The following is a 57,671-nucleotide window of genomic DNA, read 5'->3' on the forward strand; positions in this document are numbered from 1 at the left end:
TGCCGTATCTCCGGAACAGATCGTCGCGGTTCCGCTAACACTGGCAGTCGGCAATGGGTTAACGGTTACCGTGGCACTGCCCGTTACAGCCTGGCTACAGCTCGTGGTCGTGTTCTCCACGCTCACAAGGTTAACCGTACTGCTGGCGGTATTGGAGGCGCTCAAGGTCGCGCTGCCTGCTCCGCTTAATGTGATCGTCGTATTGGACCCCCCGTCTATGTTATAGGTGATCTCTGCGTTCGGGGTACCTGTAAAGCTGAAGTCTACTGCGGTATCGCCCGAACAGATCGTCGCGGTTCCGCTAACACTGGCCGTTGGTAATGGGTTAACGGTTAGTGAAATTTCATCAGAAGTTACATTCTTACAAACATTTGTAGTACTAGTAACAATAACTCGATATTCCCTTCCTGAATGACCAATTGGTGGAGCTGTCAACGTTAAAGTTGCTGCATCTGTTCCACCATAAATCCCAGCATTCGATAAGTTTGTCCATGCTCCTGCTCCAATTCTTTCCTGCCATTGATATACTAAATCATCACCTGTATCAACAACTGTAAATGAAGCATTACTTCCAGAACATATTACACTTGCTGTTGGTTGTGTTGTAATCCCTCCTAATGCTGATGCAGTAATTACAAACGAATTTGTTCCTTGAGGGCTTCCTGTATTTGTAGGTACTCCACTACCATCAACACTTCCTTCATCATCATCTGCTAAATTATTACTACTTGTTAAATCTCCGGAAACAAAACTTCCTGATCCTTCAATAGCATCAGGACAACCATCTCCATCACTATCTACATCTAAAAAATCCGGAGATCCATCTCCATCTGATTGTGTTAGAGGTAATGGTGTACCTCCATTATCTGGATCAGCAATATTTGACCATCCATCACCATCCGTATCAACCAATACTCCGGTTCCAATAAGTCCATCATTATCACCATCAACACCACCAGCTTCAATAACATCATATATGCCATCGTTATCACTATCTAAGTCCAGGAAATCGGGAATTCCGTCTCCGTCATTGTCATATAAATCATTTACTCCGTCTCCATTAGTATCTGTAAATACTGGAAAACCTGGTGTAGAATCACTGCTGTCTAAATAATTTTCTAAACCATCTCCATCTGCATCACCACTTGGGTCAAACGTTGAGCCTCCGGCTTCGTTCGTATCTCGAATACCATCACCATCACTATCCAAATCACAAAAATCCTCAACACCATCACCATCTCTGTCTTGAACTTCTACAATAGTGTAATAAGATATAATACCTCCCTCAGTACCATCCTGAGCGCCATTTGTATTTGTATCTTGTGGTGCCTGATGTACACCAGCTATACCTCCTTGTCGATCAATAATAATATTCGCTGGTGGTGTTTGCAAATTATGAAGAAATACACCGCCGCCGCCGCCGCCGCCAGGACCATGTAATACATCTGTACCTAAATCTTGACCATCCCCTCCAGAAATATCTACATTTACAGTACCAGAATACGACTCTATATCAAAAGCAACGGAACCTCCGGCACCACCACCACCACCTCCATCGATACCTGTGCCTGGTGCTGTAGAATCTGCTCCTTGTGCAAAAATAGTTCTATTATTACCTACTATATGTCTGGCTCGTATTACAACTATACCTCCTCCATTGGTAGCTATTGCCGGATTTAGGTTAGTAATATATCCTGCACCTCCGGCACCTCCTAAGAACACTCTTCTTTGTCTCAAATAAAACTCTAAAGTCTCACCTCCTAATCCTCCTGCATCTAGTCCTCCTGGATGAGTATTACACCATCGTTTACCTCCAATACCTCCTTCACCATAGTTAGAACCACCGCCGCCACCTGAATCTCCAGCCATTCCGCCGCCGCCGCCGTTAGCTCTATGACCTCTACCTCTATTGAAGTTTGGATCATCTACAGCAATCCCTTGACCTTTAGGAGAAGATTCTGTATCCGTAGAAGGAAGAACCATATATATATCGGGATCAACCCCAGTACAACTATCTAAAGTACCATTAGCACTTACCGTTACTCCATTATATCCTATTTCTCCGGCATCAATATCTGCATTAAGTGTTAATGTGTCTTCTACAAAAATAGCCACAACACCTCCGGTTCCTGAAACCGGATCCCATGGAACACCTGAAACAGTACCAGTTACATTAACATTGTTACTAAAATTCGGCACTCTTACTAATTGAACAAGCCCCGGTATATCGTAAGTTCTCGTTAACGGGCCATTGGGATAAACCGTATTGCCAATAATATTGGTAATCGTAAAAAATTCATAATTACCAGCATTACCGATGTTTGTAATATCACCCGCTGATGCTGTATTTGTATTATCTATAGTAGCACCTTTCATTTGAATGATTAAAGCCTTATCTCCAATTGAAAATGCAGAAGCATTTGCCACGTTAATAGCATTTAAACATGCAGGAGAGGTGTCACATGGACCACAGCCCGGAAAAGTAATTCCGGTAACTGCTTGATAATCATTTACTACACCACTAATATTAGTTTGAGATATTGCAGAAAATGAAAATAATAAACTTGTAAATACCAACAAGCATGTATATTTAAATTGTTCTTTTTTTAATTCTAAAGTTTTAAAAAACAAAACATGTTTATTTTTAAATAAAAAATGGCCAAGGGTTTTCATCTTTGAGAGTTATAATTAGTATAATGTTGGTTGTAGTAATTGATGCTATTTTATCAATAATTGGTTGAGAATGAGAAAGCAAAAATTGATTTATAAAAAATCTGAAAGTCTAAAAAATCAGCTTTCATTTTATCAGAAGGTTTAATAGAAAAATTCATAGTGTTGAGAGTTGGTTAATAGATATTCTTATAATAGCAGTTGTTCTTATTTATTAAGTTTTATTTAAAAATCGATGAAATACGTTTTTAATCGATAAAGTGCAAATTATGTGTTTTTTGTTCACTTATGCAAACAAAACCTTTTTTTTTTTTAACATTTGTTAATTATGTAATATAAAGCCTTCAAAAATAAGTTGTTAAAACTCTCAAAAACCTTATAATTACTACAAAAAAGCATAAATTACTTACAAAAAACAAAATAGATTAATCTTCTATTTCTAAACAAAAAAGGGCACAAACTAACTCATAAATAGATACTTAATAAAAAATCACATATATTTTCCATATTAATTGAATAACACTATTTTATTGGTTCGTTTCACTTTAAAAAAACTAAAACAAATCTTAAAAAAACGCATCAATATAGCTTCATCGACAAAGTGCAATTAAATATATAGTAGAATTAAAACCTTATAGCCTAAATCTAAAATATGAGTAAAGTTTCCATGTTATTAATAGTATTAATAACATGTATTATCATGATAATTGTTTTTTATTAAAAAACACCTTAATTATTTAAACATTATATACCTAACATCAACACAACTTTGATCTAAAAAGTTATCATAATAATATAAAACAGGTAATTAGTTTATAAAACCTCAATACAGAGATCTTTTCTACAATTGATTTCTACAGAAAACAATTATATAAATATTATATTTGCAACCCATTTGTATAAACATTTTATGAGCTTTTTAGAGGAAATACAACGCAGACGAACCTTTGGTATTATTTCGCATCCCGATGCGGGTAAAACTACTTTAACTGAGAAATTATTACTTTTTGGTGGTGCCATTCAAGAAGCCGGAGCTGTAAAAAGTAACAAAATAAAAAAGGGGGCAACCAGTGATTTTATGGAAATTGAACGCCAGCGTGGTATTTCAGTTGCTACTTCTGTTTTAGCTTTTGAATATGATGGTATAAAAATCAATATACTTGATACGCCTGGACATAAAGATTTTGCTGAAGATACTTTTAGAACGCTTACCGCAGTTGATAGTGTTATAGTAGTAATAGATGTTGCTAAGGGTGTCGAGGAACAAACTGAAAAACTAGTAGAAGTCTGCCGAATGCGTAACATTCCAATGATCGTTTTTATTAATAAGATGGATCGAGAAGGGAAAGATGCTTTTGATCTTCTAGATGAAATTGAACAAAAATTAGGATTAAGAGTCGTCCCTTTAAGCTTTCCTATTGGAATGGGATATGATTTTAAAGGAATTTATAACATTTGGGAAAAGAATATTAATTTATTTAGTGGAGATAGTAGAAAAGACATCGAAGAAACCATCGAAATAAAGGATTTAACATCTTCGGAATTAGATTCACTTATAGGAAACAAGGCTGCCCAAACGTTAAGAGATGAAATTGAACTTGTTGAAGGTATCTATCCTGAATTTAAAAAAGAGGATTACCTTAATGGTGATTTACAACCTGTATTCTTTGGTTCTGCTTTAAATAATTTTGGAGTTAGAGAGTTATTGGATTGCTTTGTTGAAATTGCTCCTAAACCAAGACCTAAGCAAAGCGAAGAACGTTTAATAGAACCTGATGAAGATAAATTCTCTGGATTTGTTTTTAAGATTCATGCTAATATGGATCCTAATCATAGAGATCGTTTAGCCTTCATTAAAATTGTATCTGGTACGTTTAAAAGAAATACACCATATTTACATGTAAGAAATAAGAAAAAGCTAAAGTTTTCTAGTCCAAATGCCTTTTTCGCTGAGAAGAAAGAAATTGTAGACGTCTCTTATCCAGGAGATATTGTGGGGTTACATGATACTGGTAACTTTAAAATTGGTGACACACTTACTGAAGGTGAAACTATCAATTATAAAGGAGTTCCTAGTTTCTCTCCCGAACATTTTAGATATATTAATAATGCTGATCCATTAAAATCTAAACAATTATATAAAGGTATAGATCAATTAATGGACGAAGGTGTTGCCCAGCTATTTACACTAGAACTTAACGGGAGAAAAGTAATTGGAACCGTTGGTGCATTACAATATGAAGTTATTCAATACAGGTTAGAGCATGAATATGGGGCAAAATGCTCTTATGAAAATTTAAACGTTCATAAAGCATGTTGGGTAGATCCTAAAGATTCAAAAAGTGATGAGTATAAAGAATTCGTTAGAGTAAAACAACGCTTTCTGGCTAAAGACAAACAAAATCAGTTGGTATTTTTGGCTGATTCTTCTTTTTCATTGCAAATGACACAGCAAAAATATCCTAATATAACCTTTCATTTTACTTCAGAATTTGACTAATTGCAATACGTATTTAATCGATATTTTGGTTTTTAAACGATATTTTCATACATTTAATCGATTATTTTAATATTTTTATTAATCACTATAATAGATTTAAAGATAGAATTATAGCCTTAAAATAACCTACTTATGAAAACTAAAGATAATGTTTTCAGTAATTCAGATATTACTGTAACTTTTGATCCCTGTGCTTGCATACATTCTGACCATTGTGCAAAAGAACTTTCGAGTGTATTTCAGGATTCTGTTATTCCCTGGATTGATCTTGAAGGAGCTCCTATTAAAAAAATAATAGAGCAAGTCAAAAAATGTCCTTCCGGAGCTTTACAATTTCATTATAACAAAGAAGATAAAAAGGTGGCATAAAAACCTAAACCTTTTCAGTTGTTATTATTAAAAAACTTAGCAAAAATATCAATAAACTAAAATAAGCTCATTTAAGCTATTTTATAGTCATGCAATATTATACAGATGTAAAGTTTAAAAAAAGTGCTAAAACTAGTTTAGTTAGCTCGGAATTTTAAGAAGTATAATTAAAATTAATGATATGTTTTTTTATCATAGTTAATTATTATAAAAATAAAAGCTCTTGAAATTTTCAAGAGCTTTTATTTTTATGTTTGAACCGTCGGTCCAAAATTCAAGGGTATAGGTGGTTGCTCAAGAAAGTATTTCGAGCAACCTTATTAAGCCTGGTAAATTATAAGTTCTACTTTAAAAATGTTATGCTTGACCCGTCGGTCCAAAATTCAAGGGTATAGGTGGTTGCTCGTAATCCTTTATTTCACCATGAGCATTTTCAAACCTTGACACATTTTCTCCTAAAGCTTTTAATAAACGTTTAGCGTGTTGAGGCGTTAATATGATTCTAGATTTCACTTTACTCTTAGGAATTCCAGGCATAATATTAACAAAATCTACAACAAATTCTGAAACAGAATGATTAATAATAGCTAAGTTAGAATAGGTTCCTTCAGCTACTTTTTCATCTAGTTCAATATTAATTTGACCTTGTTTTTGATTATCTTTTTCGTTTGCCATAACAAATAGGTTTTTATTAATAAAAAAATCCTGCTAGTATTGGGCAGGATTTTTCTCTTTATGAGATTCCCACCTACGTGGGAATAATTCGATTATCCAACTCTTCCTTTAAAGGAAGAGTTGGATCTCATTAATTATAATTTAATTCTTGCTTTACTTGCATCATTTCATCAAACTCTTCTTTAGAGCCTACAATGATATCTGTATAATTTCTCATACCTGTACCTGCTGGAATTCTATGTCCAACAATTACATTTTCTTTCAATCCTTCTAAACTGTCTACTTTACCAGCTACAGCTGCTTCGTTAAGGACTTTAGTTGTTTCCTGGAACGATGCTGCAGAAATAAATGATTTAGTCTGAAGCGATGCTCTAGTAATACCTTGTAGTATTGGAGTTGCAGTTGCTGGTTTAGCGTCTCTAGCTTCAACAATTTGCTTATCTTCTCTACGTAGAATTGAATTTTCATCTCTTAGTTCGCGAGGCGAAATAATTTGACCTGCTTTAAGATTTGTGGAATCTCCAGCATCTTCGATCACTTTCATTCCGAAAATATCATCATTTTCTTTAATGAAATCAGCTTTATGAGCTAATTGATCTTCTAAGAAAATAGTATCACCAGAATCTATAATACGAACTTTACGCATCATCTGTCTTACAACAACTTCGAAGTGCTTATCATTAATCTTCACACCTTGTAAACGATATACTTCTTGTACTTCGTTCACTAAATATTGCTGAACTGCAGATGGGCCTTTAATATTTAAGATATCGTTTGGAGTAATAGAACCATCGGAAAGTGGCATCCCTGCTTTTACATAATCATTTTCTTGAACAAGAATTTGATTCGATAATTTTACAAGATACTTCTTGATCTCTCCTAATTTAGATTCTACTATAATCTCACGGTTACCTCTCTTTATTTTACCAAAAGAAACAACACCATCAATTTCACTTACTACAGCTGGGTTAGAAGGATTACGTGCTTCGAATAACTCCGTTACACGAGGTAGACCCCCAGTAATATCGCCCGCCTTAGCAGATTTACGTGGTATTTTAACTAAAATTTTTCCAACTTTAATTTTATCTCCATCATCAATCATTAAGTGAGCTCCTACTGGTAGGTTATACGAACGTATCGTTTCACCTTTAGCATCTTCAATATGAAGTGTTGGGATAAGCTTCTTGTTTCTAGATTCAGAAATTACTTTTTCTTGGAACCCTGTTTGTTCATCAATTTCAACTTGATAGGTAACACCTTGTTCTATATTTTCATACTTTACTTTACCAGCAAATTCTGAAATAATAACACCATTATATGGATCCCATGAGCAAACTACATCACCTTTAGTTAAGCTTTGACCATTTTTAACAAATATGTTAGATCCGTAAGGAATATTATTTGTACTTAAAACAATTCCCGTTTGCTTATCTGTAAGTTTTAATTCAGAAGTTCTAGAAATAACAATATCTACAACATTTCCTTCTCCATCTTCACCTTTAACTGTTTTTAAATCTTCAATCTCAGCAAGACCATCAAATTTAACAGCTAATTTATTATCTTCAGAAATGTTACCTGCAATACCTCCTACGTGGAATGTACGAAGTGTTAACTGAGTTCCTGGTTCTCCAATAGATTGTGCTGCAACAACTCCAACAGCTTCACCTCTTTGTACCATTTTGCCTGTCGCTAAATTACGACCATAACATTTAGCACAAATTCCTTGTAAAGCCTCACATGTTAAAGCTGAACGTACTTCCATACTCTCAATAGGAGACGCTTCTATAGATTTAGCTATATCGTCTTCTATTAATTGACCAGATGCTACTAACAACTCTTCAGTTAAAGGATTATAAACATCATTTAGAGATACACGTCCAACGATTCTCTCCTCAAGTGTTTCAACAACTTCATCGTTTTTCTTTAATGGCTCAACTTCTACACCTCTTAATGTACCACAATCTTCTGTATTGATAATAACATCTTGAGATACATCAACTAAACGGCGTGTTAAATAACCTGCATCTGCTGTTTTAAGAGCCGTATCTGCAAGACCTTTACGTGCACCGTGTGTAGAAATAAAGTATTCTAAAATTGAAAGTCCTTCTTTAAAGTTAGAAAGAATTGGATTCTCAATAATCTCTCCACCACCAGCATTGGATTTTTTAGGTTTCGCCATTAATCCACGCATACCTGTAAGCTGACGAATCTGTTCTTTAGATCCACGAGCTCCAGAATCAAGCATCATAAACACCGAGTTAAACCCTTGTTGGTCTTCACGAATACGCTTCATTGACAACTCTGTCAATTCTGCATTTGTAGAGGTCCAAATATCAATAACCTGGTTATAACGTTCGTTGTTTGTTATAAGTCCCATGTTATAGTTACCCATAATACCATCAACTAAACCATTCGCTTTATCAATCATTCCTTGTTTTTCTGGTGGAATGATAATATCACCTAAACTAAATGATAATCCACCTTGGAATGCAAATTTGAATCCTAATGTTCTAATAGCATCTAAGAAATCTGCAGTTTCTGGAACTGAAGTAAACTTCAAAATGCTACCAATAATATCTCTTAATGATTTCTTGGTAAGTACTTCATTAATATACCCTGCTGCTTGTGGTACATGTTGATTAAATAACACACGACCAACAGTAGTTTCTACAATTGCAGGAGCAAGCTTACCGTCTTCATTAATGTCAATAGTTCTTACTTTAATACCAGCATTTAAATCTACTTGCTTCTCATTAAAAGCAATAACAACTTCTTCCGAAGAATAGAATGTTAAGCCTTCTCCTTTTACTTTTAATTCTGGAGTAGACTTACGTAACTTGGTCATATAATATAAACCAAGTACCATATCTTGCGAAGGTACTGTTACTGGAGATCCATTAGCTGGATTTAAAATATTATGAGATGCCAACATTAATAATTGACATTCTAAAATAGCTTCTGGTCCCAACGGTAAGTGTACTGCCATTTGATCACCATCAAAATCCGCATTAAATGCCGTACATACTAACGGGTGTAACTGGATTGCTTTCCCTTCAATTAATTTTGGTTGAAAAGCTTGTATCCCCAATCTGTGCAAAGTAGGCGCACGGTTTAGTAATACTGGATGTCCTTTAAGAACATTTTCCAAAATATCCCAAACCACTGGCTCTCTTTTATCTATAATTTTCTTAGCTGATTTTACAGTCTTAACAATACCTCTTTCAATTAATTTTCTAATTACGAAAGGTTTGTAAAGCTCTGCAGCCATATTCTTTGGTAAACCACATTCAAATAATTTCAATTCTGGTCCAACAACAATAACAGAACGTGCAGAATAATCAACACGTTTACCAAGTAAGTTTTGACGGAAACGTCCTTGCTTACCTTTTAATGAATCTGATAATGATTTTAACGGTCTGTTAGAATCTGTTTTTACAGCTGATGATTTACGTGTGTTATCAAATAATGAATCTACAGACTCCTGAAGCATACGCTTTTCATTACGCAAAATTACTTCTGGTGCTTTAATCTCAACTAATCTTTTAAGACGGTTATTACGGATAATAACACGACGGTATAAATCATTTAAATCAGACGTTGCAAAACGACCTCCATCTAGTGGTACTAGTGGTCGTAATTCTGGTGGAATGATTGGAATAACCTTCATAATCATCCATTCTGGACGATTCTCTCTATTAAGATTAGATTCACGTAAAGACTCTACTACTTGTAAACGTTTTAAAGCCTCTGTTTTACGTTGTTTAGACGTTTCAGTGTTTGCTTTATGACGTAACTCGTATGATAATGTTTCTAAATCAATTCTAGCTAATAATTCAATAAGACATTCAGCGCCCATTTTAGCTAAGAACTTGTTAGGGTCTGTATCGTCTAAATATTGATTATCTTGAGGAAGCTCTTCAAGAATATTTAAATATTCTTCTTCTGTTAAGAAGTCCATTTTTTGTAATGGCTCACCTTCTTCATTTTTAGCATTACCAGGTTGAATTACTACATAACGTTCGTAGTAAATAATCATATCTAATTTCTTAGATGGTAAGCCTAATAAATAACCTATTTTATTTGGTAACGAACGGAAATACCAGATATGAGCTACAGGAACTACTAGATTAATATGTCCTACTCTATCTCTACGTACTTTCTTTTCCGTTACTTCTACACCACAACGATCACAAACGATTCCTTTGTAGCGAATTCTTTTATATTTACCACAAGCACATTCATAATCCTTTACAGGACCAAAAATACGCTCACAGAACAAACCATCACGTTCTGGTTTGTGTGTTCGATAATTGATAGTTTCTGGTTTTAAAACTTCACCTCTAGACTCTGCTAAAATAGACTCTGGTGATGCTAAACCAATTGAGATTTTATTAAATCTCTTTACTGTATTCTTATCTTGTTTTCTTGCCATAATTTCTTATAGTATTCAGTGTTCAGTGTTCAGTGCGCAGTGCCTACTGCTGACTGATAACTGCAAACTATTTTATTATTCTTCTAATCTGATATCTAAACCTAAACCTTTCAATTCGTGCATTAACACGTTGAATGATTCTGGTAATCCTGGATCTGGCATTGGTTCACCTTTAACAATACTCTCGTAAGTTTTAGCTCTACCAATAACATCATCAGATTTTACAGTTAAGATTTCTCGTAAGGTACTTGATGCTCCATAAGCCTCTAGTGCCCAAACTTCCATCTCACCAAAACGCTGACCACCAAACTGTGCTTTACCACCTAATGGCTGTTGCGTAATTAATGAGTAAGGTCCAATAGAACGTGCGTGCATTTTATCATCAACCATGTGTCCTAGTTTCAGCATGTAAATCACACCAACTGTTGCTGGCTGATCAAAACGTTGACCAGTTCCTCCATCGTAAAGATACGTATGTCCGTATCTTGGGATTCCAGCTTCATCTGTAAATCCGTTAATTTGATCGATTGTAGCTCCATCAAAAATAGGTGTTGCATATGTGCGGCCCAAATTTTGTCCAGCCCAACCTAATACAGTTTCATATATCTGACCAATGTTCATACGAGAAGGTACACCTAGTGGATTTAATACAATATCAACTGGCGTTCCATCTTCTAAGAAAGGCATATCTTCTTGACGAACGATTCTTGCAACAATACCTTTGTTACCGTGACGTCCTGCCATTTTATCACCTACTTTAAGTTTACGTTTTTTAGCAATATAAACTTTAGCAAGTTTGATAATACCTGCTGGTAATTCATCACCTACGGAAATGGTAAACTTCTCACGTCTTAAAGATCCTTGTAAATCGTTTTCTTTAATTTTATAGTTGTGAATTAAATCAGCAACCAGTTTGTTTGTATGATCATCTGTTGTCCATTTTCCAGACACTAAATGCGCATAATCATCAACAGCATTTAACATTTTAAGTGTGAATTTCTTTCCTTTTGGAAGTACTTCTTCACCTAAATCATTAAAGATACCTTGAGCCGTTTTACCATTTACAATAGTAAATAACTTTTCAATTAAAGTGTCTTTTAATGCGTCAAATTTTGAATCGTAAATACCTTCTAATTGTAAGATATCATCTTTATCTTGAGCTCTCTTACGCTTATCTTTAACGGCACGTGCAAATAATTTTTTCTCAATTACAACACCATTTAAAGACGGTGAAGCTTTTAAAGAAGCATCTTTTACATCACCTGCTTTATCACCGAAGATAGCACGTAATAATTTTTCTTCTGGAGTTGGGTCTGATTCACCTTTAGGTGTAATTTTACCGATAAGAATATCACCTGGCTTCACTTCTGCTCCTACGCGAATCATTCCGTTTTCATCTAAATCTTTAGTAGCTTCTTCTGAAACGTTAGGGATATCATTAGTTAACTCTTCGTTACCTAATTTTGTATCTCTAACTTCTAAAGAATACTCATCAATATGAATAGATGTAAAGATATCTTCACGAACTACTTTTTCAGAAATTACGATAGCATCCTCAAAGTTATACCCTTTCCAAGGCATAAAGGCTACTTTCATATTTCTACCTAAAGCTAACTCTCCTTTTTGAGTGGCATAACCTTCACATAAAACCTGACCTTTTGATACTATATCTCCTTTAACCACAATTGGTTTTAAGTTGATAGAGGTTCCTTGGTTGGTTTTTCTGAATTTTACTAATTGGTATGTTTTAATATCACTATCAAAACTAACTGCAGCTTCATCTTCTGTACGATCGTATTTAATTTTGATCTCTTTCGCATCAACATAAAGCACTTCTCCTTTTCCTTCTGCATTAATTAATACACGAGAATCTGAAGCAACTTGACGTTCTAATCCAGTTCCAACAATTGGTGCTTGCGGTAATAATAATGGTACTGCTTGACGCATCATGTTAGATCCCATCAAGGCTCTATTCGCATCATCATGCTCCAAGAAAGGAATTAAAGATGACGAAATTGATGATATTTGGTTTGGCGCTACATCTGTATAATGTAAATCTGATGGGTCAATTACTGGGAAATCCCCCTCCATACGAGCAATGACCTTATCATGTAATATTTTACCATCATCATCAACTTCAACTGTTGCTTGTGCAATTAATTTTTCTTCTTCTTCCTCTGCACTTAAATATGTTGGTTCATTTTGAATGTCTACAACACCTTCGGTTACTTTTCTGTAAGGCGTTTCAATGAATCCCATAGAGTTCACTTTAGCAAATACTGAAAGTGAAGAAATTAAACCAATGTTTGGCCCCTCTGGTGTTTCAATAGGACATAAACGTCCGTAGTGCGTATAGTGTACATCACGAACCTCGAAACCTGCTCTTTCACGAGATAAACCTCCTGGTCCTAATGCAGATAAACGACGTTTGTGTGTGATTTCAGCTAATGGATTTGTTTGATCCATAAACTGAGATAATTGGTTTGTCCCAAAGAATGAATTAATTACAGACGATAATGTCTTTGCGTTAATTAAATCTATTGGTGTAAAAACCTCATTATCACGAACATTCATACGCTCACGAATTGTACGTGCCATACGTGCTAAACCAACACCAAATTGTTGAGATAATTGCTCACCAACTGTACGTACACGACGGTTAGATAAGTGATCAATATCATCAATCTCTGCTTTAGAGTTGATAAGTTCGATTAAATATTTTATAATAGTAATGATATCTTCTTTGGTAAGCACTTGCTTATCCATTCCGATATCTAACTGTAATTTCTTGTTCATTCTGTAACGTCCAACTTCTCCTAAAGAGTAACGTTGGTCACTAAAGAATAATTTATCAATAATACCACGCGCTGTTTCCTCATCTGGCGGCTCTGCATTACGTAATTGTCTATAGATATGCTCAACAGCCTCTTTTTCTGAGTTTGTTGGATCTTTTTGAAGCGTGTTGTGAATAATGGCGTAATCACCTTGTTCAGCACTTTCTTTATGTAAAAGAATTGTTTTTACATCTGCTTCAATAATTTCTTCTACATTTTCTTTATCTAAAATAGTATCACGATCAAGCACAATTTCGTTACGCTCAATAGATACTACTTCTCCCGTATCTTCATCAACAAAATCCTCATGCCATGTGTTTAATACACGTGCTGCTAATTTTCTTCCTAAATACTTCTTTAATCCAGATTTAGATACTTTAACTTCTTCTGCAAGATCAAAAATCTCTAAGATATCTTTATCACGTTCAAAACCAATAGCTCTAAACAATGTTGTAACAGGCAATTTTTTCTTTCTGTCAATGTAAGCATACATTACCTGATTAATATCTGTAGCAAATTCAATCCAAGACCCTTTGAAAGGAATAACCCTAGCTGAATATAATTTTGTTCCATTTGCATGGAAAGACTGACCAAAGAATACTCCTGGTGAACGGTGTAATTGAGACACTACTACACGCTCTGCTCCATTGATACAAAATGTACCACTTGGTGTCATGTAAGGTATAGTTCCTAAGTACACATCTTGGACAATGGTCTCGAAATCCTCATGTTCAGGATCTGTACAATATAACTTTAACCTTGCTTTTAGCGGAACGCTGTAAGTAAGTCCTCTTTCAATACACTCGTCAATAGCATATCTTGGTGGATCTACGAAGTAATCTAAAAATTCTAAAACAAATTGATTACGAGAATCTGTAATAGGGAAATTTTCCATAAAGGTGTTATAAAGACCTTCATCTCCTCTTTCTTCGGATTTTGTTTCTAATTGGAAAAAATCCTGGAAGGATTTAATCTGAATATCCAAGAAATCTGGATATTCTGTTCTATTTACAATAGACGAGAAATTTAATCTTTCAGCTTGTGTTGACAACATCAATGGACGGAATTATGATTAAAAAATAATAGTGATAATGTACGTAATAATTATATACGCAAAATGGTTTAGGCCTTGAAGATTACTCTTCAGACCTAAACCTTTATGTGTTTGAGTTGTTAAGCTTACTTAAGCTCAACCTCAGCTCCAGCTTCTTCTAAAGACGCTTTTAAACCTTCAGCTTCATCTTTAGAAACACCTTCTTTAATAGCGCTTGGTGCATCGTCAACTAAACCTTTAGCTTCTTTTAATCCTAAACCAGTTAATTCTTTAACTAATTTAACAACTGCTAATTTAGAACCACCTGCAGCTTTTAGTATAACATCAAATTCAGTTTGCTCTTCTGCAGCGTCTCCACCAGCAGCAGCTCCACCAGCAGCAACAGCAACAGCTGCAGCAGCAGGCTCGATACCATACTCATCTTTTAATATAGTAGCTAACTCATTTACTTCTTTTACTGTTAAGTTAACTAATTGTTCTGCGAAATCTTTTAAATCTGCCATTTTTCTATCGTTTTAATAATTCTTTAATAATAATATAATTGTAATAAGTGCGTACTGTTTAATACTATCCTTCTTTTTCAGATAGTGTTTTAATAATTCCAGCAATAGTTCCTCCACCTGATTTAAGTGCAGAAATAACATTTTTAGCTGGAGATTGTAATAATGTAACTATTTCTCCAATCAATTCTTCTTTAGACTTGATATCTACTAACATGTCTAATTGATCGTCGCCAATGTAAATAGCCTCTTCAATAAAAGCTCCTTTTAATAAAGGTCTTTCTGATTTTTTTCTAAAGGCTTTAATTACTTTAGCTGGAGCATTTCCAGTTTCAGAATACATTACTGAAGTATTACCTTTTAAAACTGTAGGAAGCTCTCCAAATTCTCTATCTGAAGCTTCCATTGCTTTTTCAAGTAATGTATTTTTAACTACTGCTAACTGAACGCCTGCTTTAAAACAAGCTCGGCGCAAATCTGAAGTATTACCTGCATTTAATCCTGAAATATCTGCTAAATAAATGTTAGCATTATCGGCTAATTGTACAGTTAATTCTTCGATTACTTGTGATTTTTCTTGTCTTGTCATAATAAAAGTTTTTAACTAATTAACCAATCTTAGTATCAACAGCAACACTAGGACTCATTGTAGAAGACATAAAAATGCTTTTTACATAAACTCCTTTTGCCGTAGTTGGCTTAAGTTTCATTAATGTTTGTAATAATTCATTTGCATTACCTGCAATTTTATCAGCACTAAACGATGCTTTACCTATCGCAGCGTGTACAATACCCGTTTTATCAACTTTAAAATCGATTTTACCAGCTTTTACTTCTGTTACTGCTTTAGCAACATCCATAGTTACTGTACCTGTTTTTGGGTTAGGCATTAAACCTCTCGGTCCTAATACACGTCCTAATGGGCCTAATTTCCCCATAACACTTGGCATTGTAATAATTACGTCTACATCTGTCCAACCACTCTTGATTTTATCAAGGTATTCATCTAAACCAACGTAATCTGCACCAGCTTCTTTAGCTTCTGCTTCCTTATCTGGTGTTACTAATGCTAATACTTTCATATCTTTACCAGTACCATGTGGAAGCGATACAACACCTCTCACCATTTGATTTGCTTTTCTAGGATCTACTCCTAAACGCACCGCCAAATCTATTGACGCATCAAACTTTGTATTGGTAATTTCCTTTATTAATGCTGACGCTTCTTCAACAGAATAAATTCTTCCTTTTTCTATTTTAGCTGCAGCTTCTTTTTGCTTTTTTGTTAATCTTGCCATTTTTTAATGTCTTTTAAAGATTAATTAGGAAATTTTCCTGTAACGGTTATTCCCATAGATCTTGCTGTACCAGCAACCATTTTCATAGCAGACTCTGTAGTAAATGCATTTAAATCTACCATTTTGTCTTCTGCAATAGTTTTAATCTGATCCCAAGAAACTTTAGCTACTTTTTTTCGGTTTGGCTCTCCAGATCCCTTTTTCACCTTAGCTGCTTCTAATAATTGAACTGCTGCCGGTGGTGTTTTTATTACAAAGTCAAATGATTTGTCTTTGTAAACAGATATAACTACTGGTAATACTTTACCAGGTTTATCTTGGGTTCTAGCATTGAATTGCTTACAGAACTCCATGATGTTAACACCTGCAGCTCCTAAAGCGGGTCCAACCGGTGGCGACGGATTCGCAGCACCTCCCCGAACTTGTAACTTAACTACTTTACCTAATTCTTTTGCCATTTTTAATAATTTAGTTTGATGCTATCTTCCTATTGGAAGCGAAAGAGAACAACGTATCTTTATGTAACAATTATTATACTTTTTCTACTTGCATATAACTTAATTCTAATGGTGTTTTTCTTCCAAAAATCTTAACCATTACTTCAAGTTTACGCTTTTCTTCATTTATCTTTTCTATAGTTCCGTCAAATCCATTAAATGGACCATCAATAACTTTTACTGTTTCTCCTTTTGTGAAAGGAATAGCAACGTTAACAGTTTCTTCAACAGACAACTCATCAACTTTACCTAACATTCTGTTTACTTCAGATTGTCTAAGTGGAACAGGATCACCTCCTTTTGTTTCACCTAAAAAACCAATTACATTAGTAACCGAACGTATAATATGAGGTACTTCTCCTGTTAAATTAGCTTGAACCATTATATATCCTGGAAAAAACACTTTCTCCTTATGGATTTTTTTTCCATTTCTAATTTGGATTACTCGCTCTGTAGGGACTAATACTTGATCAACATAATCTTGAAGACCTAATCGAGCTATTTCATTCTCAATATAAGTTTTAATCTTATTTTCTTGACCACTTACTGCTCTAACAACGTACCATTTTTTTTCGCTTACTTCTGACATAAAATCAACATTAATCATTAATTAATTAACTCAAAGTAATAACTCACAACTTTACTGAATACTGTATCTACCCCCCAAATTGCTAAGGAAAATATAATTGAAAATACAGCAACTAAAACCGTTAGACTTTGTGCTTCAGCCCATGATGGCCAACTCACATTGTTTTTAAGTTCTTCAAATGATTCTTTTACGTAATTTACAATTCCGGCCATTTATTATTTTTTTGAACATTTTACTTCGATTACTCTTAGTTACAGACTACACTCGATGTAAACTTATTTAGAAACCTCTCTGTCTCTTATTGTTGCACGGGTTGAGAGACTTACTTCGACTACGCTCAGCATAAACTTCTCACTCACAATCCTTTGCTTCGCACGGGTTGAGAGACTCGAACTCCCGACACCTGGTTTTGGAGACCAGTGCTCTACCAACTGAGCTAAACCCGTAAATATAAGTCAAGGTATTCCGAAAAAACGGAATACCTTAACTATACTATTTATTTTAAAACTTTATTAGTCTAAAATCTCAGTTACCTGACCTGCACCAACAGTTCTACCACCTTCACGGATAGCGAAACGTAAACCTACGTTCATTGCAATTGGTTGAATCAACTCAACATGAATTGTTAAGTTATCACCAGGCATAACCATTTCAACTCCATCAGGAAGCGCAATGTTTCCAGTTACGTCAGTTGTACGAACGTAGAACTGTGGACGGTAGTTATTATGGAATGGTGTGTGACGACCACCTTCTTCTTTTTTAAGGATATAAACCTCAGCTTTAAATTTAGCATGTGGTGTTACAGAACCTGGCTTACAGATTACCATACCTCTAGAGATTTGAGTTTTCTCTATACCTCTTAATAAGATACCAGCATTATCACCAGCTTCACCTCTATCTAATATTTGACGGAACATTTCGATACCTGTAATAGTAGATGTTAATTTCTCAGCACCCATACCAATAATTTCTACAGGATCTCCAGTGTTAGCGATACCAGTTTCGATACGACCTGTTGCAACAGTTCCACGACCAGTAATTGAGAATACATCTTCAATTGGCATTAAGAAATCTTTATCAACTTCTCTTAATGGCTCTTCAATCCATGAATCACAAGCTTCCATTAATTCCATTACGGTATCAACCCACTTTTGCTCACCGTTAAGCGCACCTAAAGCAGAACCAGCAATTACAGGTCCATTATCTCCATCATACTCATAGAAAGATAATAAATCTCTAATTTCCATATCTACTAACTCAAGTAATTCTTCATCATCAACCATATCCACTTTATTCATGAATACAACGATACGAGGAATACCTACTTGACGTCCTAATAAGATATGCTCACGAGTTTGTGGCATTGGACCATCTGTAGCAGCAACTACTAAAATAGCACCATCCATTTGAGCAGCACCAGTAACCATGTTCTTTACGTAATCGGCGTGACCTGGACAGTCAACGTGAGCGTAATGACGATTAGCTGTTGCATATTCTACGTGAGATGTATTAATTGTTATACCTCTTTCTTTTTCTTCTGGAGCGTTATCGATTTGATCGAAATCTTTTGCTTCTGATAAACCTGCATCAGCTAATACTTTAGTAATAGCAGCAGTTAAAGTTGTTTTACCGTGATCTACGTGTCCAATAGTACCAATATTTAAGTGCGGTTTTGAACGATCGAAAGTTGCCTTTGCCATGTTTTTTAAATAATTTAATCTTAGTTATATAATAATACTTAATGTATTCTAATTTTTTCAGTCTTTAAAATAGAGCCAATGACGGGAATTGAACCCGTGACCTCTTCCTTACCAAGGAAACGCTCTACCCCTGAGCTACACCGGCTTAAAATATAGAGCGAGAGACCGGGTTCGAACCGGCGACATTCAGCTTGGAAGGCTGACGCTCTACCAACTGAGCTACTCTCGCAATTATTTACAATTCTAAGTTTAAAATATACTTTCTTAAATCACCTTAATTTCTATTGGTTATTCAAAAAAGTGGGGAGAGCAGGATTCGAACCTGCGAAGACGTAGTCAGCAGATTTACAGTCTGCCCTCGTTGGCCGCTTGAGTATCTCCCCAATTAAACTTATTTCACTTTTTTAAAGAACTTAAGTCGAAGAAGAACTTATCCTCAACTACGTTTAGGATAAAACTTCTTGTTCTAAATCAAAAACAGCCACAAAACCACTTTTAATCTCCTTTACGTTATTCACTTTTTAGAGCCGATGAAGGGACTCCCTTCGACTACGCTCAGGATAAACTTCTCGTCCCAACTAACCTTTGTTTTCAAAATAAAACTTAGGATAATTACCTGATACGCTTTTCAAAATTTCAAGAGCCGATGGAGGGACTCCCTTCGACTACGCTCAGGATAAACTTCTCGTCCCAACTAACCTTTGTTTTCAAAATAAAACTTAGGGTAATTGCCTGATACGCTTTTCAAAATTTCAAGAGCCGATGGAGGGACTCGAACCCACGACCTGCTGATTACAAATCAGCTGCTCTAGCCAGCTGAGCTACATCGGCATTTTTTATACTTTTTACGCATAAAAAAAGCCCGCTATTTCTAACGGACTGCAAATGTATAGATTTATTTTTTTAATCAAAACATTTTTTAAGAATTTTTACTATAAATGTGATCTTAATTTCTCTTTTCTCTTTTTTAGTTGTCTTTCTAATGATGATACAGCAACATCTGCTCCTTCTTCAAAACTTTTACATTGTTTCTTAACTACAAAACTATCTCCGGGAACACTTACCCTTGCTTCAAAAATTTTATTTTCTTTTTCACTTGTATTTTCTACTTTTAAATAAACATCTGATTTAATAACTTTATCATAAAACATATCTAATTTATCCATGCGCTTTTGAATAAAATCAATTAACTTTTGGTCAGCATTAAAATTGACTGATTGCGTGTTTACTTTCATCCTTCTGTTTTTTGGTTAATAATCTTTTACTATACTATTTTTTACTTCTAGGGTGTGCTTGTATGTGCACTTTTTTTAATTCAGCTATACTATTATGTGTATAAACTTGAGTTGCAGCTAAACTTGAGTGTCCTAAAAGTTCTTTAACAGCATTTAAATCAGCACCTTGATTTAACAAATGTGTTGCGAAAGAATGACGCAAAATATGCGGACTCTTTTTAACCTTTGTTGATGCTTCACTAAAATACTCATTTATTATTCTGTAAACAAGTGTTTCATAAATTTTAAATCCCTTTTTCGTTAAAAACAGACTATTAGCATCCGTAATACTCTGTAATTCAATTCTTGAAATCAAATATTTACTCAAAGTGTTGACTACTGAATCTAATAACGGAACGATACGCTCTTTATTTCTCTTACCTAACACCTTTAACGTTTTATTATGAAGATCTATACTTGCAAGACTCAGTTCAACTAATTCTATTCTTCTAATTCCTGTTGAATAGAAAAGCTCTATAATTAGTTTATTACGAATACTTTCGAAATCGTCATCAAAATTTAAGTCGTCTAAAACAGTCATTATTTCTAGTTCTGAAAACGGGACTTGGATTTTTTTGCTTGTTTTTAATGCCTTATGTTTTGATAACGGATTCAAGTTTATATCCTCAGTTCTTAAAAGAAACTTATAATAGGTATTTAATGCTGATACTTTTCTATTAATACTTCTATTTGACAAGCCTGTTTCTACCATATTAACTATCCAACTCCTTATCTGTGAATAATTCACATTCTTTATTATATCTGAGTCATATTCTTCTTTTATAAATTCTGAAAATGTTTCTAAGTCTTTTTGATATGCATTGACTGTTAATACAGAATATTTTTTCTCTAGTAATAAATAGTCAATAAACGGTTTTAACTGCATCTTTAAGATTCCTTATATCTAGATAAAAGTACGAAGTTTTAATTGTTATTTAAGTTGAGAACAAAAAAAATCCCGCTTTGAGCGGGATTCTAATATTGTATGTGAAGATTATTTCCTAATATGTGGAAATTACGTCTAAAAACAAATTCGATTACATCGAAAACTTCTTTTTAAACTTCTTCTGCATCTCTTAATCCTTGTACGTACTGAGCTTTTTGAATCTGTGCTCTACGTACCACAGAAGGCTTGTTAAACTGCTTACGTGTTTGTAATTGACGCTTAGCTCCAGTTTTATCAAACTTTCTTTTAAAACGCTTTAGCGCTCTATCTATATTTTCTCCTTCTTTAATAGGTATTATTAACATAGTGCCTTAACCTCCTCTCTTTTAGATTTTCAGGCTGCAAATATATATACTATTTTGGAATTACAAATTATGATTTTACGATTTTTTTAATACATGATTAAACACACCTAATTCATCTTAAATATAAAATGAGTTCAATGATATAATCGTAATTTACGTTGCTGGCTTGTATTCTTTTTTATCAATAATTATTTTAGCAATAATCTCTCGTAGTATCTCTGATGTCCCCCCTCCAATTGGGCCTAATCTACTATCTCTTAAAAGTCGTGCCATTGGATATTCTTCCATATATCCATACCCCCCTAAAAATTGAAGGCATTGATAAATAACATCGTCTGCCATTTTTGTTGACTTCAATTTAGACATGGATGCTTCTTTAACAACATACTCACCTTTGTTTAATCTGTAGGCAACCGAATAATTAAATTCTTTACAAATTTCCATTTCGGTATATAGGTCTGAAATATTATGTCTTAGTGCTTGGAATTCATCGATTGATTTACCAAAAGCTTGACGTTCTGACATATATTGTAATGCATACTCCAATGCGTACTCAGCTCGTGCGTGTGCATTAACTCCCATAACTAAACGTTCTAAAGAAAAATGTTGCAATATATAGGCAAAGCCTTTATTTTCTTCTCCCATTAAGTTGGCGGCTGGTATTTTAACATTATCAAAAGCGATTTCTCCTGTATCTGATGCTCTCCAACCTAACTTATCTAATTTAGTTGCTGAAACCCCTTCTGAGTCTCTATCTATTACAAATATACTAACACCTTTATTACCTAGTTCTGGTCTTGTTTTTGCTGCGACTATTAAATAATCACTATATACTCCATTTGTAATAAATGTTTTAGAACCATTAATAACATAGTGGTCACCTTCTTTTACGGCAGTTGTTCGCATACCAGCTACATCACTACCTCCAAAAGGTTCTGTAATGCATAGACAGCCTATTTTATCCCCAGTTATACTTGGTGCTAAATACTTTTGTTTTATATCTTCATCACCTTCAGCATTTAAATGCGTCATGGCTAAATAAACATGTGCCCAAATTGCAGCTGCAAAACCACCTGAATTTATTTTTTGTAGTTCTTCAAGAAGTATCACCGTATAGAACAAATCTAGATTCATTCCTCCATAAGCTTCTGGGTAGTTTATACCAAAAAAGCCCATGTCTCCAAATTTTTTCCAAATAAACCTATCTATGGTTCCAGTTTTTTCCCATTTTTCAATATTAGGAACCACTTCTTTATTTAAAAAGTCTTGAAGGCTTTTTCTAAAAAGATTATGCTCTTCTGTGAAGTACATACTATTCATTTATTAAAATTTATTATTCTTTATCGGTTAGATACTATTTAGTAATTAACTTTTCTGTATTATGGTTCATTTCAAGTTAATACCAAATTATATAAACGCTGCTATTTTTTTAATCGAGGGACAAATATAATTTAATTATATCGATTTTATTTACTGGAAAGTCTTTTACTTTTTTTAATTCTTCTAGAGACTTATATCCCTCTCTTAATTGACGTTGCTCAATTATATTATGTGCCAAATCATAGTCTATATGCTGAACAGTTACCAAGCTTTCTAGAGTTGCCATATTTATATTTATTTTTTTTATTTGTCTTGGCGTTTTTACTGTAAAATGGTTAGTTATCCTTTCTATAATCTCTGGAGTCAATCCATATACATCCTGAAGCTGTATATCATCAATAAAACCTCCAACAAATTTATTTCTAAACTTTATAATACGTTCTGAAAAAGCAACTCCAATACCATGTATCTTTTGCAATTGTTGTGCCGTAGCATTGTTTAAGTCGTGTTTTTGGGCAAAAGACTTTGATGTGTTACTATAACTATTAATAGGTTTTTGTTTTCTTTTTGAGTTGGATACCCATTCTGGAAATTTAAAATATGGTGCTATTTGATTTAAAAGCGAGTCGGATATTTTTGTGACTTCTTGAAATTGCTTTGTTGAATTAATCCAATTATTCTGCTCTCTATAAATTAATAATCTATCAATTTCTTTATTAGACATTCCTAGCGATGCTCCTTTAAAATCTGTTATGTAATTTGGATTGAAAGGGTAAATTCTAGGTTTACTCTTTTCTAATTTTATTAATCTAAGTGAATCAATTTCTTCATTGAATTGAGCAAGGGTTTCTTTATCAACCGAAATATCTTCGGATTGAAAGTCTACAAAAAAATAAATACATTGTAACCCAATTATGAGTATTATTAATAAAAAAATCCCATTTCGTTGTTCTTTAGAAAACATAAAATGGGATTTCATAATTTATCTTTTTTATTATCTAGTTAAAGGTTAAAACCCTGCAATTTCATTCCAGTTACTTTAGTTTCTATAAACTTTTTTGCGTGCCGATTGTCATTTCGAACACAGAGAGAAATCTCATCACAAATTCCAAAATAATGAGATTCCTCTTCGTTCCTCATTCGGAATGACAAACCAACTCTAAACAAAGAATGGAATTCTTTGTTTAAAACTATGGATTTTCAATCCTTAGTAGTTTATTTAATTACGACCAGGTTTAATCGCTTTTAAATATTTTGAAAGCTCTTCTCTTACTTTAGGAAATAAAATAAAGCACCCTATTATATTCGGCACGGCCATTGCAAAAATCATGGCATCAGAAAAATCTGTTACGGCTCCAAGACTCACCGCTGAACCTATTACTATAAATAAACAAAATAAGATTTTATATGAATAATCTGCAGCTTTAGATCTTCCAAATAAGAACATCCAAGATTGTAAACCATAATAAGACCATGACAGCATGGTTGACAATGCAAACAATACGACTGCTAAAGTTAAAACATATGGAAACCAAGGAATAACAGACTCAAAAGCTTTTGATGTTGCCAATACACCATCTGGAGCTTTTACTCCATATTCCATAATACTTCCATCTCCATTTGTTATAATAATTACCAAAGCTGTCATTGTACAAACCACAACTGTATCTATAAAGGGTTCTAATAAAGCAACTAACCCTTCGGATGCAGGATATTTAGTTTTCACTGCAGAGTGCGCTATTGCTGCTGATCCTACACCTGCTTCATTAGAAAAAGCAGCTCTCTGGAAACCTATAATTAAGACACCTAAAACGCCTCCTGTAATTCCTTTTGCATTAAAAGCACCATCAAATATTTGCCCGAAAGCAGAACCTATTAAATTAAAATTAGCTACCAAAATAACTATGGCAGCAATAAAATAAATTCCAACCATAAAAGGTACTACTTTTTCTGTAATGCTTCCTATTCTCTTTATTCCTCCAATAATAACTACGGCAACTATTATAGCCATAACAATTCCAAAAATAACACCAGCAGCCGTTGAGTTAGCTCCAATCATGGTATTAAATTGTTGTGCTGCCTGATTAGCCTGAAACATATTTCCGCCTCCAAAAGAACCACCTATACACATGATTGCAAATAAAACGGCTAATACTTTTCCTAAACCTCCTTTACCAACATCAGCAAGGCCTTTTTTAAGATAATACATCGGGCCACCAAAAACAGTACCGTCTTCTCCTATATCTCTATATTTTACTCCAAGTGTACACTCTACAAATTTTGAAGACATTCCTAATAAACCAGCTAAAATCATCCAAAAAGTAGCTCCAGGACCACCTAAAGAAATTGCGATCGCAACTCCTGCTATATTACCCAAGCCTACTGTTCCTGATAATGCCGCTGTAAGCGCCTGAAAATGTGAAACCTCTCCTTCTTTACCTTCAATAGCTATGGTATCAACGATATCTCCATCAACTACATTTACCATTGCTTTTGGTTCAACTTCATGATGATCAATATCATCATATTTACCTCTAACGATATTTATTGAAACTGGAAACAGCCTAATATTTACAACTTTAAATAGTATTGTAAAAAGTAATCCTGCTAATAAAAGCATAATAATTACCATAGGCATGCCTACTTCTTCAGTAAATTGAACTGGATAAAAAACGATCGATCCCCATGCATCTGATATTGGTTTAAAAGCCTCATTGAATTTTTCATCTATACCTTTTTCGGCAGACTCTTGTGCAAATGTTATAAATGGTATTATTAAAGTAAATATTGAAAGAAAATATTTCTTCATAGGATATGTTGAATTAATTAATTTTATTGAAAAATTCTTATTAAAAGCTAGCAAGATGCTAAAAAAAAATGATTTTTTAAAACAATGGTTGTTAAAATCAAGGATTCACTAATTTATATTGTATTCAGAATTGAGGGCATCGATCTGTTCTGGTCGTCCCAAAACGATAAGTTTTGAATTTGATGCTAATTCTAATTCTGCTTCTGGATTCACCAAATACTCACCATTTTCATCTTTATACCCAATAACGGTACACCCTGTTTTTTTACGTAGGTCTAAATCTTTTATTGTTCTGACGTCTTTCGAGTTACCATAAAGCTTTTCAACTGCAACTTCTTCTATATTAATATTTGATTTGCCAACAATTGACAGATTATCAATAAACTCCATTAAACCAGGAACCACTACTAATGAGGCCATATGATCTCCTCCTATTTTATCAGGTAAAATAACATTATTAGCTCCTGCCAGTTTTAATTTATCGTATGAAGTTTCTAAAGAAGCTCTGCTTATAATGTTAATAGACTTATTTAATTGTCTGGTTGAAAGCACAACAAATAGATTATCGGCATCATTAGGTAAAGCAGATATTAAACAAGACGCTCTATCAATTCCCGCTTGAACTAGAGTTTCATCTTCATTAGCATTACCAATAACATAAGGGACACCTTCAACCTGTAAACGTTCTTCTATTCCTTTATCTTTCTCTACAACTACAAATTCTTTTTTATGTGCCAAAAGTTTTCTAGCTGCCTGCTTACCGTTTCTGCCGTAACCGCAAATAACTATATGACCTTTAAAACTGTCTATCTTTTTTTGCATCTTCTTATGTATTAATTCTTCAATATCATTTTTGCTTAATATATACTCAGTAATTATCGAGAGTGCATATCCTACAATAACAACACTTGCTAATATTAAAAATATAGTAAAAATTTTCGATTGATCGTCTAAAGGAACCACCTCACCAAAACCAACAGTAGTCATGGTAATAACAGTCATATAAAGCGAATCAATCCACGAATAACTGGATATCATTTTATAGCCCGTAATACCTATTAACAAAATAACTACTAGCAAAAATACTGCTGTATATATTTTGGTTCTAAAAAATTTTATAAGTGGATTCATAGAAATATCAATCTGATTATAAATCAAAAACCGATGTGCGCTTGGTATAAACCAAATCTTTAATTTTCATCCAAAAAGCTAAGAATAAATATAAGGCAAAACCAAAACCAACAGTTACAAATGTTAAGTACATGAATGTTGTTCTAACTACTTTAGCTCTAATACCTAATCTATCTGCTATACGTTGACAAACATAGTAGCCATGCTTTTGAAAAAACAATAATGGTTTATAGATGTAATTCATGCTGCAATTTAAATATAATATTTAACAAAATTATGTATTTTAGATTCCCTCTTTTGTGGAACTAACAAATTCGTTAAAACCTAGAATAAAACTTCAATGAAGTAAATTATTGTTATTTAACGATTAGAGTATTACCAACGGCACATTGTAAACATTTATTTTTATCACAATATTCTGTCTTAAGTTGAATAAGTCCTTGTGAATTTAGCGCCGAATTTGATACCGTTTTTAAGTTATTAAATGCTGTGATAATACTATTCTTTTCTGAAGCAATTGAGGTTGCTACTTTTATAATATCCGAATTAACGGTTTCTCCTTTATATTTTGTATAACAAAATTTAAGAGGTAGAATCGTATTGATTAATACTAAATCTATAAACGATTTAGTGAGACTTTTTTTAGATGATTTTGATTCTTTTTGAAATGTGTAATGCGTTTCCCAAAACGTTGATGTAGATACTTTAAATAACTTGTAAAAATGATTCAAATGATTTGCTTCTAAAATCTTTGAAAATAGGTTTTGGTGTTCATAATATAGACTCGCTAATTGAGACAGCCTAATGGTTGGAAAATTTGAAGGTCTTAGCCTAAAAAATTGACATGGTAATATGTGACTATTTTCTAATTTAAACTTTTGTTTTAAAAATTGATACTCTTTAACAAGACTTAAATAATAAACATCTTCAATGCTCTCATTCAATAACCCCGATTGTCCAAACAATAGAGCTTCTAAGGTTTGTTGGTTATACTGCGATTTTCTTAATATTGAAAAATCAATGGATTTTGCCAAGCTAAAAAATGAATCTCCATTTACTTTAAGACCGAAATTTTTAGCTAGCATTTTAAACAAAACGGCTTCCCAATCATTTTTTGATTCTTTTAACAGCAACTCTATTGTTTTAGATTTTCTTTCTAAACGTTCTAAGTATAATCGTTCTAACCAATTGTTTAAAACAAAATCATTACTGTTTGCAAAATCACGTTCACAATTGATCCACTTGTTTTCTTTATTAAATAGTTCTTCATAATTACTTAAAACATCTTTACTAACTAAGTCTTTTAACTCTAAAGTCGGTACGACAGAATGATCTTTTCTAAAAACATCTGTATCGTGTTCCCAAACGACATGTAAAATAACATTATCATATGCTTTATCTTGTTCATGATGATGTAAAAACCAATCAGATGATTTTACATGAATCTCAACATTACCAGCCCAAAGTTGTTCATCAATAGTAAGTTGAGCATTAAAAAAATCTGGACCAGAATTCGGATTATGCTGTCCTACAGTATTAATTATAACGGTTTCTCCTTTTATAGTTTGAAGCCTATTTATTTGAATTTTTTTATATTTCCAGATGTAATGTAGAAAATCTTCTTGCATGCAACTAAAGTAAGAATTGTTATACATTTATTCTAAATTAGAATAAGAAATTACATCTAAATATCTTTTTTTAACAAAAAGTTTTATTCAAGATGTCGTAATTAAATAAAAATAATTGGATTTTATATTGGTAATTGAAGTAATTAAATGGCTTTTTTATTATAAGCTTTGCTGTAAGACTTTAACAATTCATATAATTTTTCCGGGTTGAAAGGTTTCCCCATAAATCCATTCATTTTATATTGCTCAGTTTTCTTTTTAACATCGGTTTGTGCGAAAGCAGTTAAGGCTATTATTGGAATATTTGCTTTATTTTTATCTTCATATTTTCTAATAATTTTTGCTGCTTGATACCCATTTATTTTTGGCATTTGCAAGTCCATAAGTATAAGGTCGTAATTATGTTTTTTAAAGAGCTCTAGTACTTCTTCTCCATTTTCTGCAATGGTAAATGTAATACCCCATTTACTGAAAAAACGTTTAAGAATTAGGACATTCATTTTATTATCTTCAGCTACTAGTACATTTATGTCTATAGGCTCATAGTTTGGCTGCATTTTAATCATATCTGGCTCATAGACACTAAGTCGATTGCTTACTTTATAAGTAATCTCAAAGAAAAATGTTGAACCTTTTCCAAGTTCACTTTCAACTATTAAGTCACTTTTTTGAAGGTTTAATAGCTTTTTACTTATGGACAAACCAAGACCTGTACCTCCATATGTAACAGACGTTTCTGAATTAGCCTGCATAAAGCTTTCAAAAATAGACTCTTGCTTACTTTTTGATATGCCTATGCCCGTATCCATAACTTTAAAAACTAATGTTACTTTATTTTCTTTAACGCCTAAGTTTTTAACGCTAAGATTAATACACCCATTTTTGGTAAATTTTAAAGAATTGCTCAATAAATTTTTAATTATTTGAGTCAATTTCAACTTGTCTCCTATAAGGTTATCTGGCACATCATTTTCTTTAATTACATTAAAGATTAAACCTTTTTTTTCTGTTCTTAAACCAAAATGAGATTTTATACTTTCTAAAAAATAATTTAAACTAAAATCCTTCTCTATAAGTTTTAACTTGCCAGACTTTATTTTATCAAAGTCTAACAAATCATTAATCAATCCTAATAAATGTTCTCCCGAATATTTTAATGCTTTTAGGTTTTCCAACTGATCTGGCAGATGATCTTCCATTAACAGAATATTAGTTAATCCAGTGACTGCATTCAAAGGTGTTCTAATTTCATGAGACATAGTAGATAAAAATTCATCTTTAGATTTACTTGCCTTTTGTAATTCTATTTCTGTTTCCTTAAGGTTTGTCACATCTATAATGGTTCCTATAAAACCAGTTGAGATTCCTTTACGGTCTTTAATGAGCTTTGACTTTACTTCAAACCACATGATTTCACCGTTTCTTTCATTTTTAAATATGAACTTAATATGTTCTTTTTCTTTGGAAAACAGATCATCAAATCGTTTAAAGCCATCTATATTCTTACCTTGTAAAAAGGTTCTAAAGCTTTTTCCCACCGCATAATCAATAGGAATTCCAGAGTATTCTGCCCAAGCATTATTTAAAAAGGTGAAATTTCCATCAAGATCAGTTTCAAAAAGAACACCTCCTATATTATCAACAATATGCTCTAATTTTTTATTAATATTGTCTCTTTCCTTTATTAACCTTTGATTGGCCACAAATAATTCTCTAGAACTTTCTTCAAGAATATTTTCAATATGTTTTACATCTTTGTCAAAACTCTTATAAGCATCATTAACCATATTAAAAAACTGGACAAATTCTGGATTCTCAGACGTGTTTAATCCTGTTTTTTTAAGCTGACGCTTTAATAGTCTATGATAATCTTTATTTAGCATTCTGAGAGCGTTGTAATAGTCATTGTTTGATTATGTAATTCACAAGGTGAAAATTCTCCAAAAGGAGCTATTTCTCCATATGAATAAAAACCAGTTATACTAGGTTTATCTCCGATTATATCTCTTACTGCTTCTACTTCTTCTTCTACCATTTGTTTTAGAACTAATCGACGTCCTACACAACTAATAAGTATGGCTAATTCAGATTTATTTTCTTGTTCTTTATTAGCTCCAATTGCAGAATCTGCTGCTCCATCTATTAATCTATCTATATTTGCTTTCATTAAACGCACATAAGACCCTTCAGGAATATTACCAGCAAATGTTAAACTTTGGTCTTCTTCATTTATTGCTAAAATAGTTCTAACTACTGGTGTAGACTCTTCATCCAACCTCATGCTTAAAGGAAACAGCAATCCAGAACTTGGCAAATCGTTAGCTTGTTTTCCTAAAAAGGATTTATACAATTCTAATGCTGGGTAACCATCTAATTCATAAAGAACATTTTTATTCGATTTAGTTACCAAACGTTCTATACCAAAACTATCCCAGCCTCCTTTTGAACTGAATCCTACTTTTAAATTCTCTCCATAAAACCCTAAAGCAATAATGGTTTTATCAACTACTTTATCACCATTAATAACAAATGTTTTATTGAAGTCTGAACCATCTGCTGCTAAACCTCCTGTTATACTTACATTCGGAATTTCTGACTTTAGGCCCGAAACTAAATCGGCTCCATTAACATTGAGTCCATCACTTAACACCAATACATGTTTTAAGTCTTTATTATAAAGATCTTTTGCTAAGAATTGTCCGGATTTATAACTACAATCCATATCAATAATTTCTATTGATGACTTTTTACAGATAACTTTGTCTAGTTTTATTGCCGTTAAAGATATTGTTTCATCTTTAACAGTAACATCTGATATTTCTCCTGCTGTAGAGCATCCAATTATAGTTGCTTTTGGATACTTATTATTTATAAAACCTAGCACTTCTTTTTTGGGATTGAAGCTTGGGGAAACAAAAAGTAGAAATATATTAGCTTCAATATTTAAAGCTGAAATATCTTCTAGCCAATTATCCTGTTGTAGGGATATTTGTTGAACATTCATATCTGGTACTTTATGGTTAGTAAATTTGGGCGAATGCATTTCATCGTTAAATTAATGCATTTTGTCGAAAATAAAACAAAAATCAATATAAACAAAGCTTTTTAAAGTTTTTATTTACAGCTAGTTACATATTTAAAAGTAAAATGCCTACTTATTTTAAACGTAAAATCCTACTATTCACGCATGTTAGCATAAAAAATCCTAAATAAATTTATTTAGGGTTTTTTCATAATTCAATATTTTTTAATACGGGCTATAAAGCACTAATAATGTCATATTTAGTAATAATTTGATACGCGCCACTATTTAGCTTTACCAATACCGCATTATTATCTCTATCAATTAATTTAGTTATAGCTTCTATAGGCGTATTTTCACCAACTACAGGAAAAGGTTTATGCATGACTTCTTTAATAGGCAAGTCTGAAATATCTTTGTTTTCAATGTATTTTCTTAATAGATCAGCTTCGTCAACAGCTCCAACAAATCCCGACGAATCTTCGACTGGTATTTGGGAAATTTTATATGTCTTCATGCGTTCTATAGCATGAGACACTAATTCTTCTGTCTTTACTGTTATCAAAGGTTTATCTATATGATTATTAATAAGATCTTGTGCACTGGTTAGCTCATCTTCAATAAATCCACGATCCCGCATCCACTCATCATTAAACATTTTACCAACATAACGGCTTCCATGATCATGGAATAAGATCACTACAACATCGTCTTTCTTAAAATGATCTTTTAATTGAAGAAGTCCTTTTAAGGCTGCACCTGCAGAATTCCCGAGAAACATCCCTTCTTCTTTTGCTAATTTTTGTGTATAAATTGCTGCGTCTTTATCGGTAACTTTAGTAAAACCGTCTATAACACTAAAATCGACATTCTTTGGTAAAATGTCTTCTCCTATACCTTCTGTAATATAAGGGTAGATTTCATTTTCATCAAAAATACCTGTTTCATGATATTTTTTAAATACAGAACCGTAGGTATCCACACCCCAAATTTTCACGTTTGGATTTTGTTCTTTTAAATAATTACCGACTCCAGATATGGTTCCTCCTGTTCCTACTCCTACGAGGAAATGCGTTACTTTACCTTCTGTTTGCTCCCATATTTCAGGACCAGTGCTCTCGTAATGGGCTGCGGCATTACTAGGGTTATCGTATTGATTTACATACCAAGAGTTTGGTGTTTCTTCAGCAAGTCGTTTTGATGTTGAATAATATGACTTTGGATCTTCTGGTTCGACATTGGTTGGACATACTACAACTTTACTTCCTACTGCTCTTAAAATATCCATTTTTTCTTTACTCTGCTTGTCGCTTATAACACAGATCATTTTATAACCTTTGACTATTGCTGCCAAGGCTAAGCCCATTCCTGTATTTCCTGATGTTCCTTCGATAATGGTTCCTCCAGGCTTTAATCGTCCGTCTGCCTCAGCATCTTCAATCATTTTCACTGCCATCCTATCTTTTACAGAGTTACCAGGGTTAAATGTCTCATATTTTGCTAAAACTAAGCATGGTAATTCTTCAACGAGTTTATTTAATTTTACTAATGGTGTATTACCAATAGTGCCTAATATATTTTCAGCGTATTCCATAGTATTAATTTACTTTACAAATTTAAGTTAAAAAGTTAACTAACTTAGTGATTGCGACCTTTATGCTTCACCCAAGATAGGCTCTTTTATTTTTAGGTACCTTATATAAAGTTATGGGAAACCTTAATGCCTTAGATGTTATACAATGATTGACAAAATTACAATCTAAAGGAAAACGTAAAACATTTACTATTGAAATCTAATAGCTTTTACAGGAGATATCTTAGTGATTATATAAGAAGGTATTAAAAGCATTAACAAGCAGAGAACAAGTGTACCAACATTTAGGCTTATAATATAACTTAAGCTAATGAAAACCGGAGCTTCTGTAACGTAATATATACTTGGATCTAATGGGAATAATTTAAAATATTTTTGAGTAAATAGAAAGCCCAATCCTATAACATTTCCCCATAATAGTCCAACAAGAATTAAGTAAGATGCATTGTACAAAAATAGCTTTCGAATGCTCCAATTATTACTTCCTATTGCTTTTAATATTCCAATCATTTGTGAGCGTTCTAATATTAAAACAAGTAGTGCGGTTATCATATTAATACCAGCTACGAGAATCATTATCCCTATAATCCCATAAATGTTTGTATCGAAAATTCGAATCCATTCAAAAACCGAAGAATATTTCTTTTTAATGGTTTCTGAATTAAGTACAGAGGGTATATTTTTATATATTTCTATACCTTTTTCATCTATTTTATTATAATCATCAATAAATACTTCGAAATTTCCAATTTGATCATCTCCCCATCTATTTATTCTTTGTAAATGGCGAATATCTCCTATAATATAATTGGCATCAAAATCTTGAAATCCAGAATTATAAATCCCAACAATTTGGTACGTAATTATATTTGTTAATTTTTCTGGATCATCTTTTCGAAACACCATTTGAAATGTTTCATTAAGCTTTAATTTTAATCTATTAGCTAAATATTGAGATATTAAAACATCTTCGTTTCTTCTAGCTGAATAATCTGGAAGTTTCCCTTCTATTAAAAAATCTTCAAAATAACTCCAATTATAATCTGCTCCAACACCTTTTAAATATACACCTTCAAAATCTGTTTCTGTTCTAATAACACCAAACTTAGCTACAACTGCCTGAATATGGCTAATACCTTCAACAGCAGTAAAATCAGGATAAAACTCTTGGTTTTTAGATATTGGGATAATACTTTCTTGCGAATTATTACTATCATATTTAGTGATCGTAACGTGCCCATTAAACGCGACCACTTTATCTCTAATTTTTTGTTGTAAACCTACGCCAGTAGCTATAGCAATCATCATAACAACAATACCAATAGCAATTGCTGCGATACCAATTTTTATAATTGGTGCCGATATACTACTTTTATACGCTTTACTACCAATAATGCGTTTAGCTATAAAAAATTCGTAATTCAAATTATTCAATGAGGTTTAACATTTTCAAAAATACAGTTTTATTATTTGTTTTTATAATGATTTCTTGTGCTTCTAAAGCAAAAAGTAAATTATATATTAATAATGAGACACTTCATACTACAAAAAGCGATAGTATTATCATTATAGGTGCTAATCAAACTGACAATTATTTATCACTTTTAAATGGGAAACGTGTTGGTATTGTTGCAAATCAGACTTCTGTGATTTTTAAGAAAGAAAAAACACAAGTTATAGGAATTGATCCAGAAACTCATGAACAATCTGTTGTGCACGTGGTCGAAAAAGATACTATGACTCATTTAGTTGACTCTTTAATGGCTTTAAAAATTGATATAAAAAAGGTATTTTCTCCAGAACATGGTTTTAGAGGTCGTGTGGATGCTGGCGAATTGGTTAAGGATGGTATTGATACTAAAACAAACTTACCTATTGTGTCTCTTTACGGGAAAAATAAAAAGCCTACTAAGGATCAACTTGAAGGTTTAGACATTGTTATTTTTGACATTCAAGATGTAGGCGTTCGATTTTATACTTACATTTCTACGTTACATTATATTATGGAAGCTTGTTCTGAACAAGGGATTCCTGTTTTAATATTGGACAGACCTAACCCTAACGGACATTATGTAGATGGTCCTACTTTAGAAATTAAAAATAAAAGCTTTTTAGGAATGCATCCTATACCATTGGTACATGGTATGACCATTGCCGAATATGCTCAAATGATTAACGGTGAAAAATGGTTGAAAAATGGGGTTCAATGCGATTTAACTATTATTTCTATGAAAAACTACACACACGATACTTTTTATAGCTTACCGTTAAGACCATCTCCTAACTTGCCTAACGATCAATCTATAAAACTGTACCCTAGCCTTGGTCTTTTTGAAGGGACTAATGTGAATGCTGGTCGTGGTACTGAATTTCAATTTCAAAGGTATGGTGCTCCTTTTTTAAACAAAACAACTCTTACTTTTAGTTATACACCTGTTGCTAATTTTGGTGCTAAATACCCAAAACACAAAAATGTGTTATGCTATGGAGAAGATTTAAAAGATGAGACTCTAAATGGTGTTATGACCTTAAAATGGGTTATTAAGGCCTATCAAAATTCGATGGATAAATCATTATTTTTCAATACTGAAAACTTCACTAAACATGCTGGAATCGATACATTGCAAAAGCAAATTGAAGCTGGTTTAAGTGAATCTGAAATTAAAGCGACTTGGCAAGAAGCTTTGGAAAGTTTTAAGAAAACTCGTAGTAAATATCTAATATATAATTAATTAGTTTTCTAGAATTTCAATTAACCTATTTGGATAATCTGTTATAATGCCATCGACTTCTAAATCAATTATTTTTTGTAATTCTTCAACGTTATTTATTGTCCATGGAATGACTTTAAAGTTTTCTGCTTTAAGATTTTTTACTGCCTTTTTATTCAATAGTTTATAATATGGACTAATAATTTCTGGTGAATAACTCATATCTGCTATTTTTTTCCAGATATCTTCATCTTCATCAACTAAAAGTGCTACTTCCATGTTTGGAGCCTGCCTTTTAATTTCCTCCATAATACGTAAATCGAAACTTTGTAAATTCGTATCAGTAAAAGCATTATTATTCTTTATCACTTCCAAAACTAAGTGTACAAAATGCTTTGGATTAGGCGTATAAACATTATCGTACTCGGGGCTGGCCTTAATTTCGATATTGAATTTAATGTGGGGGTTTAATATTTTTGATGTTTTAATGACTTCTTCCAAGCTTGGTTTATAAGCCTTCAACTTTTCTTGCTCAGGAAATCTAGGATGAAACTTTGTACCACAATCAAATTGTTTAATGCTATCAAAAGTCATTTGATATAAATTGTATTTTTTATCATCCGATTCTGGGATCTCTTTTCCTTCAGCATCCAAACATATAACTCTATTCATAAAGGGTTCATGGGATACCACTACGATATGGTCTTTTGAAACTGCCACATCCAATTCTAAAGTATGTACTCCTAACGCTATAGCTTTTTCAAATGCAGACATGGTATTTTCAGGCATGAGCCCTCTACAACCTCTATGCCCTTGAATATCTATGATTTTTGACTGATTACAATTCATAAACAAATGAATAAAAAGGAAACATATAATACGCCTAAGACAAATTAGCATTTTTAATTTTGTTTATTTTCTGATGCTAATTTAAGTCTATTATAAACGGGTTCAAAATCTATCATATTAAGCCTCTAACTTTTTAATTGGTAACATAGAAATGTATTTTACGATGACACTCTCTGACTAAGAACAATAGTTTTATAATATTGGGATATAATAAACTACTTTTTTACGAAATCCAGTAAAATTTTATTCTTTAAAAGAAGTGGTTGGTTTTCTATATTTCTGAAATGGCTGTAGTAATAAGTCCTTAATATTGCTGTTTTTGGCTTCATCTGGAAATACATCAACACCATAAACAATTTTATCAGTATCAAGTTTCATATAGGTTCCAAAAAGCCTATCCCAAACAGAAAAGATATTTCCGTAATTAGAATCTGTATATGGTAGCTTATAATGATGATGAACTTTATGCATGTCTGGAGATACTATAATATAACTTAGTAAATGATCTACTTTTTTAGGCAGTTTTATATTGGCATGATTAAATTGTGTTGCTACAACTGATAGTGATTGATATAGAAAAACAAGCGCAATTGGTGTCCCTATTACAAATATGCCCATAAGTGTAAAGACATAACGAATAAGGCTTTCTAAAGGATGGTGTCTATTAGCTGTGGTTGTATCTACATGATGGTCTGAATGGTGTACCAAATGCACCATCCACAATGGTTTTACTTTATGCTCAATTAAATGCGGTAAGTATGCACCAATACAATCTATTAAAAAGATTCCTAGAATACCATACAACCATATTGGCATTTCTGGTAGCCAATTAAGAATTCCAAAGTTATTAGCGACTACCCAATCTGATGATTTTAAGAACAAAAACGCTAAAGGCAGGTTTACGAGAATTGTTGTTAGCGTAAAAAATATGTTTGGTATGGCATGTTTCCACTTTTTGTAGCTTGATCCAAATAAGGGCATGATGCCTTCTATAATCCAAAAGAAGGTTAATCCACTAACAATAATGATTCCTCTATGTAATGGAGGAATGGTTTCAAAGTAATTTAAAATGGTTTCCAAATAGAATATTTTTACTAAATATACTATTTTATTCTTTTTTTCATGTTTTCAACAATGTTAAAAGCTGCTGGACACATGGCTACGTTTTTTAAAGTTAAGTCTGCTATTTGTTGGAATTTCTTTCTGTCTGTATGTGGAAATTCTCTGCATGCCTTTGGTCTTACATCATAAATAGAGCAATAATTATCTGCTCCTAAAAAAGTACACGGAACCGTTTGCAATACGTGATCATTATCTTCATCAATGCGTAAATATTGATTTATAAATTGCTGTGGTTTTTGTTTGAAATGTTTCGAAATGCGCTCAATATCCTTATCTGTAAATAATGGCCCCGTAGTTTTACAACAGTTTGCACATTCTAAACAGTCGATACGCTCAAACTCGTCATCATGTAATTCTTGCATGATATAATCCAAATTCTTTGGTGGTTTCTTTTTTAACTTAGCAAAGAACTTTTTGTTTTCGTTATGCTTATCTTTGGCGAGCTTTGGAAGATTTTTAATGATGTCTTGCATGGTGTAAAAATACTATATTCTGTCATTAACAAGGAAGTATGACTGAAGTAATCTTAATAATAGAAGTATAAATCAAAAAGATTACCACGACTTAAAAGTCTCGCAATGACAGAAAAAATGAAAGATCTTTTCGGAAAAGCATTATTAGATTACCAAAACGGAAACTATACGGAGGATATTGTTACTTCAACCAGTATTTCTGGTGAAGATAAATTACCACTTCCTTATTTATTTCGCAATTTTAAAGATATGCCAAGCTTAGAGCAAAGAGCCTTAAAGCTATCTAAAGGTTTTGTTTTAGATGTAGGATGTGGTTCTGGAAGTCATAGTTTGTATTTACAAAAAAAAGGGAGAAAGGTAAAAGCAATTGATATTTCTATAGGTGCTATTGAAGTAGCGAAACAGCGCGGCGTTTTAGATGCTGAAGTCAAAAATATTTTAGATGAAACTGAAACTTTTGATACTATCTTACTATTAATGAACGGTACTGGAATATTTCAAGAACTATCTCAGGTTTCAAAATACTTATCACATTTAAAAAGCCTTTTAAAAACTGGCGGACAAATTTTAATTGATTCTTCCGATATAAAATATATGTACGAAGATGAAGATGGTGGCTTTTGGATGGATACTAATTCGAGTTATCATGGTGAACTTGATTATTTTTTAAGTTATAAAGGCAAAAAAGAGTTACCAATGAAATGGCTTTATTTAGATTTTAATACATTGAATTTAGCTTGCGAAACTATTGGTTTAAAATGTGAGCTTGTTTTAGAAGGTGAACATTTTGATTATTTGGCGCGGTTAATTCCTGCTGAGACTAGAATCTTATAATTTAAAATCATATTATAATACAAACAAATTAATTTTATTAGCACAGATTAAATTTAAAATAGTAAATTTAAGTTCCTAATTAAAAAAAGAGAAAGTGCATAAATTTTTTAATAGACGAAAAACTATACTTGTTTTTTTTATTGCTGCGAGTATTTCAATTATTTATTTTTTATTTAATTACTTCAATGAAAATCTTTTAATGGAATATCTTTCAGAGAATTTGTGGATTCAAACCCTCTTTCTATTTTTAGCAATTGCAGGTCTTATTAATATATTCTACCCTTTCACAATAAGAAAAGAATTAAACAAAAAAGATGTTGAACTTGAATTAAATAAATTTGAAGAAAATTTAATTGAAGATTTAGAATTCAAAAAACAGCTAGAAGATCTTTAATTACTAATTTTAAATCGATAATGCCCAATAATTTTAAAATCAAATAAGCAGTCTTCCAAAACTTGACCTGAGCCAATATTATGAACTATCAAATGTCGTTTTCTGTCATTCGATCTTTTATCAACCACAATACCAATATGGGTTATTGCTCTTCCTAAATTCCAACAAACAATATCTCCATGAATATAATCTTTAGGATCATTCGTGATCGATTTTTCAACGCCTTGTCTTTTAAGATAAGTCATCAAGTTTGGAACTCTTCTATGATCAATATTTTTATCTGTGGCCTTTAAACCCCAAATTTTCGGATATAAATTAAAATGAGCTTTCATCTCTTCATTAACTTCTTTTTGCAGATCGAGTCCCATTTTTCTATACGCTCTAATAATCACATCTGTACAAACACCTTTATTAATTGGCACATTTCCATTCGGGTAATCAATTGAGAAATAACTTGGATCGTAGGTAACCTTTTGCTTAATTAACTCTAAAGCACTATCAGAAAGCGTTAATTCTTGAACTAAACTTTAAGCTATACCAAGATTGATAAAAACAAAAAATGATATAGAAAGTAACTTTTCATAAATATAATAAAAGCATTCTCGTTTTACTAAAATGAGTTCAGCATAAACACAAGAAATAGCAAGAATGACATGAGATCCTGAAACAAATTAAAGATGACACTATCGCGTCAAAAATCAAACTTATAAGTAGCCCCAGCTAAAAACTGAATACTTTGTACTGGAAAACTTTGCCAACGTTGGTAAGCTTGATTATTAATATTATTAGCTTTTGCAAATACCGATAGTTGATCGTTAATATGATATCCCAAATGCGCATTGGCATCAAAATAACTATCTAAAACAACGGTTGTAGATAGAGGATCAGGAAGTAAAGAACCTTCCAATACTAATTGATCTTTACGCTCTCCTACATAAAATAAATTGGCACCAGCAAACCAATGTTCGTCTATCTGATAATCTAAAAACAGTGATCCTTTAATATCTGGTAAATTCCAAGCTTCTGCCTCATCGTCAGTTGAATAACTAAAATACTCAGCTTTTATACCCAATTTAAAATTTCTGTTTATATCAACATTTATTTCCCCTGCTACCCCAAAAGTATCCACATCATCATATACAATTCCAAACGAATTTCCGTAATCATAGTTATTCTGTGGTGCTAAGTTTCTTATAACATTTGTTTTATAAAGTGCTTTATTTCTATCGGCTATATATAATCCGCTAATATTATAGCTCATGTTACTAGACAGCTTTCCTTTTAAACCTACATATGTGTTGTATAATTGATCAGTAGACATTATAAATAAAGTTGGGGACACGAAAGGATTCTCGGTAGCAAAATCATAATAAGAGTTTTGGATTAAGTCCCCTTCTATCCCTCCATAGGCAATCAATACATCATTTACCAATCTATAAGTGGCAGTGATGTTAGGATAGATATAAAATTTGCTTTTTCCAGATTCATTATCATTTAAATAAAATAAAGATGCTCCAAGATTTACAGTTAGGTCGTCTTGTTTCATTTCATAAGCCAATGAAATGCCTGCTTGAAAATTCCCATAGTTAAGTTCTGTATTGGTTGTATAACTCCTATCAAATGTACCACCTAAATAGTCAAACCTAATTTCTGTAGAAATTTCTATATCTCTAATTGGTAAATCAATCTTCGCTTTAGCTTTAAATCTATTTTCTCCAGAACCTTGATTATCACCAAAGCGTCTAAAAAAGAAACTTCCTGAATTAATATAAGTATCTTCAAAAGTAATATCCCCTCCAAAATGAGCACTAAAAAAAGAATGACCTACATCTATACCATTAGTAGTTGCAGCTGTAATCTGAGATTCTGGAACACCATACCAATTATACATTTGGTGTTTAAACCCTGCTTCAACATTCCATGCTAAATCTCTTAAACGAGATGAATAGTTCACATTTACTTTAGAATTAGAAAAATGATCGTCAAAAGACAAATTATCAATACCTCCTTGTGATGAATGATGACTTACATATCCTCCGACACTTTCCGTTCTACTAATCGCATGATTTAAATAGACTTCTCCTAAAATAGTTGTGTACGTGCCAACACCTAAAGTTGCATAATTATCAAATAATTTTATTGGTTTTCTTTTTTCTACCACAGCAGCCTTTCCTTTTGCTGGTGTAAATGTTGACGCTACTGGAAATGAAAAAATATTATATTTAATCTCTTTTTTAGTTTCTGTAGTTTCGTCTTCTAAAGAGGGGGTTTCTTTTACTTTAAAGGAATCAGATATTGTTGGTGTATATGGTTTTACCACATTAATAATACCTGTATTAATCGTATCATTTATTTTATCTTGTGAAAAAGAAACTGTAACACTTAAAGTGATAGCCGCGGTTAATATATTCTTTATGTGCTTTCGCATATTTACTTTTTTGATTTATGATTGATGAGACACTTTGATTGTGCTCAGCATGACAATTTAATTTTAAAAACTAATCTTCTGGTTGAATAGATGAATTGGTTTTAGCTTCTTCTACCTTAATTTTTCTTAATTCATCTTTTGCTTCGGAAACTACATCATCAAACTCGGCAAAATTCTCTATAACACTTTCCAAAATGTATGTGGCTTGAAAAGCATCTCCTAAAGCATAAAAATTCTTCGCCATAAGTACTAAGCCTTTAGCACTATAATATTTGTAACCTGAAAAATCTTTGGCTAATCTTTGCACTGATTTGTTAGAAGCTTCATGTTCACCTTCTTTATTTTTAAAATAGACCTTGTAATATAAAGCCTCTGCTGCGGTTTCGCCTGTAGCTACTTTTTCTACTTTAGCATAAGCTGTTTTCGCTTTATCTTCATCTCCTGTTTTTATAGCTGAACGCGCTATAATAATATGCGCATCACTTTTTATCTTATTATCAATTTTTGAATTCTTTAAAACCTTATCAGCATAGTTAACAGCTTCGCTATAATTTTTAAGTTGATAATTTGCTTTCATTAAATTAGATTGAGCAAATACAACATTTTGAGGAAAATCAGCTTCTTCTTCAAGCCTTAATAATAAAGGGATGGCTTTATTCCAATTTTTAGCTTCTAAAAAATGCTGCGATAAACGGGAAAGTGCTTCTTCCGTGTATTCATTATGCGATGTTTCTACTATATATTTATAATGAGGTGCTGCATTACCTGACAAATCCTTTTTATAATATAGCTCTGCTACATGAAAATGGGCTTGTAATGCATGTAATCCACTAGGAAACTCATTTAAGTAGCCATTAAATTGTTTTATAGCTTTATCTGTATTACCATCTAAGTACTGTTTTTCGGCTGCTTCATATGTGGCGTTATCCAGATCTGCATCTGTAACCTCTACATAGTCTAAAGATCGTACCCAAGTGGCATAATCATCAACACGTCCTAAATCTATATAAATCAATTTGGCAGTTGCTACAGATTGAACTGCTTCTGGAGTGCCTGGGTAATCTCCTGCTATCTTTTTAAATTTAGTTAATGCACGTTCATTTTCACTTCCATTGTAATAAACTAAACCTTGACGTAGCAATGATTTTGGTACAAACGAACTCATTTTATATTCTGAATTCAAACGGTCGTAAATTGCAATTGCCTTATCTATTTCATTAGCTTTAACATACGAGTTCCCCAACTCATACATAGCATCGTCTCTCAATTTTGACTTAGTGTATTTTGAAATAAACTGTTCAAGTTCCTTTATTTTTTTCGAAGATTGTCCACTATAACCTGTACTGATTGCTTTTTGAAAAAACGGATAATCAGATTCCATTTCATTTAGCTTAATAGCTTTATTATAAGCATTAATAGCACTCTTATATTCACTAGAAACAAAATGTCCATCCCCTAATCTTAAATAGGCATCATTTAATCTTAATTTGTCTTCCTTTTTACTGGAAATGAATTGATTGAAATACTTAGTTGATTCAGTATAATTTTTTAATTTAAAATAAGCATAAGCTAAATTATAATCTATGTTTTCAATTTCTGGCGTTGATGAAGATGATGGCTCTTGTTGAAAGTCTTTAAACCCTAATAAAGCTTCATCATAATTCGTTAAATTATAATCAGCTTCTGCTTTCCAGAATGTGGCACGAGCTGTATACTTAGGATCTCTTGGCTCCTTTAAAGATTCTGAAAAAAGTGATTCTGCTTCTAAATAATTATTATCATTATAAAGCTCTAAACCTCTATAAAAAGCCACTTTTTGATAAGCCACTTTGTTTTCAAAACTCTTTTTTCCTTTTAATAATTTAAGAGCTTCTTCATAGTTTTTTGATGTAATATAAGAGTCTATTAATAGCGTCTCAATCTCTTCCTTATAACTTGTATCCGGGTATTTATCTAAATAGTTTGCTAAAACCTGAGGTGCTGATTGATATGGGTTTCCTATTTCGTAACTAATTTTGGCATAATTCAACCACGCGTCTTCCTGAATTCTTAAATCGTATTCCATTTGAGAAGCATACCTAAAAGCATTTAATGCTTCTTGTTTTTTCCCAAGGTTAATATAACTTTCTCCTAAATGGTAATAGGCATTCTGAGCAATTGAATTATTTCCACTAATTATTTTATTAAATTCTGAAATAGCACTCTCATAGTTTTTCTGCTTATAAAATGCATATCCTAATTGATAAAAATCTGTATTATTCCACTTCCCTTTTTTTCCTTTATACTCGGTTAAATAAGGAATAGCTTCTGCATATTTTTCCAAATTAAAATAGCTTTCTCCTATTATTTTTGAAAGTTCCGAGACTTCCGTTTCGTCACTCTCTTCCAATCTATCTTTAGCAAGTTTTATTGCTTTTTCAAATTTCCCTAGTTTAAAATTCAGATCTGCTTGATAATATGATAGTTTTTCTTTGTAACGTTCTTGATCACTTACTTGATCAAAGTACTCATTAGCTTTATCATAATCATCACCTTGATATGCCATAAAACCTATGTAATACTTAGCTTGAGAACCAAATTCTTGAGAGTTCTCTACACGTGTTAAATATTTTCTTGCTTCTTTATATTGCTTAGTAGAAAATGCCGAATAACCATTATTGAAATTGAATTTTTCTTTTTCTTTTCTCGCTAAAGCACCCTCATCAACTTTATCATACCATTTTCTTGCATGTGCATATTTAGAGTTTTCAAAGTAATAATCAGCTACATCAACAAAAGCAGTATTCTTTTTTGTACTTGTTGGGTAATCTTTAACATAATCTTCTATTAATTGGTCTGCATTTTGCTGATTTAAACGTACTGCACAATTAGCAATGTAATACGTGCAATCTGATTGTAGAATTTCTTCTTTAGCCGTTTTTTTCACATTACGAAATAAAGACTGAGCTGCAAGGTATTGTTGATTGTTGTAAAGAGATAATGCTTTTTGATAATCAACTAAATTACTGGTATAGGTAGCCGATTGTTGTGCTAGGATGTGTAAACTAAAACTAATAGCCACCAAGAAAGAAACAATGTTTTTTTTAGTCATTAACGATTCGTTTTTAATTTATGATCAAAGATACTTGAATACAGACTCTATAACGAAATAATCGTGCCATAATTATAAAATGCTTAAACTTTACTTGAAAATATGTAAAAGCTCAGCTTCCTATTTTATGTTCGGTATCTCCCAATCCTAAAATACTAAAGAAAAAGCTAAAAAGCATTAATTGAATGCCCATTGCAATTATTATTGAAGATGGGATTGTTATTTTTAAAATATCACTTGTTTCTTGGTAAAAATTAAAAGATAAAAACATGAAAGTTATACCAACAACAAACATAAGAAGACCAACAAGCAAACCCTTTTCTAAAGTAAAATATTTAAATAATTTGTTATAATTTTTTCCTCTTGGGATTAAACTATGATTTGTCGCATAAATTTTTGTCAAGGCAAAAAACAAGACAAACTGAAAACTAATTAAAAACAAAGATGTAGTACAAGGCAACCACACAAAATAATGGTTTTTAGAACTTCCCATTATATATGCTGTAGAAACCAAACCTATTACCATACATATCAAACCTGGAATTAAAAACAACCATTTTGGGCTATATAATAGTAGAAACCTTAAATGTCTCCAACCATCAGGAAAAGTTCGTAAATGAGCTTTTCGTGTTCTTCCAGATGGAAAAACTGTAGTAGGTACTTCGATAGTTTTTAAATTTAACATCGAAGCTTTTACAACAATTTCTGAAGCAAACTCCATTCCCGTAGTTTTCAATTCCATTCTATTATAAGCTTCCTTGGTAAAGCCTCTAAGTCCACAATGAAAATCTCCTACATTAGTTTTAAAAAACAAATTCCCTATAAATGTCAATACGGGATTACCTAAGTATCGATGTAAAAAAGGCATAGCATTATCCAATTTATCGCCTTTAAAACGATTGCCCATTACAAATTGATATCCAGAACGCAATAAATCTAAAAAAGGTATCAAATTTTCTAAATCATGACTATCATCTGTATCTGCAGTAATTATATATTTTCCATTGGCATTATCAATTGCTCCGCGAGTAGCACTTCCATAACCTTTTAACTTTACGTCAATAACCTGCGCTCCTAATCCTATTGCTATTTGTTGGGAACCATCTACACTGCCATTATCACCTATAACAACTTCTCCTGATATATTATTTCTTGTTAAAAAATTGAAAGCTTTTTTAATACAGCTTTCAATTGTTTCTGCCTCATTTAAACATGGCATAACAATGGACAACTCAATTGACATTTAAATATTTTTTTAAAATAGGGTCTAGTAATAAAATTATTGTCGCGCCAATTATCCAATCAAAATAAAATGTATATCTAACTATTGAATGTACTGCTATGGCCACAATTAAACTATTTGCAAATTTTAATATTATAACAATCGATAAAAAAGTAAACCTGTTGTCCTTAAATACAAAAATCAAGCTAAAACCTAATATCATAAAAGTTAAAAAAGCCCCTGACCTTCCTCCTAAACCTTTTTCAATACTCTTAAGTAACATTTTAAACCATATTTTGAAATTCGCTTTCAATAAAGGAAAAAACATTTTAGTGGTAACTTCATCAACTTTATATTGTTGTTCATATTCAGTCCTAAATCCATACTTTTTATAATATTCCATATTAGATTCATGTATTGAAGCGTTACAAATCTTTGTGAAATTTTCTTCAAAAAAATCATAATCGTCTTTACGGTTTGAAATTGCAAAGTTTCTAGTTATTTCTTTAGATTCTAGCATTTGAAACGTTCTAGAAAAAAACGATTTCTGTTCCTCGGTCTCAAAAACTTCAATGTCGCTACTTTTGGCAATATAAAATGGTGAGGAAATACAATGTACATATGTCATTGCATAGTTTTTATTTTGGCCTAATACTAATTTATAATAAACTCTTTCTGAAAAGTTAACTATAATAGGAACTAAAGCGATCACTATTATTAGTAAGCTCCCCTTTTTATAGTTTTTCGTTTTATAGATCATATATATTAAAACGAGAAACAAAACTGGAAGAAAAGAAACGAACTGCCCTCTAGTAAACTGCAAAATACCCAGTATTATTATTGCTCTTAACAACCAAAAAAAATCATTCTTCATTAAAGATTTAAACAAACAACCAATAAAAAATAAAAGTAAGGGAAATGTTAATGATTCGGACAAAACCCTGTTTACTGACGGATACCAATATACACTGTTTGCTAAAAATACGAATTGCAAAATTAAAATTGCAGTCAATGATATTCTCAAGTTTTTGTATAAAATCCTTAACAAAAACCTTACTGACAAAATCAGAAATAAATACTGAGTAAGTAACAAAGGCAACACATAATAATCCTTAAATGTACTCGTAAAGGCTTTTAAAAAAAGTGAATATACTGGAGATCTATTAATCAACATATCCATATGCGCATAACTATCTGGTAAATAAATAGGTCCTTTTAAAGAAACAACTAAGCCAAATAACACATAGATTGCTAAATATATTATTAAATATCCTCTAGGGAATCTCATGAAAAATAATATTAACGAAATGAAATAATAAACTAAAATACTATTTTAATATCAATAAAAACGAAATAATATTTATCTATAATATTTTTTCATTTTCTTTGTTTATATTCTTTAAAAAAATAATGATCTATGCCATTTCCAATTCTACAATTAAAAAATGCATCCATTTACCAAGGAGACAATCTAGTACTTTCAGATGTTAATGTTCAAATTAACAAAGGCGATTTTGTATACTTAATAGGCAAGACGGGAACAGGTAAAAGTAGTTTTATGAAAACACTTTATGGTGATTTACCTTTAACTGATGGTGAAGGTCATATTGTAGATTATGATTTAAAACATCTTAAAGAAAAAGACATTCCTTTTTTAAGACGAAAACTAGGTGTTGTTTTTCAAGATTTCAAATTGCTCACAGATAGAACTATTAATGATAATTTATTGTTTGTTTTAAAGGCTACTGGTTGGAAAAACAAAACGGAAATGGATACGCGTGTTGAAGATGTCTTAACAAAAGTAGATATGAAAACAAAAGGTTTTAAATATCCGCATGAGCTTTCTGGTGGTGAACAGCAACGTATTGCTATTGCCAGGGCCTTACTTAATAATCCTGAACTCATTCTTGCTGACGAACCTACAGGAAATTTAGACCCTCAAACCAGTGTAGAAGTTATGGAAGTACTTCAAGATATCAATAAAAATGGAAATACAATTTTGATGGCTACTCATGATTATGCTTTATTACTTAAATACCCAAGCAAGACTTTAAAGTGTGATGAGAATGCGGTTTATGAGGTGGTGCAACGGAAAGGCTAATTATGCTATCAATATTAATACCTGTATATAATTATAATATTTCAAATCTTATATTTGAAATTCATAAACAAGCTATCAATGCAAATATAAAGTTTGAGATTATTTGTTATGATGATAACTCCGAAAAACATATCTCTGAGAATAAATCGGCAATTGACTCACTAAACTATTCAAGTATCATAATATCAAAAGAAAACATAGGCAGAACTGATGCACGACAATTACTATCAAACAAAGCTGCATACGATTGGCTTCTATTTTTAGATGCAGATGTTATACCGAAATCTGATAATTTTATTCAGCATTATATTGAGAAGACCAATTCGATTTATGATGTAATCTATGGCGGATTTGCTTATAATAAAGAAAAACCAAGTAATGATGCTATTTTACGTTGGAAATATGGTAAAACCTTTGAAGAAATTGATGCAAAAAAAAGAAATTTAACCCCTTATCAACTTATTATTTCTGCTAATTTTTTTATACGAAAATCTGTATTCGAAGAAATTAACTCGAAGATCAACAAAAAAAGCTACGGTTTAGATAATTATTTTGCTGCTTTATTAAAACAAAATAATTTTCGTGTTTTACATGTAAACAATGAAGTGTACCATCATGGCTTAGAAAGTAGTATCTTATATTTAAAAAAAGTTGAAGAATGCATTATTACACTATTATGGCTATATGATGGTAAAAAAATGGTTGAACATAACAATAAATTACTTTCTGTTTTCACTAATGTTAAACGATTTAAAGTAAATTATTTAATGAATTTATTTTATCATATCTTTAATTCAAAAATTAAAAAAAACTTGCTTAGTAAGAATCCAAATCTATTTTTATTACAACTTTATAAACTTTCATACATATGCTATGAAGATTTAAATAAGAAAAAACATGTCTAAACAGCCATTTTTTTCGGTAGTAATTCCTCTATATAATAAAGAACATTACATAGAAAACACAATTAAAAGTGTTTTAAATCAGACTTTTATTGATTTTGAAATTATAGTTGTTAATGATGGATCTACAGATTCAAGCTTAGAAAAAGCTGAAGCTGTCTTATCTAATTATAAAGATCACACAATAATAATCCAAGAAAACAAAGGGCTATCTGCATCAAGAAATATGGGTATATCTATAGCAAAAGGACAAATTATTGCCCTAATAGATGCTGACGATTTATGGCATGAAAACTTTTTAAAATCCATGCATGGTTTATATATAAATTTCCCTAATGCTTCTTTTTACGGCTCTGATTATTTAGAAAAATATAGTGCCAAAAACGTTGTAGAAACCAAAAAAAACATTAATCATAATCTAAAAAACAAAGAATTTATTGTTTCTGATTTTTTTTCAACAAACATATTTCAATCAATTATCTGTCAAAGTAGTATTGCCTTTAAAAAAGAAATTTTTAAAACTATAGCTTTTGATGAAACTATAGATTATTCTGAAGATGTTGATTTTTATTTAAAAAGTTTCATGAAGCATGAGTTAGCTTATAGCTATACCCCATTAGTAACAATTTTAACTGATGTACCTAATCAAATAACTAAAATTGGAATTAAAAACAAAACATTTCCTAATTTAGACTATTATGAAAAAAAACATCCTGACAATCCTTCATTAAAAAAATATTTAGACTTTAAGCGTTATATGTTTGCCATGCAATCTAAGCTTAACCATGATAATGTAAAATTTTCCTATTATACAAAAAACCTTAATTACACTAACCTTTCTCTAAAGCAAAAGATTTTATTAAAAAGCCCTTTATTAATAGTAAAGTTAATAAAACATGTGAAAAAGTTTTTTTTAAAACGCAATATCAGACTCACATCATTTGAAAGATAGAATACCTACGAATCAAAAATACAAACTTTAACCTTTAAAAAGTTGTTCCCATTTATTCATAATATTTTTCTCTGAAAACTTGAGAACGGAATTTGAAGCATTTAATTCACACTTATTATATAATTCGGTATCTTCTTGTAATAAATCTATACTTTTTCCTAATTCATAAAAATCTTGATCTTTTACTAAAAGTCCATTCTTCCTATGGTTAATTAATTCAGCTGGTCCCGATTTACAATTAAAAGATATTACTGGTTTTCCTAATGTAAGTGTTTCAAGTATTACCAAAGGCATGCCTTCAAATTTACTACAAAGTACTAAAAATTTGCAATGCTTGATATAATCGTAGGGATTAGATACAAACCCCAATAATTTCACATTTGCAAGCAAATTATTGACCTTAATTAACTCTTCAAGCTTTCCTTTATCTGGTCCATCTCCTAAAATAATTAAGGGGATACCTTTTTTACATGCATTAGTTTTTTTATAACTTAATATAAGTTTATCAAATTGTTTAACCTTTAAATTCAGCCTTCCTATGGCTAATACTGCATTATTTGGAATACTGCATTGTGGCAACTTAAAAGCTACAAGTAAGTCTTTATTTACGAAATTCGGAATAAAACTGACATTATCAAAAGGATAATATGAATTAAGTTCCTCCACAATATCATTGGATACAGGAATAATAGCTTTTGCTTTATTATATACCTTCTTAAAAAGAAACCCTTTTGGGATATGATATTCAATATTGTAATTTTGTATACTTAATATCATCTTCTCAACTTTAAACACAAAAAGATGAAGTAGTGATTCCATTAAAAACCTATTGCGCATTCTAAAATCTACGTAAAAATCCGCATTAATTTCTTTATAATACTTTCTAAATAATACTATTTTTTTTAATTGTTTAAGCTTCTTTATATATGGCTCTTTAGTTCCTAAATTATATAGTTCTCCTGTATACTTATAGGTTATATCATCTCTTAAAGATATTATTGACACTTTATAATTGTTTCTCTTCAAAAGGAATGAAAATGACGCAGCAACTTTTTCCGCACCACCTCCACAAAGGCAATCTACAATAATGCAAATGTGTTTTCGATGGGTCATTTAAAAAACGTATCATAGTTTTTACCTTCTAAAATAAGGCGTTTTCTATTTATAAATTCTGAGCTAAAAATACTTCTTCTATTATCTATAAAAGAACTTTCAAGACCAGAAATATGAGCTATACTGTGCCACAAATCATCCGTCATATATTTTCTTTCTTTATCATAAAAATAATCTTCTGGGTATTTAAAATGATTACTATACCACATAATAAAAGGTATTTTAAAAGTGTTTTTAGTTGGTTTATCTTCTAAGTGCCCATAAAAATTTTCATTTTGAAATACTTCTTCTCCATGATCAGAAAAATACATTAGATAACTATTTGTTTTTTTAACCTTCAACTTTTGCAATACCTTGTTTACTATAAAATCTGAATATCTAACTGCATTATCATATTGGTTTATTTTTTGATAAGCAATCTCATCTTCAAATTTAGTTTTTGGTTTATCAATAAAAATATCAAACGTTTTTGGGTATCTATTTTCATATGAAAAATGAGCTCCAATTAAATGTAAAAAAATAATTTTATGTGGAAAGTCATCTTTTAAAGCTTCATCAACTTTATACAACAATTCTCCATCATGTTTTAAATTATTTTTTACAATTTCTTTAGAATTGAAAAACTTTGACTTTGCTTGACTTGAAACCCTAGCTAAAGCACTAGCAGGGTTAAACGCTGGACTATGATTAGAAATCCAAAAAGTTTTAAATCCAGACTTATTAAACAAAGTTGTAATTGGCAATGCCAAAACTTTTTTAGGTTCTTCATAATTACCTAAAGTTAAAGCTTTACTTAATGAATGAAATGTTGAGGTGTTTGGACTTATAACATCTGTAAATATATTCAGACTATCCTTTAATTTTGTTAAAAAGGGAGTTGTATTGCGATAATATCCATATAGCTGCATATGGGAAGATGTTACAGACTCACCTATAACAACTATAAAAGTATTACTAATACTACTGTTTTTGTTTTTAGACAGAATATTATTTGCATTTACTTGAGAATTAAAATCTTCAATAAATTTTTTGTCTTTATAATTTAAAATAAGTGAACGAGAAATTAAATAAGGCAAATTATGTTCTATTATACTGATAAATTTAAAAACAGTTAAAAAGAGTAAAGTAAAGACACCTAACTTTAAGAACGTATAACTTGTAAATCTAAATTTAGATGTAGTTTCTATAACATTATTTACTATAGCATTTAGTTTTAATAAGGGAATAAAAAATAGTAGTGAGACAATTAATTCTTTCGCTCCAATAAATTCATGAACAAACTCTGATAATTCATCTGGATTTGTATTTATTAAAACAAAAAAAGAAGAAGGCCCGAAATGTATTTTAAAATTAAGATACATTATAGTTTCAAACCATAGCATAATTACCACCAGTACTATAACTACACGAAAAAACAGCCTCTTTAATGAAATGTTTTTTAAATGATTAATTATAAAAATAGCTAATGCCGTAAAAAAAAGATTCTCAATTACATTCAAGAATCTATACAAAGAAAAAAAATGAAATAATCCTTCTAATAAATATTCAAGGATTAACCAATAAGCAAAAACCAATAAATAAAGTTTACTTTTCAATTTTAGCATTGATTTTAGTTAACAAAGATTTTCTGAATATAAATAGCATTAATAAGAAATAAGACAAGTAACTAATTGCATGAGCAATTACTGCTCCTTTTACTTCAAATTTATCAATAAAATAGATACTGAAAAAATAAACGATAGAAACATAAAACAATTCACCAAACAAATACCAAAGCAACATCTTTTTAGCTTGCATTTGATAGGCTATAGCAAATGATGCTATTTTAAAAAAGTCTCCTATAAGTTGCCAAAAAAACAACTCTTGAGTTGGAAGAAATTCTTGAGTTAAAGTAATTCTAATAACCCAATATCTAAAAAAATAAATAGCAATAAAAACTAATAGTACTAATGGTAAAATAGTCTTATAAAACTGTATTATTAACCTCTTAAATCCTTCATCTGTTTGGTTCTGAGATAATTTCGGCAATAGATACAATGAAAAAAGACTCATTATAAACATTAAATAGTATTGTGATATTTTTATCATAGCTTCCCAATAGCCAGCATATTTAAGTCCCACGTTGGTAATAATATAATTCTTTACAACAACATGCACTATGGGTATTGTTAAGGCCGTAAAAATTGCCATAACAATGAATGAAGATAATCCATTCAAGTATTTTTTTGAAAAACTTGAAATGGAAATATTAGTAAAAATCATTTTTATTTCTTTAATCCAAAAAAATGTTATGAAAATTAAAACTGAAGGCATGGTTATCATAGCAATAATAGCTCCTTCTAAGTTATAAAAGTAAAGTAAAAAGACTACCACAACTACATTTACAATGTAACCAATAGTATTTATGAGGATAATAGTTTTATACTTCCCTAAACCATTAATAATCGCTAAAACAAATGTATTTATAGCATATAAAGGAATAACATATGCTAATATTTTTATGGCATAAACATAGTCTTTTACACCAAAAACCAGCACACTAAAATAATCTGAAAAACCTATTAAAACTAAAGAAATTAGTATAGTAAATGCTACCATTAAAAAAAAAGAAGTAGAAATGATTTCTTTTAATACTATATCATTATTTTTATTCTCAGCTGTATATTTTATTAGACCATTTTGTGCTCCACTCACTGAAATTCCTTGGCAACTTACTAAGAAACTTCTCAAATTACCTGTAAGTGCCATTCCTTGTGGAAATAAAAAATACGCAATAGCTTTTGACAAAACAAACCCTGATACTAATTTAACAAAAACACTTAATGAATTAAATGATGCTACTTTTAGTAACACGTTTTTTTTGTAAAAAAGTTTTATTTTTTTTAGCATTTACAATGTAAATATCAATAAGTAGTTCTTTATATTAGAAAAGACTATTTTTTTTCATTTTCAATACCAAAAAGCGAACTCCCAAATATCAATAAAATAATACCATAATACATGATATAACTCACAAAATGAGCAACTACAGCTCCTTTTACACCATCAAATAAGTCTATAAAATAAATACTTGTTATGTATAACGTTATTATCAAAAAGGCTTCGGTTAAAATGTAGTGCCAAAACATTTTTTTTGCTAAAAACTGGTATGCAATAACAATAGACAATACTTTAACAAAATCACCTAGCAGTTGCCATAAAAACAAATCTTCTACAGGCTCAAACTCCTTTGAAAAAACTACGGATACTATAATTGGTTTCATTAAATATATGATAAACAAACCAAAAGCTAAAATAGGGATAACGGTTTTGTAAAAACTAAATACTTCTTTCTTAAATTCTTTAGCATCATCAATCTCTGAAAATCTAGGCAAAATATACAATGCGATTAAAGAACTAACAAGCATTAAATAATACTTAGATATTCTCGTCATGGCCTCCCAAAAACCTGCATCTTTATAACCTATATTCTCTATAATATATGACCTAATAGCAATAGCAATTAATGGTAAAAAAACAGCTGTAAAAAGAGCCATTAACGAGTAAGAGCTCATTTTTTTTAAAATACTAAAGTCAACATTGTTAACTCGTATAAGTGATACCAAACTACGCCTATTTATAATACCAACTAAAGTGATTAAAAATATTAAAGCTTCAGCGATTACTACAGATACTAAAGCCCCATCAAGTTTGTTCTGGTAAATTAAAAGTAGAGCTATGGAAACACTCAATATTTGCCCAATTATGTTAATAATGATAAGTATTTTATACTTAGAAAAGCCATTCATTATAGAAAATGAAAACATATTCAAAGCATAAAAAGGAAGTACTATAGCAAATATTTGAATAACGTAAGTGTAATTGTTATAAACAGGAAAAATGAGATTATTTATTAATTCCGCATTAAAATAGCATATAAACGACACTAATATTGTAGATATAAAAGCCGTATAAAATATTGTTGATACTGTCTTACCTAACTGTACAACATCGTCTTTAAATTTTGAAATATATTTTACAGCCCCTTTATAAAAGCCAAGTACAGCAACGGTTTGAAAAGAGCTAGCAAAATTCTGTAAATTCCCAATTAACGCTAATCCTACAGGGCCTATAAAAACAGCTATTGCTTTAGATGTTAAAATCCCAGCTATGATTCGTGTTAATACTGAAGCTGTTTGTAACGAAGTAACTTTAACTAAAACCTTGCTATTTATATAATCAATTAACTTTTTCAATTAAGTACGATTTTTTTACTAAACAAAATTACTTTAAATTGAATACATGTACTGTAAACGCTTAAAAAAACATAATATTCTTTTATGTTTTCGAAAAGGGTCAAATATACAAAATCATTTAACTTTTTGGTCTTAGCTTATGTAAAATTGTAAGAAACAGTCTATTGTCTCGTATCAAATAAGTTTACAATTTCTTTTTTCCCAATAAATAATACAAATTAATACAAAATATGGCCGTATTTGTTATTATAATAGGCATTGAGATTGGGTTTAACAAAATGCCATAAAACACGAATAGTAAACATCCAAAGGAGTTTACTATTCGTAATTTATTAACCGATTTCATTAAGAATGAAATTAAGACAGTAGCCATAGCAGCATATCCAATCCATTCTACACCTGAAATTCCAAAGAATTCCATCTTATATCGTTTTATTTCTTTTACGCTCTACTTCTGTTAAATAGATTTTACGTAAACGTAAGTAATTTGGTGTTACTTCAACGTATTCATCTTTTTGAATATATTCTAAAGCTTCTTCTAATGAAAACTTAATTGCAGGAACAATTTTAGCTTTATCATCTGCTCCAGAAGAACGTACATTACTAAGTTTTTTAGTTTTTGTTACATTTACTGTCATATCATCACCACGAGAGTTTTCTCCAATAACTTGTCCTTCGTAAATATCTTCTCCTGGATCTACAAAAAACTTACCTCTATCTTGTAATTTATCAATTGAATAAGGAATAGCTTGTCCTTTTTCCATAGATACCAAAGATCCATTTTGACGCTCAGGAATCCCTCCTTTTAATGGTTGATATTCTTTAAAACGGTGCGCCATAATTGCTTCACCGGCAGTCGCTGTTAATAGTTGATTACGTAAGCCTATTATACCTCTAGATGGCACTATAAATTCGCAAACCATACGGTCTCCTTTAGCTTCCATACTAAGCATCTCTCCTTTTCTTAAACTAACCATCTCTATAGCTTTACCAGAAACTTCTTCTGGTAAATCAATAGTCATTTCTTCTACAGGTTCACATTTAACTCCGTCAACCTCTTTTATAATAACTTGAGGTTGTCCAATTTGCAGTTCATATCCCTCGCGACGCATGGTCTCTATTAAAACAGATAAGTGCAATACACCACGTCCAAATACCATAAATTTATCTGCACTATCAGTTTCTTCAACTCGTAATGCTAAATTCTTTTCAAGCTCTTTTGTTAAACGATCTTTTATATGACGAGACGTTACATATTTTCCATCTTTACCAAAGAAAGGGGAATCGTTAATAGTAAATAACATACTCATTGTTGGTTCATCTATAGCAATAGTTTTTAAACCTTCTGGCGTTTCCCAATCTGCAACAGTATCCCCAATCTCAAAACCTTCTAATCCAACAATAGCACAAATATCACCAGCTTGTACTTCTTCCACTTTTTTACGTCCTAAACCTTCAAAAATATGAAGTTCCTTAATTTTAGACTTAACAATACTTCCATCACGTTTAACTAAAGATATATTCTGTCCTACTTTTAATTCTCCACGAGTTAAACGTCCTATAGCGATTCTTCCTGTAAAAGAAGAAAAATCTAAAGATGTGATTAACATTTGAGTGGTACCATCTTCAATTTTTGGTTCAGGAATATGGTTGATAACCATATCTAACAACGGTTCTATATTTTCAGTTTCATTTTGCCAATCATCACTCATCCAGTTATTCTTTGCAGAACCATAAACTGTTGGGAAATCTAATTGCCATTCTTCTGCACCTAATTCAAACATTAAGTCAAAAACTTTCTCATGCACTTCATCCGGAGTACAGTTTTCTTTATCAACTTTATTAACAACAACACAAGGTTTCAAACCTAAATCAATCGCTTTTTGTAATACAAAACGTGTTTGCGGCATAGGACCTTCAAAAGCATCAACTAATAGTAAAACACCATCAGCCATATTTAATACACGCTCAACTTCACCTCCAAAATCGGCGTGACCTGGTGTATCAATAATGTTAATTTTTGTGTCTTTATAAATTACAGAAACGTTTTTAGAAGTAATTGTAATCCCTCTTTCACGTTCTAAATCATTATTATCA

General features: G+C 31.6%; 44 protein-coding genes, 5 tRNA genes and 2 pseudogenes (1 of these 51 running past the window's edge). 8 read left to right on the plus strand and 43 right to left on the minus strand.

Going from position 1 to position 57,671, the window contains the following annotated elements; translation table 11 throughout:
- Window positions 1-2,673 (minus strand): annotated as a pseudogene (locus tag Q4Q39_RS16045) (hypothetical protein); the annotation flags it as partial.
- A 907-nt stretch (window positions 2,674-3,580) separates the two neighbouring features.
- Between Q4Q39_RS16045 and Q4Q39_RS16050 the strand changes: the two are divergent.
- The gene (locus Q4Q39_RS16050) at window positions 3,581-5,170 is read left to right on the plus strand and encodes a peptide chain release factor 3 (protein ID WP_303283578.1); all 1,590 of its coding nucleotides are present in this window, start codon (window positions 3,581-3,583) and stop codon (window positions 5,168-5,170) included.
- 132 nt (window positions 5,171-5,302) lie between these two features.
- Entirely contained in the window at window positions 5,303-5,539 is a 237-nt protein-coding gene (locus Q4Q39_RS16055; RefSeq protein ID WP_303283579.1) for a (4Fe-4S)-binding protein, read from the plus strand.
- Between the two features lie 357 nt (window positions 5,540-5,896).
- On the opposite strand, the gene Q4Q39_RS16060 is transcribed toward Q4Q39_RS16055, so the two are convergent.
- The 28 genes from Q4Q39_RS16060 to Q4Q39_RS16195 all read right to left on the minus strand — a co-directional run bounded on the left by Q4Q39_RS16060 (window position 5,897) and on the right by Q4Q39_RS16195 (window position 34,572).
- A complete protein-coding gene (locus Q4Q39_RS16060) occupies window positions 5,897-6,214 on the minus strand; it encodes a DUF3467 domain-containing protein (RefSeq protein WP_303283580.1) in 318 nt (105 codons plus the stop codon).
- Window positions 6,215-6,344: 130 nt separating this feature from the next.
- Window positions 6,345-10,646, minus strand: a complete 4,302-nt coding sequence (gene rpoC, locus Q4Q39_RS16065; protein ID WP_303283581.1) for a DNA-directed RNA polymerase subunit beta' — start codon at window positions 10,644-10,646, stop codon at window positions 6,345-6,347.
- A 75-nt stretch (window positions 10,647-10,721) separates the two neighbouring features.
- Window positions 10,722-14,534, minus strand: coding sequence for a DNA-directed RNA polymerase subunit beta (rpoB, locus tag Q4Q39_RS16070; RefSeq protein WP_303283582.1), 3,813 nt, complete (start codon window positions 14,532-14,534; stop codon window positions 10,722-10,724).
- Window positions 14,535-14,659: 125 nt separating this feature from the next.
- Window positions 14,660-15,037, minus strand: a complete 378-nt coding sequence (gene rplL, locus Q4Q39_RS16075) for a 50S ribosomal protein L7/L12 (RefSeq protein WP_303283583.1) — start codon at window positions 15,035-15,037, stop codon at window positions 14,660-14,662.
- A gap of 64 nt (window positions 15,038-15,101) precedes the next feature.
- Entirely contained in the window at window positions 15,102-15,623 is a 522-nt protein-coding gene (gene rplJ / locus Q4Q39_RS16080; RefSeq protein WP_303283584.1) for a 50S ribosomal protein L10, read from the minus strand.
- A 19-nt stretch (window positions 15,624-15,642) separates the two neighbouring features.
- A complete protein-coding gene (gene rplA, locus Q4Q39_RS16085; RefSeq protein ID WP_135877074.1) occupies window positions 15,643-16,332 on the minus strand; it encodes a 50S ribosomal protein L1 in 690 nt (229 codons plus the stop codon).
- A 20-nt stretch (window positions 16,333-16,352) separates the two neighbouring features.
- Window positions 16,353-16,790, minus strand: coding sequence for a 50S ribosomal protein L11 (rplK, locus tag Q4Q39_RS16090; RefSeq protein ID WP_135877075.1), 438 nt, complete (start codon window positions 16,788-16,790; stop codon window positions 16,353-16,355).
- A 73-nt stretch (window positions 16,791-16,863) separates the two neighbouring features.
- The gene (nusG, locus tag Q4Q39_RS16095) at window positions 16,864-17,418 is read right to left on the minus strand and encodes a transcription termination/antitermination protein NusG (protein ID WP_135877076.1); all 555 of its coding nucleotides are present in this window, start codon (window positions 17,416-17,418) and stop codon (window positions 16,864-16,866) included.
- Window positions 17,419-17,435: 17 nt separating this feature from the next.
- Complete coding sequence (secE, locus tag Q4Q39_RS16100) at window positions 17,436-17,630, minus strand: preprotein translocase subunit SecE (RefSeq protein ID WP_135877077.1); 195 nt, start codon at window positions 17,628-17,630, stop codon at window positions 17,436-17,438.
- Window positions 17,631-17,791: 161 nt separating this feature from the next.
- Window positions 17,792-17,864: transfer RNA gene (locus Q4Q39_RS16105), tRNA-Trp, on the minus strand.
- 66 nt (window positions 17,865-17,930) lie between these two features.
- Window positions 17,931-19,118 carry an elongation factor Tu gene (tuf, locus tag Q4Q39_RS16110; protein WP_303283585.1) on the minus strand — a complete coding sequence of 396 codons (1,188 nt, stop codon included), beginning with the start codon at window positions 19,116-19,118 and terminating at the stop codon, window positions 17,931-17,933.
- A gap of 73 nt (window positions 19,119-19,191) precedes the next feature.
- Window positions 19,192-19,263, minus strand: a tRNA-Thr gene (locus tag Q4Q39_RS16115).
- Between the two features lie 11 nt (window positions 19,264-19,274).
- Window positions 19,275-19,347: transfer RNA gene (locus tag Q4Q39_RS16120), tRNA-Gly, on the minus strand.
- Between the two features lie 72 nt (window positions 19,348-19,419).
- Window positions 19,420-19,501: transfer RNA gene (locus tag Q4Q39_RS16125), tRNA-Tyr, on the minus strand.
- A 374-nt stretch (window positions 19,502-19,875) separates the two neighbouring features.
- Window positions 19,876-19,949: transfer RNA gene (locus Q4Q39_RS16130), tRNA-Thr, on the minus strand.
- A gap of 101 nt (window positions 19,950-20,050) precedes the next feature.
- Window positions 20,051-20,353, minus strand: coding sequence for a ribosome hibernation-promoting factor, HPF/YfiA family (hpf, locus tag Q4Q39_RS16135; protein WP_135877079.1), 303 nt, complete (start codon window positions 20,351-20,353; stop codon window positions 20,051-20,053).
- Between the two features lie 34 nt (window positions 20,354-20,387).
- Complete coding sequence (locus Q4Q39_RS16140; protein WP_303283586.1) at window positions 20,388-21,278, minus strand: tyrosine-type recombinase/integrase; 891 nt, start codon at window positions 21,276-21,278, stop codon at window positions 20,388-20,390.
- A gap of 170 nt (window positions 21,279-21,448) precedes the next feature.
- A complete protein-coding gene (gene rpsU / locus Q4Q39_RS16145) occupies window positions 21,449-21,643 on the minus strand; it encodes a 30S ribosomal protein S21 (protein WP_303283587.1) in 195 nt (64 codons plus the stop codon).
- Between the two features lie 153 nt (window positions 21,644-21,796).
- Window positions 21,797-22,963, minus strand: a complete 1,167-nt coding sequence (locus tag Q4Q39_RS16150; protein ID WP_303283588.1) for an acyl-CoA dehydrogenase family protein — start codon at window positions 22,961-22,963, stop codon at window positions 21,797-21,799.
- 109 nt (window positions 22,964-23,072) lie between these two features.
- On the minus strand, window positions 23,073-23,942 hold the full coding sequence (locus Q4Q39_RS16155) for a helix-hairpin-helix domain-containing protein (protein ID WP_303283589.1): 870 nt from the start codon (window positions 23,940-23,942) through the stop codon (window positions 23,073-23,075).
- A gap of 240 nt (window positions 23,943-24,182) precedes the next feature.
- Window positions 24,183-25,772 (minus strand): alanine/glycine:cation symporter family protein, encoded by a 1,590-nt coding sequence (locus Q4Q39_RS16160; protein ID WP_303283590.1) that lies wholly within the window; start codon window positions 25,770-25,772, stop codon window positions 24,183-24,185.
- Between the two features lie 108 nt (window positions 25,773-25,880).
- Window positions 25,881-26,903, minus strand: coding sequence for a potassium channel family protein (locus tag Q4Q39_RS16165; RefSeq protein WP_303283591.1), 1,023 nt, complete (start codon window positions 26,901-26,903; stop codon window positions 25,881-25,883).
- A gap of 16 nt (window positions 26,904-26,919) precedes the next feature.
- Window positions 26,920-27,147 (minus strand): PspC domain-containing protein, encoded by a 228-nt coding sequence (locus tag Q4Q39_RS16170; RefSeq protein ID WP_303283592.1) that lies wholly within the window; start codon window positions 27,145-27,147, stop codon window positions 26,920-26,922.
- A 112-nt stretch (window positions 27,148-27,259) separates the two neighbouring features.
- Window positions 27,260-28,531 carry a DUF2851 family protein gene (locus tag Q4Q39_RS16175; RefSeq protein ID WP_303283593.1) on the minus strand — a complete coding sequence of 424 codons (1,272 nt, stop codon included), beginning with the start codon at window positions 28,529-28,531 and terminating at the stop codon, window positions 27,260-27,262.
- A gap of 143 nt (window positions 28,532-28,674) precedes the next feature.
- A complete protein-coding gene (locus Q4Q39_RS16180; protein ID WP_303283594.1) occupies window positions 28,675-30,414 on the minus strand; it encodes a PAS domain-containing sensor histidine kinase in 1,740 nt (579 codons plus the stop codon).
- Window positions 30,408-31,535, minus strand: coding sequence for an FIST signal transduction protein (locus Q4Q39_RS16185; RefSeq protein ID WP_303283595.1), 1,128 nt, complete (start codon window positions 31,533-31,535; stop codon window positions 30,408-30,410). Before Q4Q39_RS16185 ends, Q4Q39_RS16180 begins: the two co-directional genes overlap by 7 nt.
- A gap of 253 nt (window positions 31,536-31,788) precedes the next feature.
- On the minus strand, window positions 31,789-33,147 hold the full coding sequence (locus Q4Q39_RS16190; RefSeq protein WP_303283596.1) for a pyridoxal-phosphate dependent enzyme: 1,359 nt from the start codon (window positions 33,145-33,147) through the stop codon (window positions 31,789-31,791).
- Between the two features lie 189 nt (window positions 33,148-33,336).
- Window positions 33,337-34,572: an ABC transporter permease gene (locus tag Q4Q39_RS16195; protein ID WP_303283597.1), complete on the minus strand. Its 1,236-nt coding sequence runs from the start codon at window positions 34,570-34,572 to the stop codon at window positions 33,337-33,339.
- 8 nt (window positions 34,573-34,580) lie between these two features.
- Here Q4Q39_RS16195 and Q4Q39_RS16200 point away from each other — a divergent pair, with 8 nt between their 5' ends.
- A complete protein-coding gene (locus tag Q4Q39_RS16200; RefSeq protein WP_303283598.1) occupies window positions 34,581-35,879 on the plus strand; it encodes an exo-beta-N-acetylmuramidase NamZ family protein in 1,299 nt (432 codons plus the stop codon).
- Here the strand turns inward: Q4Q39_RS16200 and Q4Q39_RS16205 are convergent, their stop codons facing one another.
- The 3 genes from Q4Q39_RS16205 to Q4Q39_RS16215 form a co-directional block, all read right to left on the minus strand.
- Complete coding sequence (locus tag Q4Q39_RS16205) at window positions 35,880-36,707, minus strand: glycerophosphodiester phosphodiesterase family protein (RefSeq protein ID WP_303283599.1); 828 nt, start codon at window positions 36,705-36,707, stop codon at window positions 35,880-35,882.
- Window positions 36,708-36,950: 243 nt separating this feature from the next.
- On the minus strand, window positions 36,951-37,787 hold the full coding sequence (locus Q4Q39_RS16210) for a sterol desaturase family protein (protein ID WP_303283600.1): 837 nt from the start codon (window positions 37,785-37,787) through the stop codon (window positions 36,951-36,953).
- 23 nt (window positions 37,788-37,810) lie between these two features.
- Entirely contained in the window at window positions 37,811-38,302 is a 492-nt protein-coding gene (locus Q4Q39_RS16215) for a YkgJ family cysteine cluster protein (RefSeq protein WP_303283601.1), read from the minus strand.
- A 117-nt stretch (window positions 38,303-38,419) separates the two neighbouring features.
- On the opposite strand from Q4Q39_RS16215, the gene Q4Q39_RS16220 reads away from it, so the two are divergent.
- Together Q4Q39_RS16220 and Q4Q39_RS16225 are read left to right on the plus strand one after the other, a co-directional pair.
- Window positions 38,420-39,136, plus strand: coding sequence for a class I SAM-dependent methyltransferase (locus tag Q4Q39_RS16220; RefSeq protein WP_303283882.1), 717 nt, complete (start codon window positions 38,420-38,422; stop codon window positions 39,134-39,136).
- A gap of 199 nt (window positions 39,137-39,335) precedes the next feature.
- Entirely contained in the window at window positions 39,336-39,530 is a 195-nt protein-coding gene (locus tag Q4Q39_RS16225) for a hypothetical protein (protein WP_303283602.1), read from the plus strand.
- On the opposite strand, the pseudogene Q4Q39_RS16230 reads toward Q4Q39_RS16225, so the two are convergent.
- The 5 genes and pseudogenes from Q4Q39_RS16230 to Q4Q39_RS16250 form a co-directional block, all read right to left on the minus strand.
- A pseudogene (locus Q4Q39_RS16230) lies at window positions 39,527-40,015 on the minus strand (DUF1287 domain-containing protein); the annotation flags it as partial. The gene Q4Q39_RS16225 and the pseudogene Q4Q39_RS16230 overlap by 4 nt on opposite strands.
- A 206-nt stretch (window positions 40,016-40,221) precedes the next feature.
- Window positions 40,222-41,958, minus strand: coding sequence for a TonB-dependent receptor (locus tag Q4Q39_RS16235; RefSeq protein ID WP_303283603.1), 1,737 nt, complete (start codon window positions 41,956-41,958; stop codon window positions 40,222-40,224).
- Window positions 41,959-42,028: 70 nt separating this feature from the next.
- Window positions 42,029-45,049, minus strand: coding sequence for a tetratricopeptide repeat protein (locus Q4Q39_RS16240; RefSeq protein ID WP_303283604.1), 3,021 nt, complete (start codon window positions 45,047-45,049; stop codon window positions 42,029-42,031).
- A 112-nt stretch (window positions 45,050-45,161) separates the two neighbouring features.
- Window positions 45,162-46,292: a glycosyltransferase family 2 protein gene (locus tag Q4Q39_RS16245; RefSeq protein ID WP_303283605.1), complete on the minus strand. Its 1,131-nt coding sequence runs from the start codon at window positions 46,290-46,292 to the stop codon at window positions 45,162-45,164.
- The gene (locus Q4Q39_RS16250; protein WP_303283606.1) at window positions 46,282-46,899 is read right to left on the minus strand and encodes a hypothetical protein; all 618 of its coding nucleotides are present in this window, start codon (window positions 46,897-46,899) and stop codon (window positions 46,282-46,284) included. Before Q4Q39_RS16250 ends, Q4Q39_RS16245 begins: the two co-directional genes overlap by 11 nt.
- A 789-nt stretch (window positions 46,900-47,688) precedes the next feature.
- On the opposite strand from Q4Q39_RS16250, the gene Q4Q39_RS16255 reads away from it, so the two are divergent.
- The 3 genes from Q4Q39_RS16255 to Q4Q39_RS16265 are packed head-to-tail and all read left to right on the plus strand — an operon-like array spanning window position 47,689 to window position 50,226.
- Window positions 47,689-48,372, plus strand: a complete 684-nt coding sequence (locus Q4Q39_RS16255; RefSeq protein WP_303283607.1) for a cell division ATP-binding protein FtsE — start codon at window positions 47,689-47,691, stop codon at window positions 48,370-48,372.
- A 2-nt stretch (window positions 48,373-48,374) separates the two neighbouring features.
- Window positions 48,375-49,277 carry a glycosyltransferase family 2 protein gene (locus tag Q4Q39_RS16260; RefSeq protein ID WP_303283608.1) on the plus strand — a complete coding sequence of 301 codons (903 nt, stop codon included), beginning with the start codon at window positions 48,375-48,377 and terminating at the stop codon, window positions 49,275-49,277.
- Window positions 49,270-50,226 carry a glycosyltransferase family 2 protein gene (locus tag Q4Q39_RS16265; RefSeq protein ID WP_303283609.1) on the plus strand — a complete coding sequence of 319 codons (957 nt, stop codon included), beginning with the start codon at window positions 49,270-49,272 and terminating at the stop codon, window positions 50,224-50,226. The genes Q4Q39_RS16260 and Q4Q39_RS16265 overlap by 8 nt, the downstream gene beginning before the upstream one ends.
- A 27-nt stretch (window positions 50,227-50,253) precedes the next feature.
- Here the strand turns inward: Q4Q39_RS16265 and Q4Q39_RS16270 are convergent, their stop codons facing one another.
- The 6 genes from Q4Q39_RS16270 to typA form a co-directional block, all read right to left on the minus strand.
- The gene (locus tag Q4Q39_RS16270) at window positions 50,254-51,339 is read right to left on the minus strand and encodes a glycosyltransferase (protein ID WP_303283610.1); all 1,086 of its coding nucleotides are present in this window, start codon (window positions 51,337-51,339) and stop codon (window positions 50,254-50,256) included.
- On the minus strand, window positions 51,336-52,700 hold the full coding sequence (locus Q4Q39_RS16275; RefSeq protein WP_303283611.1) for a phosphoethanolamine transferase: 1,365 nt from the start codon (window positions 52,698-52,700) through the stop codon (window positions 51,336-51,338). The genes Q4Q39_RS16270 and Q4Q39_RS16275 overlap by 4 nt, the downstream gene beginning before the upstream one ends.
- Before the next feature lie 223 nt (window positions 52,701-52,923).
- A complete protein-coding gene (locus Q4Q39_RS16280; protein WP_303283612.1) occupies window positions 52,924-54,192 on the minus strand; it encodes an O-antigen translocase in 1,269 nt (422 codons plus the stop codon).
- Between the two features lie 80 nt (window positions 54,193-54,272).
- Entirely contained in the window at window positions 54,273-55,574 is a 1,302-nt protein-coding gene (locus tag Q4Q39_RS16285; RefSeq protein ID WP_303283613.1) for an O-antigen translocase, read from the minus strand.
- A gap of 184 nt (window positions 55,575-55,758) precedes the next feature.
- Complete coding sequence (locus tag Q4Q39_RS16290; RefSeq protein ID WP_303283614.1) at window positions 55,759-55,995, minus strand: uroporphyrinogen decarboxylase; 237 nt, start codon at window positions 55,993-55,995, stop codon at window positions 55,759-55,761.
- Between the two features lies 1 nt (window position 55,996).
- Window positions 55,997-57,671 carry the 3' portion of a translational GTPase TypA gene (gene typA, locus Q4Q39_RS16295; RefSeq protein ID WP_303283615.1) on the minus strand. It continues 125 nt past the right edge of the window, so only the last 1,675 of its 1,800 coding nucleotides appear in the window; the start codon falls outside the window, past its right edge; the stop codon is at window positions 55,997-55,999.

This window comes from Flavivirga amylovorans (assembly GCF_030540875.1).
GTDB lineage: Bacteria > Bacteroidota > Bacteroidia > Flavobacteriales > Flavobacteriaceae > Flavivirga > Flavivirga amylovorans.

Coding starts and splice junctions, on each gene's coding strand:
- Q4Q39_RS16165 (WP_303283591.1), bottom strand. CDS start 26,903: ATGAATCCACTTATAAAATTTTTTAGAACCAAAATATATACAGCAGTA.
- Q4Q39_RS16225 (WP_303283602.1), top strand. CDS start 39,336: ATGGAATATCTTTCAGAGAATTTGTGGATTCAAACCCTCTTTCTATTT.
- Q4Q39_RS16260 (WP_303283608.1), top strand. CDS start 48,375: ATGCTATCAATATTAATACCTGTATATAATTATAATATTTCAAATCTT.
- Q4Q39_RS16170 (WP_303283592.1), bottom strand. CDS start 27,147: ATGAATTACATCTATAAACCATTATTGTTTTTTCAAAAGCATGGCTAC.
- Q4Q39_RS16185 (WP_303283595.1), bottom strand. CDS start 31,535: ATGAATGTTCAACAAATATCCCTACAACAGGATAATTGGCTAGAAGAT.
- Q4Q39_RS16235 (WP_303283603.1), bottom strand. CDS start 41,958: ATGCGAAAGCACATAAAGAATATATTAACCGCGGCTATCACTTTAAGT.
- Q4Q39_RS16190 (WP_303283596.1), bottom strand. CDS start 33,147: ATGGAATACGCTGAAAATATATTAGGCACTATTGGTAATACACCATTA.
- Q4Q39_RS16055 (WP_303283579.1), top strand. CDS start 5,303: ATGAAAACTAAAGATAATGTTTTCAGTAATTCAGATATTACTGTAACT.
- rplK (WP_135877075.1), bottom strand. CDS start 16,790: ATGGCAAAAGAATTAGGTAAAGTAGTTAAGTTACAAGTTCGGGGAGGT.
- rpsU (WP_303283587.1), bottom strand. CDS start 21,643: ATGTTAATAATACCTATTAAAGAAGGAGAAAATATAGATAGAGCGCTA.
- Q4Q39_RS16050 (WP_303283578.1), top strand. CDS start 3,581: ATGAGCTTTTTAGAGGAAATACAACGCAGACGAACCTTTGGTATTATT.
- Q4Q39_RS16150 (WP_303283588.1), bottom strand. CDS start 22,963: ATGAATAGTATGTACTTCACAGAAGAGCATAATCTTTTTAGAAAAAGC.
- rplA (WP_135877074.1), bottom strand. CDS start 16,332: ATGGCAAGATTAACAAAAAAGCAAAAAGAAGCTGCAGCTAAAATAGAA.
- Q4Q39_RS16140 (WP_303283586.1), bottom strand. CDS start 21,278: ATGCAGTTAAAACCGTTTATTGACTATTTATTACTAGAGAAAAAATAT.
- Q4Q39_RS16265 (WP_303283609.1), top strand. CDS start 49,270: ATGTCTAAACAGCCATTTTTTTCGGTAGTAATTCCTCTATATAATAAA.
- rpoB (WP_303283582.1), bottom strand. CDS start 14,534: ATGTTGTCAACACAAGCTGAAAGATTAAATTTCTCGTCTATTGTAAAT.
- Q4Q39_RS16290 (WP_303283614.1), bottom strand. CDS start 55,995: ATGGAATTCTTTGGAATTTCAGGTGTAGAATGGATTGGATATGCTGCT.
- Q4Q39_RS16275 (WP_303283611.1), bottom strand. CDS start 52,700: ATGTATCTTAATTTTAAAATACATTTCGGGCCTTCTTCTTTTTTTGTT.
- secE (WP_135877077.1), bottom strand. CDS start 17,630: ATGGCCGGAATTGTAAATTACGTAAAAGAATCATTTGAAGAACTTAAA.
- Q4Q39_RS16205 (WP_303283599.1), bottom strand. CDS start 36,707: ATGAATTGTAATCAGTCAAAAATCATAGATATTCAAGGGCATAGAGGT.
- rplL (WP_303283583.1), bottom strand. CDS start 15,037: ATGGCAGATTTAAAAGATTTCGCAGAACAATTAGTTAACTTAACAGTA.
- nusG (WP_135877076.1), bottom strand. CDS start 17,418: ATGTCAGAAGTAAGCGAAAAAAAATGGTACGTTGTTAGAGCAGTAAGT.
- rplJ (WP_303283584.1), bottom strand. CDS start 15,623: ATGACAAGACAAGAAAAATCACAAGTAATCGAAGAATTAACTGTACAA.
- Q4Q39_RS16200 (WP_303283598.1), top strand. CDS start 34,581: ATGAGGTTTAACATTTTCAAAAATACAGTTTTATTATTTGTTTTTATA.
- Q4Q39_RS16160 (WP_303283590.1), bottom strand. CDS start 25,772: ATGAAGAAATATTTTCTTTCAATATTTACTTTAATAATACCATTTATA.
- Q4Q39_RS16270 (WP_303283610.1), bottom strand. CDS start 51,339: ATGACCCATCGAAAACACATTTGCATTATTGTAGATTGCCTTTGTGGA.
- Q4Q39_RS16245 (WP_303283605.1), bottom strand. CDS start 46,292: ATGTCAATTGAGTTGTCCATTGTTATGCCATGTTTAAATGAGGCAGAA.
- Q4Q39_RS16175 (WP_303283593.1), bottom strand. CDS start 28,531: ATGCAAGAAGATTTTCTACATTACATCTGGAAATATAAAAAAATTCAA.
- Q4Q39_RS16240 (WP_303283604.1), bottom strand. CDS start 45,049: ATGACTAAAAAAAACATTGTTTCTTTCTTGGTGGCTATTAGTTTTAGT.
- Q4Q39_RS16060 (WP_303283580.1), bottom strand. CDS start 6,214: ATGGCAAACGAAAAAGATAATCAAAAACAAGGTCAAATTAATATTGAA.
- rpoC (WP_303283581.1), bottom strand. CDS start 10,646: ATGGCAAGAAAACAAGATAAGAATACAGTAAAGAGATTTAATAAAATC.
- Q4Q39_RS16155 (WP_303283589.1), bottom strand. CDS start 23,942: ATGAAATCCCATTTTATGTTTTCTAAAGAACAACGAAATGGGATTTTT.
- Q4Q39_RS16255 (WP_303283607.1), top strand. CDS start 47,689: ATGCCATTTCCAATTCTACAATTAAAAAATGCATCCATTTACCAAGGA.
- Q4Q39_RS16220 (WP_303283882.1), top strand. CDS start 38,420: ATGAAAGATCTTTTCGGAAAAGCATTATTAGATTACCAAAACGGAAAC.
- Q4Q39_RS16250 (WP_303283606.1), bottom strand. CDS start 46,899: ATGACATATGTACATTGTATTTCCTCACCATTTTATATTGCCAAAAGT.
- tuf (WP_303283585.1), bottom strand. CDS start 19,118: ATGGCAAAGGCAACTTTCGATCGTTCAAAACCGCACTTAAATATTGGT.
- hpf (WP_135877079.1), bottom strand. CDS start 20,353: ATGAAAGTAAACACGCAATCAGTCAATTTTAATGCTGACCAAAAGTTA.
- Q4Q39_RS16215 (WP_303283601.1), bottom strand. CDS start 38,302: ATGCAAGACATCATTAAAAATCTTCCAAAGCTCGCCAAAGATAAGCAT.
- Q4Q39_RS16180 (WP_303283594.1), bottom strand. CDS start 30,414: ATGCTAAATAAAGATTATCATAGACTATTAAAGCGTCAGCTTAAAAAA.